Annotated in this window: 57 protein-coding genes and 1 other RNA gene (2 of these 58 only partly in view); 30 read left to right on the forward strand and 28 right to left on the reverse strand. The window is 33.8% G+C overall.

Going from position 1 to position 57671, the window contains the following annotated elements; all coding sequences use genetic code 11:
• Together dapB and NG806_RS19905 are read right to left on the reverse strand one after the other, a co-directional pair.
• Positions 1–105, reverse strand: the start of a protein-coding gene (gene dapB / locus NG806_RS19900) for a 4-hydroxy-tetrahydrodipicolinate reductase (RefSeq protein WP_214832832.1). Its footprint begins 696 nt before the window's first position; 105 of the gene's 801 nt are visible here — the first part of the coding sequence; it begins with the start codon at positions 103–105; its stop codon lies off the left edge, out of view.
• 30 nt (positions 106–135) lie between these two features.
• The gene (locus NG806_RS19905) at positions 136–1287 is read right to left on the reverse strand and encodes an Atu1372/SO_1960 family protein (protein ID WP_214832830.1); all 1152 of its coding nucleotides are present in this window, start codon (positions 1285–1287) and stop codon (positions 136–138) included.
• Between the two features lie 69 nt (positions 1288–1356).
• Between NG806_RS19905 and NG806_RS19910 the strand changes: the two genes are divergently transcribed.
• Positions 1357–2169 carry an AraC family transcriptional regulator gene (locus NG806_RS19910; protein ID WP_214832828.1) on the forward strand — a complete coding sequence of 271 codons (813 nt, stop codon included), beginning with the start codon at positions 1357–1359 and terminating at the stop codon, positions 2167–2169.
• Here NG806_RS19910 and NG806_RS19915 read toward each other — a convergent pair.
• The 13 genes from NG806_RS19915 to NG806_RS19970 all read right to left on the reverse strand — a co-directional run bounded on the left by NG806_RS19915 (position 2166) and on the right by NG806_RS19970 (position 13423).
• Entirely contained in the window at positions 2166–2465 is a 300-nt protein-coding gene (locus NG806_RS19915; protein ID WP_214832826.1) for a hypothetical protein, read from the reverse strand. The two genes, NG806_RS19910 and NG806_RS19915, sit on opposite strands and share 4 nt — an antisense overlap.
• A 112-nt stretch (positions 2466–2577) precedes the next feature.
• Positions 2578–2676, reverse strand: a complete 99-nt coding sequence (locus NG806_RS23050; RefSeq protein WP_390882531.1) for a hotdog family protein — start codon at positions 2674–2676, stop codon at positions 2578–2580.
• A 31-nt stretch (positions 2677–2707) separates the two neighbouring features.
• Positions 2708–2878: a hypothetical protein gene (locus tag NG806_RS19920; RefSeq protein ID WP_214832822.1), complete on the reverse strand. Its 171-nt coding sequence runs from the start codon at positions 2876–2878 to the stop codon at positions 2708–2710.
• An 8-nt stretch (positions 2879–2886) separates the two neighbouring features.
• Positions 2887–3843: a bifunctional helix-turn-helix transcriptional regulator/GNAT family N-acetyltransferase gene (locus NG806_RS19925; protein ID WP_214832821.1), complete on the reverse strand. Its 957-nt coding sequence runs from the start codon at positions 3841–3843 to the stop codon at positions 2887–2889.
• Between the two features lie 193 nt (positions 3844–4036).
• Positions 4037–4237 (reverse strand): YqaE/Pmp3 family membrane protein, encoded by a 201-nt coding sequence (locus NG806_RS19930; protein ID WP_214832818.1) that lies wholly within the window; start codon positions 4235–4237, stop codon positions 4037–4039.
• Positions 4238–4284: 47 nt separating this feature from the next.
• Entirely contained in the window at positions 4285–5364 is a 1080-nt protein-coding gene (locus tag NG806_RS19935) for a serine hydrolase domain-containing protein (RefSeq protein WP_261511127.1), read from the reverse strand.
• Positions 5365–5615: 251 nt separating this feature from the next.
• Positions 5616–7484 (reverse strand): M1 family metallopeptidase, encoded by a 1869-nt coding sequence (locus tag NG806_RS19940; protein WP_261511128.1) that lies wholly within the window; start codon positions 7482–7484, stop codon positions 5616–5618.
• A gap of 133 nt (positions 7485–7617) precedes the next feature.
• Positions 7618–8001, reverse strand: coding sequence for a tetratricopeptide repeat protein (locus NG806_RS19945; RefSeq protein ID WP_214832814.1), 384 nt, complete (start codon positions 7999–8001; stop codon positions 7618–7620).
• 69 nt (positions 8002–8070) lie between these two features.
• Complete coding sequence (locus NG806_RS19950) at positions 8071–8967, reverse strand: alpha/beta hydrolase family protein (RefSeq protein WP_261511129.1); 897 nt, start codon at positions 8965–8967, stop codon at positions 8071–8073.
• Between the two features lie 70 nt (positions 8968–9037).
• Positions 9038–9769 (reverse strand): class I SAM-dependent methyltransferase, encoded by a 732-nt coding sequence (locus NG806_RS19955; protein WP_261511130.1) that lies wholly within the window; start codon positions 9767–9769, stop codon positions 9038–9040.
• Between the two features lie 151 nt (positions 9770–9920).
• Positions 9921–10409 (reverse strand): hypothetical protein, encoded by a 489-nt coding sequence (locus NG806_RS19960; RefSeq protein WP_261511131.1) that lies wholly within the window; start codon positions 10407–10409, stop codon positions 9921–9923.
• A gap of 98 nt (positions 10410–10507) precedes the next feature.
• Positions 10508–11224 (reverse strand): hypothetical protein, encoded by a 717-nt coding sequence (locus NG806_RS19965; RefSeq protein WP_261511132.1) that lies wholly within the window; start codon positions 11222–11224, stop codon positions 10508–10510.
• 180 nt (positions 11225–11404) lie between these two features.
• Positions 11405–13423, reverse strand: coding sequence for a M3 family metallopeptidase (locus NG806_RS19970; protein ID WP_214832805.1), 2019 nt, complete (start codon positions 13421–13423; stop codon positions 11405–11407).
• A 184-nt stretch (positions 13424–13607) separates the two neighbouring features.
• Between NG806_RS19970 and NG806_RS19975 the strand changes: the two genes are divergently transcribed.
• The 5 genes from NG806_RS19975 (at position 13608) to rimM (ending at position 16579) form a co-directional block, all read left to right on the forward strand.
• Entirely contained in the window at positions 13608–14138 is a 531-nt protein-coding gene (locus NG806_RS19975; RefSeq protein WP_261511133.1) for an SRPBCC family protein, read from the forward strand.
• Between the two features lie 130 nt (positions 14139–14268).
• Entirely contained in the window at positions 14269–14718 is a 450-nt protein-coding gene (locus tag NG806_RS19980) for a hypothetical protein (protein WP_214832800.1), read from the forward strand.
• Positions 14719–14846: 128 nt separating this feature from the next.
• Positions 14847–15359: a nitroreductase family protein gene (locus NG806_RS19985; RefSeq protein ID WP_261511134.1), complete on the forward strand. Its 513-nt coding sequence runs from the start codon at positions 14847–14849 to the stop codon at positions 15357–15359.
• Between the two features lie 92 nt (positions 15360–15451).
• Entirely contained in the window at positions 15452–16024 is a 573-nt protein-coding gene (locus tag NG806_RS19990) for a 30S ribosomal protein S16 (RefSeq protein WP_214832796.1), read from the forward strand.
• A 12-nt stretch (positions 16025–16036) separates the two neighbouring features.
• Positions 16037–16579, forward strand: coding sequence for a ribosome maturation factor RimM (rimM, locus tag NG806_RS19995; protein ID WP_214832794.1), 543 nt, complete (start codon positions 16037–16039; stop codon positions 16577–16579).
• Positions 16580–16608: 29 nt separating this feature from the next.
• Here rimM and NG806_RS20000 read toward each other — a convergent pair whose 3' ends face one another.
• Together NG806_RS20000 and NG806_RS20005 are read right to left on the reverse strand one after the other, a co-directional pair.
• Positions 16609–17412 (reverse strand): helix-turn-helix domain-containing protein, encoded by an 804-nt coding sequence (locus NG806_RS20000; protein ID WP_261511135.1) that lies wholly within the window; start codon positions 17410–17412, stop codon positions 16609–16611.
• Complete coding sequence (locus NG806_RS20005) at positions 17412–18338, reverse strand: helix-turn-helix domain-containing protein (protein WP_214832790.1); 927 nt, start codon at positions 18336–18338, stop codon at positions 17412–17414. The genes NG806_RS20000 and NG806_RS20005 overlap by 1 nt, the downstream gene beginning before the upstream one ends.
• A 104-nt stretch (positions 18339–18442) precedes the next feature.
• Here NG806_RS20005 and NG806_RS20010 point away from each other — a divergent pair, with 104 nt between their 5' ends.
• The 5 genes from NG806_RS20010 to rpoN all read left to right on the forward strand — a co-directional run bounded on the left by NG806_RS20010 (position 18443) and on the right by rpoN (position 23566).
• Positions 18443–19108, forward strand: coding sequence for an LA_2272 family surface repeat-containing protein (locus NG806_RS20010; RefSeq protein ID WP_261511136.1), 666 nt, complete (start codon positions 18443–18445; stop codon positions 19106–19108).
• Between the two features lie 10 nt (positions 19109–19118).
• The gene (locus NG806_RS20015) at positions 19119–19748 is read left to right on the forward strand and encodes a hypothetical protein (protein ID WP_261511137.1); all 630 of its coding nucleotides are present in this window, start codon (positions 19119–19121) and stop codon (positions 19746–19748) included.
• 12 nt (positions 19749–19760) lie between these two features.
• Positions 19761–20360 carry a CDP-alcohol phosphatidyltransferase family protein gene (locus tag NG806_RS20020; RefSeq protein ID WP_261511138.1) on the forward strand — a complete coding sequence of 200 codons (600 nt, stop codon included), beginning with the start codon at positions 19761–19763 and terminating at the stop codon, positions 20358–20360.
• A gap of 135 nt (positions 20361–20495) precedes the next feature.
• Positions 20496–21944, forward strand: a complete 1449-nt coding sequence (gene asnS, locus NG806_RS20025; protein ID WP_261511139.1) for an asparagine--tRNA ligase — start codon at positions 20496–20498, stop codon at positions 21942–21944.
• Positions 21945–22102: 158 nt separating this feature from the next.
• Entirely contained in the window at positions 22103–23566 is a 1464-nt protein-coding gene (gene rpoN / locus NG806_RS20030; protein ID WP_214832780.1) for an RNA polymerase factor sigma-54, read from the forward strand.
• 61 nt (positions 23567–23627) lie between these two features.
• On the opposite strand, the gene NG806_RS20035 is transcribed toward rpoN, so the two are convergent.
• Genes NG806_RS20035 through NG806_RS20045 form a run of 3 tightly spaced genes read right to left on the reverse strand, consistent with a single transcriptional unit; the run spans position 23628 to position 26471 of the window.
• A complete protein-coding gene (locus NG806_RS20035; RefSeq protein ID WP_261511140.1) occupies positions 23628–25253 on the reverse strand; it encodes an AMP-binding protein in 1626 nt (541 codons plus the stop codon).
• Between the two features lie 59 nt (positions 25254–25312).
• Positions 25313–25987, reverse strand: coding sequence for a beta-carotene 15,15'-monooxygenase (locus NG806_RS20040; RefSeq protein ID WP_214832776.1), 675 nt, complete (start codon positions 25985–25987; stop codon positions 25313–25315).
• Positions 25980–26471 carry an RNA polymerase sigma factor gene (locus tag NG806_RS20045; RefSeq protein WP_172280093.1) on the reverse strand — a complete coding sequence of 164 codons (492 nt, stop codon included), beginning with the start codon at positions 26469–26471 and terminating at the stop codon, positions 25980–25982. Before NG806_RS20045 ends, NG806_RS20040 begins: the two co-directional genes overlap by 8 nt.
• A 201-nt stretch (positions 26472–26672) precedes the next feature.
• On the opposite strand from NG806_RS20045, the gene rnpB reads away from it, so the two are divergent.
• Positions 26673–26995, forward strand: an RNA gene (gene rnpB / locus NG806_RS20050) — RNase P RNA component class A.
• A gap of 65 nt (positions 26996–27060) precedes the next feature.
• Here rnpB and NG806_RS20055 read toward each other — a convergent pair.
• Positions 27061–27930, reverse strand: coding sequence for a polyphosphate kinase 2 family protein (locus tag NG806_RS20055; RefSeq protein ID WP_261511141.1), 870 nt, complete (start codon positions 27928–27930; stop codon positions 27061–27063).
• 75 nt (positions 27931–28005) lie between these two features.
• Entirely contained in the window at positions 28006–28479 is a 474-nt protein-coding gene (locus NG806_RS20060; protein WP_214832772.1) for a DUF1573 domain-containing protein, read from the reverse strand.
• A 128-nt stretch (positions 28480–28607) separates the two neighbouring features.
• Here NG806_RS20060 and NG806_RS20065 point away from each other — a divergent pair, with 128 nt between their 5' ends.
• From NG806_RS20065 to NG806_RS20090, 6 genes are all read left to right on the forward strand, one after another.
• Positions 28608–31223, forward strand: coding sequence for a valine--tRNA ligase (locus NG806_RS20065; RefSeq protein ID WP_214832769.1), 2616 nt, complete (start codon positions 28608–28610; stop codon positions 31221–31223).
• Positions 31224–31312: 89 nt separating this feature from the next.
• Positions 31313–31948: a DUF4241 domain-containing protein gene (locus NG806_RS20070; RefSeq protein ID WP_261511142.1), complete on the forward strand. Its 636-nt coding sequence runs from the start codon at positions 31313–31315 to the stop codon at positions 31946–31948.
• A 57-nt stretch (positions 31949–32005) separates the two neighbouring features.
• Entirely contained in the window at positions 32006–32899 is an 894-nt protein-coding gene (locus NG806_RS20075) for a PfkB family carbohydrate kinase (protein WP_214832765.1), read from the forward strand.
• 90 nt (positions 32900–32989) lie between these two features.
• Positions 32990–33838: an alpha/beta hydrolase family protein gene (locus tag NG806_RS20080; protein WP_214832763.1), complete on the forward strand. Its 849-nt coding sequence runs from the start codon at positions 32990–32992 to the stop codon at positions 33836–33838.
• Positions 33831–34475, forward strand: coding sequence for an HD domain-containing protein (locus tag NG806_RS20085; RefSeq protein WP_214832761.1), 645 nt, complete (start codon positions 33831–33833; stop codon positions 34473–34475). The genes NG806_RS20080 and NG806_RS20085 overlap by 8 nt, the downstream gene beginning before the upstream one ends.
• Positions 34476–34514: 39 nt before the next feature.
• Positions 34515–35108, forward strand: coding sequence for a hypothetical protein (locus NG806_RS20090; protein WP_214832759.1), 594 nt, complete (start codon positions 34515–34517; stop codon positions 35106–35108).
• 95 nt (positions 35109–35203) lie between these two features.
• Here the strand turns inward: NG806_RS20090 and NG806_RS20095 are convergent, their stop codons facing one another.
• The 3 genes from NG806_RS20095 to NG806_RS20105 all read right to left on the reverse strand — a co-directional run bounded on the left by NG806_RS20095 (position 35204) and on the right by NG806_RS20105 (position 38655).
• On the reverse strand, positions 35204–35434 hold the full coding sequence (locus tag NG806_RS20095) for a hypothetical protein (RefSeq protein ID WP_261511143.1): 231 nt from the start codon (positions 35432–35434) through the stop codon (positions 35204–35206).
• A 186-nt stretch (positions 35435–35620) separates the two neighbouring features.
• Complete coding sequence (locus NG806_RS20100; protein ID WP_214832755.1) at positions 35621–36511, reverse strand: DUF72 domain-containing protein; 891 nt, start codon at positions 36509–36511, stop codon at positions 35621–35623.
• A gap of 101 nt (positions 36512–36612) precedes the next feature.
• A complete protein-coding gene (locus NG806_RS20105; protein WP_261511144.1) occupies positions 36613–38655 on the reverse strand; it encodes a T9SS type A sorting domain-containing protein in 2043 nt (680 codons plus the stop codon).
• Positions 38656–39085: 430 nt separating this feature from the next.
• On the opposite strand from NG806_RS20105, the gene NG806_RS20110 reads away from it, so the two are divergent.
• Positions 39086–42271, forward strand: a complete 3186-nt coding sequence (locus NG806_RS20110; protein WP_214832751.1) for a TonB-dependent receptor — start codon at positions 39086–39088, stop codon at positions 42269–42271.
• A gap of 145 nt (positions 42272–42416) precedes the next feature.
• Here the strand turns inward: NG806_RS20110 and NG806_RS20115 are convergent, their stop codons facing one another.
• The 3 genes from NG806_RS20115 to NG806_RS20125 form a co-directional block, all read right to left on the reverse strand.
• Positions 42417–44075, reverse strand: a complete 1659-nt coding sequence (locus NG806_RS20115) for a ribonucleoside-diphosphate reductase subunit alpha (RefSeq protein ID WP_214832749.1) — start codon at positions 44073–44075, stop codon at positions 42417–42419.
• Positions 44076–44134: 59 nt separating this feature from the next.
• Positions 44135–44422 (reverse strand): hypothetical protein, encoded by a 288-nt coding sequence (locus NG806_RS20120; RefSeq protein ID WP_214832746.1) that lies wholly within the window; start codon positions 44420–44422, stop codon positions 44135–44137.
• 74 nt (positions 44423–44496) lie between these two features.
• The gene (locus tag NG806_RS20125) at positions 44497–45471 is read right to left on the reverse strand and encodes a ribonucleotide-diphosphate reductase subunit beta (protein ID WP_214832744.1); all 975 of its coding nucleotides are present in this window, start codon (positions 45469–45471) and stop codon (positions 44497–44499) included.
• A gap of 424 nt (positions 45472–45895) precedes the next feature.
• Between NG806_RS20125 and NG806_RS20130 the strand changes: the two genes are divergently transcribed.
• The 11 genes from NG806_RS20130 to NG806_RS20180 form a co-directional block, all read left to right on the forward strand.
• A complete protein-coding gene (locus NG806_RS20130) occupies positions 45896–46585 on the forward strand; it encodes an ABC transporter ATP-binding protein (RefSeq protein ID WP_214832742.1) in 690 nt (229 codons plus the stop codon).
• Between the two features lie 46 nt (positions 46586–46631).
• Complete coding sequence (locus tag NG806_RS20135) at positions 46632–47861, forward strand: ABC transporter permease (protein ID WP_214832740.1); 1230 nt, start codon at positions 46632–46634, stop codon at positions 47859–47861.
• 61 nt (positions 47862–47922) lie between these two features.
• Positions 47923–49194 carry an ABC transporter permease gene (locus NG806_RS20140; protein WP_214832738.1) on the forward strand — a complete coding sequence of 424 codons (1272 nt, stop codon included), beginning with the start codon at positions 47923–47925 and terminating at the stop codon, positions 49192–49194.
• Between the two features lie 68 nt (positions 49195–49262).
• Complete coding sequence (locus NG806_RS20145; protein WP_214832736.1) at positions 49263–50456, forward strand: efflux RND transporter periplasmic adaptor subunit; 1194 nt, start codon at positions 49263–49265, stop codon at positions 50454–50456.
• 187 nt (positions 50457–50643) lie between these two features.
• Positions 50644–51210 (forward strand): hypothetical protein, encoded by a 567-nt coding sequence (locus NG806_RS20150; RefSeq protein WP_214832734.1) that lies wholly within the window; start codon positions 50644–50646, stop codon positions 51208–51210.
• Between the two features lie 11 nt (positions 51211–51221).
• The gene (locus NG806_RS20155) at positions 51222–52742 is read left to right on the forward strand and encodes a glycosyltransferase family 39 protein (RefSeq protein WP_261511145.1); all 1521 of its coding nucleotides are present in this window, start codon (positions 51222–51224) and stop codon (positions 52740–52742) included.
• A 30-nt stretch (positions 52743–52772) separates the two neighbouring features.
• Complete coding sequence (gene bla / locus NG806_RS20160; protein WP_214832730.1) at positions 52773–53525, forward strand: subclass B1 metallo-beta-lactamase; 753 nt, start codon at positions 52773–52775, stop codon at positions 53523–53525.
• A gap of 140 nt (positions 53526–53665) precedes the next feature.
• Complete coding sequence (locus NG806_RS20165; RefSeq protein WP_261511146.1) at positions 53666–54571, forward strand: NAD(P)/FAD-dependent oxidoreductase; 906 nt, start codon at positions 53666–53668, stop codon at positions 54569–54571.
• A gap of 194 nt (positions 54572–54765) precedes the next feature.
• The gene (gene glyA / locus NG806_RS20170) at positions 54766–56031 is read left to right on the forward strand and encodes a serine hydroxymethyltransferase (protein ID WP_214832726.1); all 1266 of its coding nucleotides are present in this window, start codon (positions 54766–54768) and stop codon (positions 56029–56031) included.
• A 58-nt stretch (positions 56032–56089) separates the two neighbouring features.
• Positions 56090–56551, forward strand: a complete 462-nt coding sequence (locus NG806_RS20175) for a regulatory protein RecX (protein ID WP_214832724.1) — start codon at positions 56090–56092, stop codon at positions 56549–56551.
• A 466-nt stretch (positions 56552–57017) separates the two neighbouring features.
• On the forward strand, positions 57018–57671 hold the 5' end (the start) of the coding sequence (locus NG806_RS20180) for a polysaccharide biosynthesis protein (RefSeq protein WP_214832722.1). Its footprint extends 1302 nt past the window's final position; 654 of the gene's 1956 nt are visible here — the first part of the coding sequence; it begins with the start codon at positions 57018–57020; the stop codon falls past the right edge of the window.

The following is a 57671-nucleotide window of genomic DNA, read 5'->3' on the forward strand; positions in this document are numbered from 1 at the left end:
TCGGGATAAGCCACCAACTAATTTCATTCCTTCCTGCTTAAAGATACCTTTGCTTAGCTCAGAGCCTGCCCATCCGGTAGCTCCTGCAACGAATACTTTGATCATGATTTTTTTGTTTAAGTTAATTAATATTTTCTATTCTACTTCGAAGATAGCCTGAATTTCTACAGAAGAGTTGACAGGAATTGAAGATGCTCCAAAAGTGGCTCTGGCATGTTTTCCTTTGTCCCCAAAGACGTCTACAGCTAAATTGGAAGCCACATTCATCAGATCAGCATGTTTTGTGTAATCATCTTTTGTATTAAAAATTCCGGTTAATTGTACACATCGTTTTACACGATTGAGATCCCCACCTACAGCTTCATTCAGAACAGACAGGACATTCAGCATTGTTACTTTTGTGGCCTCTTTTACCTGTTCTTCAGTAAGTGCCAGGCCCAGTTTTCCCGGATTTATAATTTTGCCATCTTTTAAAGCTACCTGATTGATAAAAATAAGATTTCCCGAACGTACATAAGGCTGATAATTTCCTGCAGGCTTGGGTACTAGAGGAAGAATGATTTGCTTTTGTTTCAGAACAGTGTTAATATCTGCTGATTTTTCAACAGCAGGATTGATGACAGCTGTCTTGTTCGAAAAAGTACCTTTCAGAGCCAACGTCACTTTTGCAAAGTTTTCACCCTGTAACCGTGCTATATAACGTTCACTTTCACTCGGACGCTCAACATTTTTTACGGAAGCAAGGCTTGTTACTCCAAGAACAGTGTTTCCTTGTGGTGTGTTTTTATCAACATTTTCAACACCACGGATTCCATTAGAAACCAAAACCATTCCGTGAACGGCTAGGCTGTTCCAAAAAGACTGAATAGCTAGTTCTTTTCCAGCTCCACTTCCTGCAGACATAAATACAGTAGCAGGCATCCCTTCTAAAGAATGGCTGGTCCATAGGCCAACAGTTTTTGACAAAAACTCACTCATTCCTGTACTGATATTTCCAAAGTAAATAGGAGATCCGAATGCAATCCCATCATAGGATGTAAGTTCTTCAACAGACGCAACAGGAATGTCTTTAAGTTTAGGATTGGTAGAGGCTTTTACCTGCTTGATGACAGCCTGTGCGTTTCCTTTGCTTTCAATTCCTTTTGATATTTCTTTTGCCAATTCGTAAGTTCCGCCATTATCTGAATAGAAGAGAACTAATACCTTAGCTTTATGTTCTTGTGCAGTCATAGATTGGGTCATTATAAGCAGTAAAAAGATAGAGATGATCTTGCTTAATTTTTTCATAATTTTTTAAGTCTAATATTCAAATACAAAATTAATAATGTCGTTTTTATTAAATTTGCCAAAAACAATATGCAAAACGCCAAATTGAAATGTGGACTGATAGAAGAGAATAGAGGTTTCTATAATGATGCCATCTCAAAAGATGCGTATGTATGGTATGAGAAGAGCTGGCAACATGATGACTATGAACACATACATGAAAGAGCTCAATTGACCTATGTGGAAGAAGGCTATCAATATTTGCATATTGAACAGAAGATCTATCTTGTTCCTAAAAATCATGTGATCTGGATTCCATCAGGAATAAAGCATCGAACAACATCTGAAGCAAAAACTGTAAACCTGATGGTCATTCTTTTTAAATCAATATTAAAAGCCGATTTTTTTAAAGAAGTACATGTTTTTGCGGCACCTCCGGTTTTAAAGGAAATGCTTTTATATGCTTCAAAATGGAATAAATTAGATTCAGAAGATGAAGAGCAGGCCCTATTCTTGAAAGCCTTATTAAATAGCCTACCTAATTTTTGTAATGAAAGCCGCTTTTTAGAGATTCCTGTTCCAGAGGATCATCGTTTAATTCCGGTCTGTGATTATATTAATACTCATTATCAGGAAAGTCTGAATATTGATGATATGGCAGATCTTGCAAAAATGTCTGTGCGAAGTCTACAAAGGATATTCAAAGAAGAAACGGGAATTACGCTTCAAAAATATGGACAGCTTATAAGAATTTTAAAAAGTGTGGAACTGATCGATACAAAACAATATACACTCAGTGAAATTGCTTTTAAAGTGGGATACAAAAGCCTGTCAGCATTTACTTCATCCTATGCTTCTATTATGAAAGAAGGACCAAGGGTGAAAAAAGAGAGTAATTTTTAATCTCCGTAAGCTATTAATCCACTGTGATACTTATCGGCAAGATCCAATAGTAGTACTATTTTTTTAACATCAGTATCCGATTCCAGTTTATTATCTGAGATTGTTTGGCGGATTAATTGTATAACAGAACGGCTCAATCTGAAATCAGAGTAATAATCCAATTTTCTGTCTATAATTCCTTTGTTCTGCAAATTACCAAAGGTTATGTCATCCAGATCGCCAACAAATTTTAAATCTAGCTTTTCAGGATAACTTGGTGTCGGTTGGTCATCTTTAATAGAATAAAAATCTAACATAATAATGGTGTTATGGTACTATGGCAATCATGGTTGCCGTCATTTTAGCAATTTATCTTTCTTCTGTTTGATAATACATGTAGCCTTCACAGATGATGAGCTTTTTTCCGGACTACAATACTTTCCCTACTGCAATAAGTTTATCAGTGTTTGCAGGTTTTAGTAAATTGATTTTAAACTCTACACTCAGCACTTCAGCATTTTCAGGCATCAGCGTTAAAGCAGCATATCCACAGGCGCTATCAGCAATACTGGGTTGTTACTCCGACATGAAAAAATCCATGTTGCTGGCTAAGCTCTTCAGAGAATGGACACACTATTTTTACGAGTCCTTTTTCTACTGTTAGAAGTTGAGCTCCTAATGTTTTCATTAGTCCCTGCTTCTCAAAACTTTCCTGTATTTTTTCGTACATGATGATATCTATTTTTTGGTTACCTCTAATTCCATCTGAATATTGCAACGTTTATAAGGAGACGTTTGTCCAAAGATCTTTTCAAAGCCTAACTTATAATAAAGATTAATAGCCGGTTCCAGAATAGTGTTACTTTCTAAAAATATTTTTGAAGCACCAAGATCTTTCGCTGCATTAATGATAGCCTGACCAAGAAGTGAACCTATACTTTTTCCCTGAGCCTTGGGAGAAACGGCCATTTTAGCCATTTCATAATCATATTCGGGATGATCCATTTTAATTAATGCACAAACACCAATAGGTTCATTTTTGTATAGTGCTACAAATATCTTTCCTCCCTTATCCAGAATATATTCTTTAGGATGATCCAAAGCTTTATAGTCGGCTTCCTCCATTTCAAAATAAGTTGAAATCCATTCTTCATTCAACGCTTTAAAAGCAGCCTGATGTTCAGGTGCATATTCTACAATTTCTACATCCTTACTTTCTCTTTGTTTTTTTTGCTCCTGTACTCTTTTTAATAAGGACTTTTTTTCTAATAAAAGTTCCCATTCTTCGATGGCTTCCCAAAGATTATGTGTTGCTTCATCCAGTAATTTTTCAACGGCCGCATCAATATCCTGACATTGCACTTTAATCTTTTTTGAAAGTTGTGTTCCTTTATCCGTCAATCCCACAACATTTCTGCGCTTATCTTCTGATGCCAGGTTCTGAACCAAACCGGCCTTTACCATTTCCTTCACGATTTTTGTAATAGAAGGTTGGGAGTGTCCGATCTCATCTGCCATTTCTGTAATTGTTTTTTCACCTTCTTCTGCAAGAATAAAAAAAACAGGAAACCATTTTGGTGAAAACTCTACACCATACAACTCATAGATCTTGGCCGCGTCTTCAGTCATTTTAGCCGTTAAAACTCTTAATCTGCTTCCTAAGGCCATTTTGCCTGTTTTATTAAATACATTCATTATTATAAAGTTAATTATATAACTGGTTATGCAAATGTATTGATTTGAATTTATTCAGCAAAATTTTATTGATAAAAAATATGAATAAAGCAAAACACATCTTATTTAGCCTTTGAGAAAGACTGAGTAAGATGTGTTTTGATGAGATGTGTAATTTAAAATTGAATATTAAAATTCACTTTATTGAGGATCATTACCTTTGATTTTGTCTAACTGCCCGAATCAGTTTTTCATTTCGTTTATCTGCTCTTTCATTGTTCAAAGATAAAGCAGCCCAAATTGCTGCAGGAATCCAGCCGATCAAAGTGATCTGTAAGATAAGGCATAAAATTCCGGTTAATACTTTTCCACGAACGATGAAAGATAAAAAGGGAAGTAAAATAGCTAGTAACATGACGATAAGATTTTTAAATGTTGATATTTAGTGTTTTTAATAAATTTTTATTTTTTTGTATTTTCAAGAACTAATTTAGCAATATTTCTTGTAACCTCTGTCGGAGAATGGCAATCACAATTGCTGAATCCAGTTACGTAGATATCCTCAGATGGAATATGCACACCCATTGATTTGAATCCAAAAATACTGCCTCCATGTTCTCTGATACCGATTCCGTTGATATCCTTAAGATGCCAACCATAACCGTAAGTAAATTCTTCACCATTATTCAAATGGTATTTTTGAAACGCTTTTTTGGTTTCCTGGGAATTGAGTAAAATGTTTTTATTTAAAGCATTTTGCCATTTCACCATATCATCTGCCGTAGACATTAACGAACCTGAAGAAAAAGGAACACTAAAACTGATAATGGTTTTGTTAACATAGCCAGATTCTTTTTTATGATATCCGTAAGCCCTTTTCGGAATTACTTTTCTATCTGAAGCATAATAAGAATGACTCATTCCAGCTTTATCAAATATGTTTTTTTGAATAAAATCTTCATATGTATTTCCTGAAATTAATTCTATCAGATATCCTAACACTACATATCCGGAATTGTTATATTCAAATTTTTCTCCCGGAGCAAAATCAACAGGCTCATTCTTAAAAAAATCAACCATCATTTCGGGCTTCATTTCTTTTTGAGCAATGCCTGATAAGGATTTCATTTTAGTAAAATCTTTGATTCCCGAAGTATGGGTCAGTAAGTGATGTAGGGTGATCTTGTCTCCAGATGGATAATCTTTGATGTACTTAGAAACAGGATCGTTTACATTAAGTTTCCCTTCTTGCTCCAGGATCAGAATGGCTATTGCCGTAAACTGTTTGGTCATAGAACCAATCTGAAATACATTATCCGGGTTTAAATTGACATCAAGTTCCAGATTTGCTTTACCAAAAGCTTTTTGATACACTTTCTTACCTTTTTGAGTGACCGTGAATACACCACCAGGACCTTTAGGGTCATTAAATTCTTTTAGAATTAAACTATCGATCCTATTTTCCAAACCTTGTCCAAAAACAATACAAGAGAAGAATAAAAGGAGTAGGGTAAGCCATAAAAAAGTTTTATTTGAGTTCATAGTTATATATTGTGTTATGCAAAGATATAATTTATTTCTATTACTATGCAATACAATGTAGTTGATTTTATTTTTTCTCAAATTGATTAATAAAAAATGGAGACTTTATCACTGTAGAGTCTCCATTAAGGTATTTTGATTGAAGTACGATCTATTTTTTTATTGTTGACAGTAATTCATCTGGTTTTTCAAAAGTTGCAATCATTCCCTATTCCATTCCCATTTCCATAACGGTTTCAAGAAGGTTAGATTTAATTAATGCTTTTTGTATTATCTTCCGGACTATAATCCATAAAAATTCCACCGTCAAGTGTGATGGATTTTATTTTTTTTACCGAGTCAAGATTTACTTTCGTTTGTCTTTGGTTTTTTTCCCAAACTGCCGGTGAAAAATGAGTTCTTGTGTTGGTACCATCCTCATTTAAGATAATGACATCAAAAGGAATAGCGAATCCACCCTCGTTCTCAATAATCACAGTAACTTTCTTACCAGATTTTTTCGCAGTAGTGATTTTCAAATCGATATAATGGTTGCTGAAAAACCAATTGTTCCAGAACCAGTTCAGATTTTTTCCAGAACCAGTGTTCATAGAATAAAAATAATCCCATGGAGTAGGGTGTTTTCCATTCCAATTATTGATGTAGTGATGAAGCGCTTTTTTAAACAGAGTGTCACCAAGATAGTCCTTCAGAGCCAAATACGAAAGTGAGGCTTTTCCATAGGTGTTATTTCCATAAGCGTTTCCACTCAATTGTGTACTCATGGAGATAATTGGTTGGTCTTCCTCAGCCGAAGGATCATTGATCCAATTTTTTACATTGTACTTCTGATAAATCTTTTTTGACGTTTCTTCACCATTTTCACTTATTCCGATCAAATATTCAAAAGTGGAAGCCCAGCCTTCATCCATAAAAGCATAACGGGTTTCATTAATTCCCATATAGAACGGAAAGTAGGTGTGAGCTACCTCATGGTCCAATGTCAAACGGGAATCTATAAGGTTATCGGGAACACTACTATCATTGACCATCATTGGGTATTCCATATCTGCAAAACCTTGAAAAGCGGTCATTACAGGGTAAGGATATTCAATACCCGGCCAGTTTTTATAAAACCAGTCCATGTCATATTTCATCCAGTCTGTATATTGCTCAAAATCTTTGGCTCCGGTTTTACAGGCGGTTTGTACACTTACCCGTTTCGTTTTTAAAGGAACACTGGAGGCATCCCATACATAGTGATTGCTAAGAGCAAAACAAAAATCTGTAATATGATCAGCTTTGAATTTCCAGGTATTCCAGTCTTTCTGTTGGGTAACACTTCCTGATTGCATTTCTTTAGAATCAGCGACGTGCAAAACTTGATCACTTGTCATGGATTGTTTGAATCTCTTTAATATTTCAGGTTGTAAAACTTCTTCCGGATTGAGAAGGTTTCCCGTTGCCCATACCACATAATTTTTAGGAGCAGTAATAGAAAAAGTATAATCATTAAAATCATTATAAAACTCCTGTCGGTTAATATGTGGGAGAATATCCCAGCCATTATAATCATCATATACAGACACACGTGGGTAAGAATAAGCGCAATACAAAGTATTGGAATCAATTTGCCCCTCCCTTCCACTCTCTACAGACAGGGGATATTGCCATTCTATCTGAAGGGAAGCCTGAGATTTGGGAAGCAATGGAGTTTTAAGTTTAAGGTCTTTAACGGTTCCCCATTCTTCGTTATTGACTTCGTATTTTATTCCATCGATGAGGATTGATTTAATCTCCAGTCCTGATGTTAGAAAATCTTTTGAGACCAGTCCGGAACGGGGAGCTTCCGGTTTATGAAGATTGTTGACAAATCGGATGGCGATAACTTTTAAAGTATCCGGGCTGTTATTGGAATATTGAATCGTTTCGTTACCAGAGACTACTTTGCTTATGATATCCACTTTCGTCTGGATGTTATAAATTCCTTTATTCTGCCAATAATGTGAACCCGGAGCTCCTGAAAGCGAGCGGGTCTCTTTTTTATAGGCTTTTCTGATATTTCTTGGCGTATATAGATCTTGTGCAAATAGCGTGTAGGAAAAACACATAAGAAGGAAAGGGACAATGTATTTTTTCATGAATTCTGAATTATTTATTAAAACAAGTAGCTTCTTTAATTTCAGAGTTAAAATTAGCTTTTTTATTGGTCAAAAAGTATCTCCATAAATTCAATATTTTTAGACATCCGTATTTATTCCTTCAGGCTGGTATTTAATGGGATTGAGGATCAAAATAAGCTTTAAAAGTAAGTGGATGCTCTATTTTGTCTTCTGCTTCTTCAAGATATTCAAGGTATTCTTCCTGATGTTTTTCCATATAGATCATAACAATGGCAAGATTGACAAACAGGTTTTTGTCTTCGGAACCTAAGTCTAATGCAGTCTTTAAATACCGTATTGCTGTTTCATTTTCTCCCATATCAGAATAGATAGCACCTATATTGATCAGAGCAGAAGTGTTTTGAGGCTCAATAAGTAAAATTTCATCCAATTCTTTGATTAAAAGTTCATTGATGGCATCCCAATGATCTTCATTTTCCCACCTTTTTGCCTGAAGTTTTTTTACGTTCTCTAGTCTTAGTGTTATCGTATTCATTATTTAAAATTATTGAAGGCTTTATTTCATCAAAGTTCGGAATAAAAGTGGGATTATTTTGATATAGTTTTAAGAAGTACGTAATATCCATTGTATTAGATTTTCACGTTCTACAATATTCCAGGAATGTGGATGTTTTTGTCCATTGGCTCTTATCCCACGGCCTTTTGTTTTTATTAATTCTACTTGATGGTTTCCCAGGTTAAGTAAAGAATGATAAACCTTTTCTAATTTAAAAGCATTTAGATCTTCGTACTTCCGGGCTTTATTTTTCATTTGCCATTCAAGATCTGGTTCACAATACAATCTGACTTTTATATTTTTTAAATAGCCAATATTATCTGTAGAATTTGATGAAACAAGATAGGGTGAAAAGCTTTTATATTTTTCAATATTTTCCTGCGGTGTGCCGATCTCTTTTTCCAGTAGATCGATTAAAAACTTACCTTCTGCAACAGCATCAGCATCTTTATTCTTTTTAATATCATTTTTAGCCGATTTATATAATTCTTCAAGGTCTATAGGAGAATCAACTACGATAAGACCCTTAGGCTGTATTGGATTTTTTGTTTTTATCATATAGCTGGATAATAGAATCGCTACATTGCCACCGCTGGAAAATCCACCAATGAAAATATTCTCTTCTTTAATGCTGTTTTCTTTAAAAATCTTATTTAATACATCCACGTATTCTTTCTTCTCAGCTTCTGTCAAATAAAGTTTTTGGTTGTAATCTAAGAGTAAAGTACTAATACCTTCTTTTTCAATATCCTTTAAAAAAGCGGCCTCTGTTTGAGTATGTTCGATGTTACAGGGATAACATGGAAATAGAATAAGTATTGCTTTTTGTTGAGGAGCTATTTTCAATTCAAAATGGTTACCTTTTGTTGTTTTTACTTCCTGACTTTTTACATTATTAAATACTAAAAGAAAGAATAAAAGTGTAATAAGAGTATTTTTGAACATGATCGTTTTTGTGATTTAGAAAATTCTAAAAATAAAAAATGCTTTTAATTATATCTTTAAAATAATAGTATTATTTCTCTACTGAAATTAGCAACATCATAGGTCGGCGGAGTTCATCTTTCATTTCTGAAAATTGTTTCAGCATCTCTTCGCTAGGCTCTGCTTCGATAACTTCTTTAATTTTAAAGCCCTTTTTTAATAGCGCATTCAAATAAGTAGTTAATGTTCTATGGTATTTTATAACGTTTTCGCCTAAAAATGTGGTGTTTCTTATTCCTTCAATAAAATAATTGTCTACCGGCCAATGTTGTTTCTCTCCATGTGTTCCATAAGCCCAATCCTGTGTTCCTTCAGCTGTAAAAACCGGGTGTTCAACAGAAAATACAAATTGACCTTTGGGTTTAAGCCATTGGTAGATGTTTTGTGTAATCCGATCAAATGATTCTACATAATGGAAAGTTAAAGAACTTAATATTACATCAAACTTCTCAGCCGGATATTCAACATCTTCGAGGGCTTTTCTTACATATTCAATACCCTCCATATTATTGATCTCTCGGGCTTTTTCAAGCATCTTTTCCGAAAGGTCAATTCCAACGACAGATTGTGCTCCATTTTCCATCGCGTACCGACAATGCCAGCCGAAGCCACAACCGAGATCGAGTACATTTTTACCCGTAAAATCAGGCAGCATATTCTTTAAAACATACCATTCACCGGCACCCTCCAGTCCTTGCTGAGAGCGTAGCATTTTTTTATATTGCTCAAAAAAAGATGAGTTGTCATATTTGTTTTCTTTCATAATCAGAAACGGATATCATTTATACATTGCTTTTCTACCTTTCACTGAACAAAATTACAAAAAAGAGCAATAGCTAAAATTGGTGAAAAAGTTACAATCCATAGCCAAAAATCCTGCTGATGATATTCAAAGTCTAAATAACTAATAGATATTATTTCTCATTGACAATAATGTTGGGATTGTATTCCATTGCTTTTTCTATAAGATGTTTTTGTTGCAGAAAACTATTACTGATACTAAAGAAATAGCTTCCACCCTGTATTTTTTTTAATATGACAAGATGATTTTGCCCCCCTCTGTTATAAAATGTTCGAATAGAGATTTTACTAAGATCTTTAAAATAAAAATCAGGTTGCTTGAATAATTTAAATACTCTGATCTTTCCTGAATAAATAATAAACGAAGGAAGATATTTTTCTATCCAGGAACGGGATTGATTCATTGTTTCAAGTTGAGCAAGGTCTTCATCATTTATGATTTTAATAACCTCCGCATAGCTCTTAAAAAAAGACATGGAAAATGTGCTTAAGGCTACTAAAATGATTAGCGGGAACAATATGATGTAGATAAAAGTATAATTTCCATTCATCATATAGTTATAGTAATACAGAATAGCTATGCTTACTAATATAAGCACCATATAGAAAGTCATTAAGATAAAAAATATCCTCTTTATCAGATTGATTTTTTTCAGAATCTTTTCACGATAATTTTTCTCTTCCAATGGATTTGATTTTTCTATTTCTGGCGGCTTTTTCCTGAAAAGATAAGAATAATTGATAGAAGTCCTAAAATAGTAAGTATTATTGTAGCCATACTTGTTGCCATATTATAAAGTAGTGATCCCTGAAAGTAAATGATATCGGTAGATAAAAATAATCGGCTTTTATCATGGTGGTTGGGGCTCTTGAAAATGATATAATCCTTATTTTTAATTTTTTCTGAAACTGATTTTGAAAACTCAATGATCAAATCATCGGTCTTGCTTGTGTTCCAAATAGGATAATATTTTTTTAAGGCTTCAGGTTCTGAATTTTTATAACGTTTTCCATCAGCCTGATACTCATAATAGATGGTAGCATAAGAATTTCCTCTTCTTTTGTATCCAGTATCCCAGAAGGAAGATGATTTAATTGTTTTTGCCTCTACAGGCTTCCATGTAAAATGTGATATTTTAAATTCCTGAATGGTCAGAAAAGGGGAAACGGATAAGATGGTAATTAAAGATAAATAGATAATACTTATTGTCAAGAGAAAATTTCCGCCAACTTTTTTAAAGTCAATTCTTAAGTATCGAAAGTTTTTAAAATGTATGAATGTTGTTATAGATAAAGCATAGAAAAAATACCTCACTGGATTTTCTATAAAAACAAGAAATACGACCAATGCAGCCATCCCTATGTATCCCAAAAAAATAAAAAAGATATTTGCAATTTTTTCGATTTTATCAATCATAAATAGGTTGTTTTATTATTGTGATCCGGCAACATTTTTAATCCATGTCAGGGAGGCATTTTTCATTTAAATTATCGTGATAAAAATACCCAATTCATAAGCTTGTTAATAAGCCATTTATAAACTATAATAAAAGAAAAAAAGTCCCCGAGATTTGAAATCAGGGGACTGCAGTTTATTTTATCCAAAAGCTCTCTTAAGCAAGCTTTCTACCTTTGGCTCACTACCTCTGAAACTCTTATACAGTTCCATTGGATCTTTTGTTCCCCCTGAAGAAAGGAGTATTTTATATTTTGCAGCAATCTCTGGATTGAAAATTCCGTTTTCTTTAAAATATTGAAAAGCATCTGCATCCAGAACCTCTGCCCATTTGTAAGAGTAATATCCTGCAGAATATCCACCCTGGAAAATGTGAGAGAAACTTGGGCTCATAGCGGTTTCATTATTAGATGGGTAAAGCTGAGTTGCTTTTGTATATTCATCTTCAAAGGCTTTTACACTTTCACTCTCTAATTCTCCAACATTGGTATGGTACATCATATCCAGAATTCCGAAACCTAATTGTCTCATTGTCTGGTATCCTTCCATAAAGTTTTTAGACTGTTCGATTTTTTCAATTTTTTCGTCAGGAAGAACTTCACCGGTTTTATAATGTTTTGCAAAAGTTTTTAAGAATTCAGGCTCATAACAGAAGTTTTCTAAAAATTGAGATGGTAATTCTACGAAATCCCATTTCACGGAAGTTCCTGATAGACCTGGATATTGAGTGTTGGCTAACATTCCGTGTAGAGCGTGGCCAAATTCATGGAATAATGTTGTGACCTCTTGGAATGTTAATAGACTTGGAGTATCCTTTGTGGGTTTGCTGAAATTACAAACAATGGAAATATGTGGGCGTGAATTCTCCCCATCTTTCTTATATTGGTTTTTGTAGCTTGTCATCCAGGCCCCGGCTCTTTTACCTTTTCTTGGGAAATAATCTACATACAGCAATGATTTATATTCACCATTTTCCTTTACTTCATAAGTTTTTACATCTTCATGATATTTCGGAATATCATTTCTTTCTTCAAAAGTTAACCCAAATAATTGTTTGGCTAATCCAAATACGGCATCCTGAACCTGGTTCAATGGAAAGTAAGGTTTTAATTCCTCATCATTAAGATCAAACTTTTCTTTACGGAGTTTCTCTGCATAGAAAGAATGATCATAGGCCTGCATTTCCTCAATACCATCAGCTTTTGCTAAAGCTTTTAATTCTTCAATTTCCTTATTTGCAAAAGGTTTTGCTTTTGTTAAAAGCTCATTTAAGAAATCAAGGACTTTAGTGGGAGACTTCGCCATCCTTTCTTCCAGAACGAAGTCAGCATAATTTTTATAGCCAATCAGTTCTGCTTTTTGCTGTTTTAATTTGAGGATTTCTTTAATGAGGTTTTGATTATCAAACTCACCACCATCAAAAGACTTTTTACCATTTGCTAAAGCCAGCTCTTTTCTTAATTCACGGTTTTCAGCGTAAGTCATAAATGGCACATAACTCGGATATTGTAATGTCAGTACCCAGCCTTCTAAATTTCTTTCCTTAGCCTCTTCAGCGTACTGTTCCATAATAGCATCAGGAATTCCAGCCAGATCTTCTTTATAAGTGATATGTTTAAAATAAGCATTAGTGGAAGCCAATACATTTTGTCCGAATTTCAAGGATTTCAAAGATAAATCCATGTTGATATTCTTTAATTTTTCTTTGTCTTCGTCGTTCAGTAAAGCGCCACTTCTTACAAAGCCTTTATAAGTTTCCTCTAAAAGCATTTCTTGCTCTTCGTTGAGGTTGTATTTTGCCTTCTCTTCGTATACCTTTTTGATCTTATTAAATAAAGGTTCGTTTTGAGAGATTTTTGAAGAATATTCACTTAGGATAGGAGAAACCTCTTCAGCGATTTGTTGCAATGCATCACTTGTTTCTGCAGAATTTACATTAAAAAAAATATTGGAAAGGATATCTAATTTTTCACCTGAATAGGCCAAAGCTTCAATAACGTTCTGAAATGTAGGTGCTTCAGAATTGTCAACGATCGTATTAATTTCTTCTTCAGAGCGCTGAATTAATTCTTTAAAAGCAGGAAGATAATCTTCATTTTTAATGCGGTCAAATGGTGCGGTATGATAAGGTGTATTGAAATTTTCTGTTAAAATATTCATTTTTCTATTTTTTATTGATGTAAATTTAATTTCTATGAAAATTTGTAAAACTTGAATTCCTCAAAAATAATGCCTTAATGATCGGTTGTGACAAAAAATAGCTTATTATAATAATCTTGTCATAGGAAAAGAAGTGTTGCTGTTGGAATATGTAATTTTGACTTAACATTAAAATATAAAAACTATGAAAACAATTTTGAAAATTTTAGGGATACTTATTGTACTTGTTATTTTGTACGCAGTATTTGCTATGCTGGCTTTCAGTAAAGATTATCACTTTGAAAGATCTGTTGTTATTAATGCGCCGAAAGAAAAAGTTTGGCAATTTGCAGGATCTACAAAAGCTTTCAACTCATGGAATCCTTTTATAAAGCCGGATAAAAACATTATGATCACCTACTCCGGAACAAGTGGTGAAGTAGGAGACTCTTACAGCTGGAAAGGAAATAAAGATGTGGGTGAAGGCCAGCAAACTGTTACAGCAGTAGTACCGAATGAAAAAATAACCAGTAAGCTTCATTTTATAAAACCTTTTGAAGGTGAGGCAACAGCTAATTTTATCCTAACTCCGGAAGGTAATGGAACAAAAGTAACCTGGACTATGGATAATGAGCTCAATACCATGATGAAGATAATGAAACCAATGATGGAGAGCCAGATGGGAAAAACCTTTGATCAGGGATTGGGAGACCTTAAAAAACTAGCGGAGCAATAATACAAAGCTCATTTCCTTGCATCTTGTCTTCCCTTGAAATAAAAATTAATTTTTAAATGAGGTTTTAAATTTTTTGAATGACAAATATATTGTTTAAAAAAAATATTATCTTTATGTAAAGATTAGATTTATGGAGAAGATCGTATTTGAGAAAAGTGACATAAGAAATTATGTTAAAAACGTGATCGCCGAAAAGATTGAGAAATTAAAGAACTTTATAGAATTTACTTTAGACGCGAGTCGCGATATTAAAAAGACACCAAAATATGACAGCATGAGGGAGGAAATGCAGGAGGAAATTTATCAGATGCAAAAACAGCTTGCCGCACTTAATGATTTGCAGAGAAATATGTCAAAGGTGTTGAATAATACTACTGAAAGAGTGCAGCTAGGTTCTTTAGTGATTACCAATAAGGCAAGATTTTATATTTCTGTTTCATTAGGTGAATTCTTCTTTGAAGGTGACAGGTTTTATGCCATTTCACCCGAAAGTCCAATGGCAAAGAAGATGATGGGTATGAAATCTGGTGATGCCTTTACGTTAAATAATATTCATCAGGAAGTTGTTGAGGTTTTATAATTTTTTATGATTTAGAATTATATTTCAACTTTTTTCAATTCAAAATACAGCAAAACTCCAAATTATTTTTGGAGTTTTATTTTTTAAAACCCAGATATAAATAAATTACATGTTGTAATTTTGTACCTATGAATAAGACAGAAATTCTAAAAGAAATAATAGAGCAAAGAAGAAGTGTTTTCCCTAAAGATTACACAGAAACAGAGATCTCTCAGGAAATTATTGATGAGATTTTAAACTCAGCTACATTTGCACCGAACCATAAACGTACAAAACCTTGGCGTTTTAAAATCTTTAAAGGTGATGAAAAAGCTCAACTGGCTTCAGAAATGCAGAATATTTATAAAGCAACACAGTCTGAGCAAACATTCTTACAAAAGAAATATGATGATATAGGTTTTAAAATAAATAAAGCCAATGCAGTCGTTTCCATTGTCGTAAACTTTAGTGGAATGCTTCCGGAATGGGAAGAGATTGCTGCAGTTTCAATGGCGGTACAAAATATGTACCTTACCAGCACAGCCAATGGAGTAGGCTGCTACTGGAGCTCCCCGGTAATTGTTAACCACCTGAAAGATTCTTTAACCATCGCAGAGAACCAGAAATGTCTTGGGCTTTTCTATATGGGAAGACTTGATTAACATGAAAATTTTTATTGATACCTAAGAAATTTTATTTATCTTTGCACACTTAAATATTTAACTGGGACGAGTTCCCTTAAAATTCAAACATTATGTCAGTAAAAATCAGATTACAAAGACACGGTAAAAAAGGAAAACCTTTTTTCCACATCGTGGTTGCAGATGCTAGAGCTAGAAGAGACGGTAGATTCATCGAAAAACTAGGTACTTACAACCCAATTACTAACCCTGCTACTATCGATTTGAACGTTGATGCTGCTGTAAAGTGGTTAAACAACGGTGCTCAACCAACTGATACAGCAAGAGCTATCCTTTCTTATAAAGGTGCACTTTACAAAAAACACTTACAAGGTGGTGTTGCTAAAGGAGCTTTTGATGAGGCTGAAGCTGAAAAAAGATTTGCTGCTTGGGTAGATTCTAAAGAACAAAAAGTACAAGGAAAAGTAGAAGGTTTATCTAAAGCTCAGGCTGATGCTAAAAAAGCTGCTTTAGAAGCTGAAGCTAAAGTAAATGAAGCTAGAGTAGCTGCTGCTGCAAAAGCTGAAGCTGATGCAAAAGCTGCTGAAGAAGCTGCTAACGCACCAGTTGCTGAAGAAGTTGCTGCTGAAGAAACAACAGAAGGAGAAGCTCCTGCTGCTGAAACTGAAGAAAACACTGAAGCTTAAGAAACAACCTGTATGCGTAAAGAAGATTGCTACTTTTTAGGTAAAATCACACGCAGACATGGCCTTGCGGGTAATGTTATCCTTAAATTGGATACCGATCAACCCGAACTTTACAATAAACTGGAATCAATATTCGTTGAAATCAACGGATTATTGGTTCCTTTTTTTATTGAAAAATCATCATGGAGTAAATTAGATGCTCTGAATATTGCATTTAAAAACTCTTCAGAGGCATTAGTAGACCAATCATTGGGAAAAAGTGTGTATTTGCCGCTTGCTACTTTGCCGAAACTCTCCGGAAAACAATTTTATTACCACGAGGTAGTAGGATTTAATATTCTTGATGCAAATGACAATGACTGCGGCGTTATAAGATCTATAAATGATCAGACTGCTCAGAATTATTTTGTAACCAATCTCGATGGAAAAGAAGTGGTAATTCCTATCATCAAAGACTGGATCTTTGAAGTGAATAGAGAAGAAAGATTCATTAAAATGCAACTTCCCGAAGGTCTTATCGATGTCTTTTTGGTTCCTTCCAAAAAAGACGAGTAATAAAAGAGTTACTATTTTATTACAATTACTTATTTTAACAAATTCTTATACTTTAAAGGAGTAATTCCGATGTTCTCTCTGAAACACCGAATGAAATGGCTCTGATCAGAAAAGCCACAATCCAGGGCAATATCAGTTAGAGATTCTTGGCTGTTATGAAGCAGACTTAACGACTTATTCACTTTCAATTTTCTGATGTAATCTCCTAGGTTACAATGGAAATATTTATGGAAATCTCTGCTGAGATGCATAGGATGAATATCTAAAATTCGTGCAAGTTGTGTGAGATTCAGTTTTTCTGTAAAACTTTCACGTAGTAATTCATCGATTTTACGTGTCCACAGGGGATTCTTTTCCTGGCTTTTAGTCTCTTGTTTTAATTGACTGAAAATATTTAACAATAACTGATGAACAGACAATTCGATATTCAGATCGTTTAATTTTGTTTCTTTAAATATTTGATAGGTCAGAATCTGTATAGCAGGGTTTTTAATATTAAAACTTCCCTCAAGGCTATCTCTTGAAATCTGGTGGTTTTCAAACCAATCTTTAGCAATTTCAATGTGAAAACCTCTCGTAAATACCTCTGGTTTTATATTGTAGTGTGTATCTTCCCAACAATGGTATAAAAGTGTTCCGGCAGAGCAATCGTAAACTTCTTTTTTATTTCCTTCGGTAACATGTCCCTCAAGAAGAAATGTGAAATAGGCATTCTCATGGTAATGCCAATCAACATATGGATGGGTGTATTCTGTATCCGTAAAGGTAAGGCCATTACAATCCAGTATTTCATTGGTTTGTCCGAAAAATTCGCCATTACGTAATGTATTCATTATAATTTTTCTTTTAAATTTTCAATCTGCTGATACATTGTATTAAAGAACATTTTTCTGTCACGATTCCCCGAAGTATTCAATGATCTGGAATTTTTAATCTGATGCTCAAAATAACTTAGAGAATCCTTACAGGTCATCTCATCATTAGTCATCATATAACCGAACATACTGAACGGAATAAAAAAAGAACACTGTTGATCATTCTTAAATAAAATACTATTGTTTAAAATTACTAAATCATTTGCAAATATTTGAAAATTAGATTTTTGAAGGGTTTTGTTTTCTAGATCTTCGAGTAGCTTTTTTAAATCCTCCAGGATTAAAACAGCGTCTGCCTTTTGCAATAATCCGATTTCAAAATAAAAAGATATTTGCCGCAATGCGCTCATTATTGTAGTATCATTCCAGATCTCGGTGACATTTTGTTTATTGTACAACTCAATAAGCATTTCATTTTTTGGCGAATGATATTGCATCCTGAATTCATTAAATGGACTTAGAAACTGATCCTGATTTAATAAATTCATCCATACATAAAATTTGAAACGGGATAATATGGAGTCTGAGATCGTATAGAAAAAAGGGATATCCTTTGCTGAATAAAAAACCTGCGAATGGGTAATATTATGAAAAACATCCAGAATCTTAAGTGAGTTTTCAAAGTAGTTTAATAAATCTTCTGTGGTTCTTACAGGTTGTGTTCTTTTTACAACCAGCTGGTTCTCGGAACCTAAATACTGATCCAAAGAGATCTGATAATACTTTGCAAGCTCTAAAGCTTCTTCAAAACTGAATTTTGCTTTTAAAGAAGTACGTCTATGCGCTGCATCATAGCTTATATTGAGAATATTAGCAATCTCATCATTCAATGACCGATCTCCAATTTTTCTTCGAATTTCTTTCAATAATGCTTCCTGATGCATGTTTTGTGATTTTCACAAATGTAGTATTTTTTTTAATTCCTTTTCACATTGAGAATAGCGTTTTCCGAGGATAATTTTGAACTGTAATTTTAAAATAATGAATTATGAAAACAATGATTTTTTTAATAATAAGTGCTTTTACAAGTACTGTATTGTATGCTCAGGATAGCCTTGCTGTCTTGGGAAATAAAACGAAATTAATAGCATTTACTCCTCTGAAAAAAAACATAAAAAAAGTTGATGGTATTGCTGTCGGAATGGGGGACGCTTTTGATGACTATAAAGGGAATATGAGACGAATCAATGGTATTAATCTCGAGCCAAACCCTGTTGGCCTGGTGATCTGGATGTTTTTTGATCCTTCAAGAACCGCAAATACAGAGCCTCATCTCGTGGTAAACGGACTTAATATTTCCGGAGCAGGATATGGGAGGAGTATCAGCCACAACGGAGTTTCTGTTTCGCTGTATAATTATGGGGATACCGTGCAAGGGCTTTCGATCGGAGGCTTAACGACTGATATTGATAAAGGGAGTGGAGTTGTCATTTCTGGTTTGGGTATAAGTAGTAAAGAACTGAATGGAATAAGCATATCCGTTTTTAATGATGCTGATGAGCTGAAAGGAATGCAGATAGGTGTTCATAATAGAGTTGATAATATGAAGGGGATACAAATGGGCCTAATCAATAAATCTAATAAGATGAAAGGACTTCAAATTGGTTTCTGGAATAAAAATGGTAAGCGAAGTCTGCCTTTTATCAACTTTTAAAACCTTCGAAATGAAAATACTAATTCTTTATGTTCTGATGGTTGTAAACCTTCATGCACAAGTACTTATAGAAACCAGGAAAAGTGATAAGCGATCAATGATTGAAGCAGGAAGCTTTCTGAGTTTTTCATCTTATAAAGAAAGACAAATACCTGGTATTTATTTAGGCTATTGGTATCGATATCCTATTGATGAAAATAAAGCGCATCTTGAATTCGGGTTAAATTTTTACCATAGCGGAAGCCAGTACAATTTTGAATATGAAAAAAAAGGGCTGTTTTACAATATCCGTTCTAAAGAATTCCTCTTCAATGTAGGAATAAGAATGGTAAAAGAGTATCCCGTTGGAAATAACAATATAGAATGGGTAAGTGAATTGAGTCTCCATAATCTTTTCTTTAATGATAAAAATATTTCTGATAACAGAAAAGATGACCTTAGTGAAAACACGGTATACATTGATACAAATATAGAAGGTGTCTCTTCAATCAGGATTGGACAGGGAGTAAGGTTTTGGAAAAATAATTTTGGGTTGGGGATTCAGGTTTCCTATATGCCATATCGGCTTTGGGCAAAGCATACAGTCCCTTCTGGTTTTAATTCCTTTTCAATAGAGACGAGTGTAAATTTTAGATTTTAAAATTATAGCATTATGAAAAAGTTACCCTATTTACTTATTGCAATAAGGTTTTTTATTGCTCCGGTTATTATTCTCTTAAGTTATTTTAAAGGTGGAGATTCAAGGTTTTCGATATTAATATTAATGTACATTGGATTACTGACCGATATTTTTGATGGAATTATTGCCAGAAAGACTGGGGTTTCATCAGAAAAATTAAGAAGATTGGATAGTCAGACGGATCTTATTTTCTGGCTTTCTTTAGGTGTTTCATCTTACATCCTTTACCCGGAAATGATAAAAAATGAATGGGAAGGTATACTTCTGATTTTTATTATGGAAGCCCTTTGTTATATGGTAAGCCTCTGGAAATTTGGAAAAGAAACCTGTACTCATGCTTTTTTAGCGAAAATGTGGGGATTGAGTTTACTGATTGCATTTACTTATCTGATAGGATTTCAGGAAATTGGCTGGGCATTTTACATAGCGATTGGTTTAGGATTAATCTCCCATATCGATGTGATCTTAATTATTTTACTGCTTCCAAAATGGCAGTATGATGTTCCAAGCTCCTATCATGCCTGGAAAATCAGAAATGGTAAACGGCGAAAGAAGACTATTTTCTTTAATTAAATAAACAGAAACAAGTGGACTTTAGATTAAATAATTGATTATTGATTTTTTAAAAGACAGTGCAATCATCAACTTGCGCTGTTTTTTTGTAACTTTGCGGACATTAATTTTTATACGAAAATTTATAATCAACAAATGAAAAAGCAGACGATTAAAGAAATCCTACAGGATTACAAAAAAGTATTACATCATGACATTACGGTATACGGCTGGGTGAAAGCTTTCCGTGCAAATCGCTTTATAGCACTTAATGATGGATCTACAATTAATAATTTGCAAATAGTTGTTGATTTTGAAAATTTTGATAAAGAAATTATCAATAAAATTAGTACAGCTTCTTCTCTTAAAATAGTTGGAGAAGTAGTAGAAAGCCAGGGTGCCGGACAAACGGTGGAAATTATTGCTAAAAAGATCATTATTTTAGGTGACAACTTTACAGAAGAATTGCAAACTACAATTCTTCAGCCTAAAAAACATAGCTTAGAAAAGCTTCGTGAGCAGGCGCACTTAAGATTCAGAACCAATTTGTTTGGAGCTGTTTTCAGAGTACGTCATGCAGTAACCTTTGCTATTCATTCATTCTTTAACCAGAACCAGTTCTTCAACATCCATACACCAATAGTTACCGGTGCAGATGCTGAAGGTGCAGGAGAAATGTTTGGAGTAACAAACTTTGATTTAAACAATATTCCAAGAACTGAAGACGGAGAGATTGATTACAGCCAGGATTTCTTTGGTAAGAAAACAAACCTAACGGTTTCTGGACAGTTGGAGGGGGAAACTGCTGCAATGGGATTAGGAAGAATTTATACATTCGGACCTACTTTCCGTGCAGAAAATTCTAATACAACACGCCACCTTGCAGAATTCTGGATGGTAGAGCCTGAAGTTGCATTTAACAACCTTGAAGACAATATTGATCTTGCTGAAGATTTCTTAAAATATGTAATTCAGTATGTACTGGATAACTGTAAGGATGATTTGGAGTTCCTGGATAACAGATTTGTTGAAGAACAAAAATCTAAACCGGAAAAAGAAAGAGCAAAAGAAGGGCTTATTGAGAAATTACAAAATGTAGTAGCAAAGCGTTTTATGCGTGTAAGCTATACAGAAGCTATTGATATATTATTAAACTCTAAAGAAAATAAAAAAGGTAAATTCCAATTCCCGATCGAGAATTGGGGGGCTGATCTTCAATCTGAACATGAAAGATTCCTTGTAGAGAAGCATTTTGAAAGTCCTGTAGTTTTATTTGATTATCCAAAAGACATCAAAGCATTCTATATGCGTTTGAATGATGATAATAAAACGGTAAGAGCAATGGACGTTCTTTTCCCTGGAATTGGAGAAATTATTGGAGGTTCTGAAAGAGAAGAAAGAATTGAAGTTTTAAGAGCTAAAATGAAAGAGATGCATGTGGAAGAAGAAGAACTTTGGTGGTATATGGATACAAGAAAATTTGGTTCTGTACCACATGCAGGATTTGGATTGGGTCTTGAAAGACTTGTCCTTTTCGTAACAGGAATGACCAACATCAGAGACGTGATTCCTTTCCCAAGGACACCGAAAAGCGCTGAGTTTTAGATATAAAAAAAGCCTTAAATTAAATTTTAAGGCTTTTTTTACTTTATAATAGTTTATTATGTTAAATATTATAATGCAAAAATCATGCTAAATATGAAATTTTTGAAAAAAATTCATTAAATTCGTGGAATATGTTATGTTAAAACACAAAGAGTAATATGCTGAAACAACACTTACAACTCAAGTTAGGACAAAAGCTGGCTCCGCAACAGATCCAACTAATGAAGCTGATTCAACTTCATACTTTGGAATTTGAAGAAGAATTGGAAAGAGAGTTAGAAGAAAATCCTGCCTTGGAAATTGCTAAAGAGGAATCTAAAGAAGATGATTATGCAGCTCTTGAAGATACCTATGAAAATGAAGGAAATGAAAGCATTGAAACGGATTTTGATGTGAATGAATATATCTATGATGATGAACCTAGTTATAAAACAGCTTCCAGTAACTATTCTGCAGATGATGAGGAATTTGATAATGAAAGTTTATTAACAGAAGGTCAGTCTTTATATGATTACTTGCTGGAGCAAATTCACCTGGCAAATATTAACCCTGAAGATATAAAGATCGCAGAATATATTATTGGAAACTTAGATACTGATGGTTATTTAAGAAGAGAAATTAAATCTATTGTTGACGACTTAGCCTTTTCTCAGGGAATTTATACGACTACTGAAAAAGCAGAAGATATTTTAGAAAACTATGTTCAAAAGCTGGATCCGTCTGGAGTTGGAGCAAGAGGTTTGCAAGAATGTCTTCTATTACAAATAGAAAAGAAAGTAAGCTCTGATAAAGCAGTTTCTTTGGCTGCCAATATCCTCAGACATCAATTTGATGCACTTACCAATAAGCATTATAATAAGATCATTCAGAAGTATGATATTGAAGAAGAGGATCTGAAAGATGCTTTGGAGGAGATTTCCAAATTATCTCCAAAAGTTGGCGGAAACTTTGATACCCAGACTATTACGATTAATCAGGAGATTATTCCGGATTTTGTGATTCAGGTAAAAGACGGATTGGTTATTCCAATGCTTAACAGTAAAAATGCACCGACTCTAAGAGTCTCTGAGGAATATAAAGATATTCTAACGACCTATTCCCACGATAAAAATTCTTCTGAACATAAGCAGGCCGCATTATTTATCAAGCAAAAGCTAGATGCAGCAAAATGGTATATTGATGCGATCAATCAGCGTCAAAATACCTTATTGCAGACTATTACGGCTATTGTAAAATTCCAGAAAGAATATTTTATTACCGGAGATGAAAAATCTTTAAAACCAATGATCCTAAAAGATATTGCAGATATCACTGGTTTTGATATATCAACGATCTCAAGAGTAGTAAAGAGTAAATATGCCGATACTCCAAACGGTATTATATATCTTAAAGACCTGTTTTCTGATAGTTTAACGAACGATGATGGAGAGGAGGTTTCTACAAAAGAGATCAAAACCCATCTTATGGAAGTTATCAGTAAAGAAAATAAAAGAAAACCACTTACAGATGATGCGTTGGTTGTCATTTTAAAAGAACAGGGGTATAATATAGCCCGAAGAACAATCGCAAAATACAGAGAACAACTTAACATTCCTGTTGCAAGATTAAGAAAAGAACTTTAATATAAGTTTAATAATAATAGAAGTGCCCGGAGATCCGGGCATTTTTATGTTTTTAAAGTATCTATTTGTTCTTTATTTGATCTAGTTTTAGCTCTCTAACAGAAATTTCACGCATTTCTACTTTCCTGATTTTTCCAGAGATTGTCATTGGAAACTCATCGACAAATTTCCAGTATTTAGGGATTTTATAATGGGCAATTTTTGTCCTGCAATAATCAAGAAGTTCTTCTTCGGATACTTTAAACCCATTTCTCACCTTAACCCAGGCCATAACTTCTTCCCCAAATTTTTCGCTTGGAACTCCTATTATCTGAACATCCAAAATGTTAGGATAAGTGTATAAAAAGTCTTCAATTTCTTTTGGTGAAATATTCTCGCCACCGCGAATGATCAGATCTTTTATCCTTCCGGAGATCGTGATATACCCCTCAGAATCCATTACCGCAAGATCTCCAGTATGCATCCATCTCGCATCATCCAGAACCTTTTGCGTATTTTCCGGATCGTTCCAGTATTTTAGCATTACAGAATATCCTCTGGTACACAATTCTCCATGTTCTCCACGTTCAACAACCTTACCAGTTTCATCAATAATTTTTATTTCAAGATGATCCTGAATGGTACCTACTGTACTGACCTGCTTCTCCAAAGGAGTTCCAATCAATGTTTGAGTAGAAACGGGAGAAGTTTCTGTCATTCCATAACAGATGCTCATTTCTTTGATATTCATAAGGTTTTCTACCTTCTTCATAATTTCAGGCGGACATACAGATCCAGCCATAACACCGGTTCTTAGATTCGAAAAATCATAGGTGTCAAAATCTTTTACAGCCAACTCGGCAATAAACATGGTAGGCACTCCATACAAGGAAGTACATTTTTCATCAGAAACCACTTTTAGCGTAATATCGGGATCAAAGCTTTCATTAGGAATCACAATACAGGCGCCGTGAGCAGCACAGCAAATATTACCGATCACCATTCCAAAGCAATGATAAAATGGAACCGGAATACAAACGCGATCTCTTTCTGTGTATCGCAACCGTATTCCAATGAAGTATCCATTGTTTAAAATATTATGATGGGAAAGAGTAACGCCTTTTGGAAATCCTGTTGTTCCAGATGTATATTGAATGTTTACAGGATCATCAAATTCTATACTTTCTTCAAAACTTAGCAATATTTCATCAGAAACTGATTCTCCGTTTTTTAAAAACTGATCCCAACTTTCATTAAAGAAAATGGCCTCATCTAATGTAGGACATACTTCCTGGGCATATTCCACCATTTCTTTGTAATTGCTGGTTTTAAATGATAGAGAAGAAAAAATAAAACGAACTTCTGACTGATTCAGAACATAGGTAAGCTCATGCGTTCTGTATGCAGGGTTGATATTAACCAAAATAGTCCCTATTCGGGCAGTGGCATATTGAAGCAATACCCATTCATATCTGTTGGCAGACCAGATTCCGATTCGATCTCCTGATTTTACACCTAAAGAGATCAACGCTTTGGCAACAGTTGTCGTTTGATCATAAAACTCTTTATAGCTTGCACGGTAATTCTGTTGAACAGAAACTAACGCCTCATGATCAGGAAATTTTTCGACTGTTTTTTTTAAGTTACTACCGATTGTCTCTCCCAGTAATGGAATATTCGAAGCTCCGGATACATAAGATAAAGCCATATCAAAAGATTTGTTTATCTAAAATAACAAATAAATCTTAAGATAACTGTTTAAGAGAATTAATTTTCCTGAGAATCAATATCTTTTAGTTGTGCCAGGTTTTTGTCCAGTTTTCTCATGATAATTCCATAAACCAATCTATAGTATAACCAAATCAACAATACACAAAGCCCTGTGCTTAAAATAGTCCCGATAATAAAAATAATAACTGCCGAATTAGCAGGTTCGATATTTTGAGAATTTAAGGCATAAAATATGAAAACAGTAAAAATTGAAGTGAAGGCTACTAATAAGACAATGCTTATTAAAATGAAAGCATTCACTGTTTTTTTAAATTTAATAATTCTGGTGATAAGACCTTTAAGGTTTTCTTCAATTCTTATTCTACGATAGTTTTGGTAGAATTTATAAACAAAATAAGCAGTGACCAGTAGACTTGAGATCTTAAGTATAAGATAAATAGTATCAAAGCTATTTTCCACTTCTGGCGTTTTTTGGGCTCCCAGTTTTTCTAAAACATTTAGGAAACCATTGGTCTCTTCTCCTTTGAAGAAGTAAAATAATCCCATAACGGAAAAAAGTAAGAATTCAAAAACACTGATCCAGAAAATATATTTCACGTAGTTACGTGACTTTCTGTTTAGCATTTTAAGAATTTCACTATTATCGTATTTTTGCTGAACAGGCTGTTCCTGCCATGTTTTCTTAAAGCTGTCTAAATCAAAATCAGGCATATTTTTCCATCTGTTCTTTAAGGGTTTTCTTTAATCTGTTCATCTTCACACGTGCATTTACCTCAGTTATCCCGAGGTTTTCTGCGATATCCTTATAAGGCAAATCATCCAAATACATCATTACTATAGCTCTCTCTACATTAGGCAGTGTTTTAATTACTGTATATAAAAGAGAGATCTGTTGCTGTTTTTCATCATCATCTTCTATAAAATCTTTATGATTGATGTCAAGCTCGTTCGTAGGTAAACTTTTGCTTTTTTTTCTGAAAAGAGTAATGGCTGTATTAAGGGCTACACGATACATCCATGTAGAAATTTTCGAGTTTCCTTTAAAGGAATCGTAGCTTCTCCAAAGCTGTAATACAATTTCCTGAAATAGATCCTCTTCATCTTCCAGCGAGTTGGTATAAAGACGCGAAACTTTAATAATCAATCCTTGATTATCTTTTATAAGTTGGGCAAATTCTTTTTCTCTGGAAATCAAAATAGATGTTTAATCGCACGAAGATAGTAATAATGTGTTAATTTGAGAATTCAAATAGAAAATGTTTATAATTATTTATGTGTTTTGGATTAAAACTAAATATTAGCCTTACAGTCATCATATTGAACACATTCCCGTAGTATAAAAATTACTTATTTTCAAATTACCACATTTTCAAATTAACACCTATCTTTGCACCCACGAGAAAGTCGGCTTGTTGATCTTTGTTTCGACAGAGGTAGGAAAGTCCGGACACCATAGAGCAGCAAAGCGGATAACATCCGTCACCCGTGAGGGTAGGACAAGTGCAACAGAAAGCAAGTACAGTTCGGCTGTAGTGAAACCAGGTAAACTCTTTGCGGTGCAATGATAAGTATATCGGTTCTTTTCAGAAATGAGAATAGGAGTTGCTCGCTCTGAAAGCCGAGGGGTAATCAGCAAAAGTTTTGCAGCAATGTAAGACGCAGATAAATAACAGGCACTTCTTTGAAGTACAAAATCCGGCTTATAGATTTTCTCGTGATTTTTTTTGTTTAGATTTTAAAATTACATTGCCACCATCCACTCCTAACTTCCATTACGATATTTTTTATTCCTTTTCTAAAATCTTTTTAGATTCTTCTAAAGCTTTTACATCTTTTTCAGAGGGTTGAGGATATTTGAGATCCATTTTTTCTAAGGTATCAATGATAATCTGAATAGCGGCTACTCTTGCAAACCACTTGTTATCTGCCGGAAGTACATACCATGGTGCATACTCTTTTGAAGTTTCATTAATAGCTGTTTCATAAGCAGTCATATATTGATCAAATAATGCTCTTTCAGGAAGATCGGCAGATGAGAACTTCCAGTTTTTTTCGGGTTCATTAATTCTGTCTAACAGTCTTTGTTTTTGTTCCTTTTTTGAAACATTCAGGAATATTTTGATAACTGTTGTTCCATTTTGAGAAAGATGCTTTTCAAAATTCCTTATACTTTCATATCTGTTTTCCCAGAATTTATTATCAAATTCTTTTACAGAATTCCATGTCTTTTCGCTAAGATTATATTCGGGGTGTACTTTACAAACTAAAACACTTTCATAATGAGAGCGGTTGAAAATACCAATCATTCCTTTTTGAGGTAAAGCCAAGTATTGGCGCCACAAAAAATCATGTGAGTATTCCTTTGAGCTGGGAGTTTTAAAGCTCGTCACATTGCATCCTTGTGGGTTTACTCCTCCAAAAACATGTTCAATTAAACTGTCTTTTCCTGCTGCATCCATTGCCTGCAGGATGACAAGAAGAGATTTACTCCCATCCGCATATAATTTTTCCTGAAGATTACGAAGTTTTTCTTTTTCTATAGATAATAATGCCTGCCCCTCTTGTTTAGTAAGTGGTCCTTGATATTCTGTTGATGTTTTTTTGATAGAAAATTTTCCTTTTGTTTCAAAGTCATCCGAGAAATTGGTGTCCATAATTTGTTTATTTGAAATAAATGTAATAAAAAAACCGTCTACATGTAGACGGTTTTTATTTTTTCTGAGTAAAGCTTATTTTGCGATTGTTACTTTTTTAGCTTCCTTAGCAGCTTTTTTAGCAGCTTTAGCGTCTGCCGGAGTTTCTACTTTTGCCGGAGCAGCAGCAGTAACCTGAGGAGCGGTTCCTTGTACATCACCTTTAATGTAAATTACTGTTCTGCTGTTTGCAGGGTCATTAGAAAATACCTCGATCATTTTGTTGAATGGCGAAATAATAGTGGTGTTATATCCAACCTTGATTTTAGCAGATTTTCCCGGCATAATAGGATCTGTACTGAATTCTGGAGTTGTACATCCACAAGAAGGTTTTACATTAGAAATAACCAAAGGCTTATCACCAGTGTTAGTTACTGTAAAAAATCTTGTACCATCAGAACCTGGCTTAATAACACCATAGTCAAAAGTAGTTTTATCAAAAGTGATAGTCTGCGCAGATGCAATAGCAAATGTTCCAAATAGTGCAATTCCTGCAATTAATTTTTTCATATTCTTGAATGTTAATACGTTTGTTAGATAAATTTTGAGAAACAAAGTTAAAAATTATTTTAATTCATACTGAAAATATTTTTTCTTTAAGCTATTTTTGCAAATTGTAAGCTAAAGAAATAGAATTTATGCAGATTTCAGAAAAGTATAATCCACAGGAAACAGAACAAAAATGGTACAACTTCTGGTTGGAAAATAAATTTTTCCATTCAGAACCTAATGATAAGCCACCATATACTATTGTAATTCCTCCGCCAAACGTTACGGGGATCTTACACATGGGTCATATGTTGAATAATACCATTCAGGATGTTCTGGTCCGCCGTGCAAGAATGCAGGGCTTTAATGCCTGCTGGGTCCCTGGAACAGATCATGCTTCGATTGCTACTGAAGCTAAAGTTGTTGCTAAATTGAAATCTGAAGGAATTAATAAATCAGATATTACCCGCGAGGAGTTTTTAACACATGCATGGGAGTGGACCAACAAATATGGTGGGACTATTCTTGAGCAGTTAAAAAAATTAGGTTGTTCTTGTGATTGGGACAGAACCAGATTTACCATGGAGGACAAGCTTTCTGCACAGGTTATCAAAAGCTTTGTTGATCTTTATAATAAAGGTTTGATCTACAGAGGATACAGAATGGTTAACTGGGATCCGGAGGCGAAAACGAATATTTCTGATGAAGAAGTAATATTCAAAGAACAAAACGGAAAATTATATTTCCTTAAATATAAAATTGAAGGCTCAGAAGAATTTCTTTCTGTAGCAACAACACGTCCTGAAACTATTTTTGGGGATACTGCCGTTTGTATCAATCCGAATGATGAAAGATACGCTCATCTGAAAGGTAAGAATGTAATTGTACCAATCGTTAACAGAGTAGTTCCAATTATTGAAGATGAGTATGTAGATATCGAATTTGGTACAGGTGCATTGAAAATTACGCCGGCTCATGATACCAATGACTACGAAATCGGACAAAAACATCAGTTAAAAATGATTGATGCTTTGGATGATGATGGAAATCTTAACGAGCATGGATTACATTATGCAGGGAAGAACAGATTTGAAGTTAGAAAACAAATCGCAAAAGAATTACAGGAAAATGACCTTTTGCTAAAAGCAGAAGATTACGTAAATAAAGTGGGAACTTCCGAAAGAACAGGTGCTGTGATTGAACCTAAAATTTCTGTTCAGTGGTTCTTGAAAATGTCTGAACTTGCTCAGCCAGCATTGGATGTGGTAATGGATGATGAGATCAAATTCTATCCTGAGAAGTTTAAAAATACTTATAAGCACTGGATGGAAAACATCCGTGATTGGAATATTTCCCGTCAGCTGTGGTGGGGACAACAGATTCCCGCTTATTATTATGGCACTGGAGACGAGGATTTCGTAGTTGCTGAAACAAAAGAAGAAGCTTTAGAGCTAGCAAAACAAAAAACAGGGAATCAAGAGCTGACAGCTGACAGCTTAACGCAGGATCAGGATGCTTTAGATACATGGTTCTCTTCTTGGCTATGGCCTATGTCTGTGTTTGATGGGCTATTGGATCCTGAAAATAAGGATATTCAATATTATTATCCTACCTCAGATCTGGTTACCGGTCCGGATATTATTTTCTTCTGGGTAGCCAGAATGATTATGGCAGGATTGGAATACAAAAAGACAGTTCCTTTCAAAAATGTTTATTTTACGGGTATTGTAAGGGATAAGCAAAGAAGAAAAATGTCAAAATCTCTTGGGAACTCACCGGATCCTTTAGAATTAATTGAAAAATATGGTGCTGATGGTGTTCGTGTAGGAGTATTATTAAGTTCTGCTGCAGGGAATGATCTTCTTTTTGATGAAGATTTAATGCTTCAGGGAAGAAATTTCATGACGAAAATATGGAGCGCCTTCCGATTGATCAATATGTGGGATCATGAAGACAAGCCAGCTAATGAAGCCGAAACTAAGACTATAGAATGGTTTGAAAACAAGTTGAACAAAGTTATTGTTGAAATTAATGATCAGTTTGAAAAGTTCAGAATCTCTGATGCTTTACATTTAATTTATAAATTAATTTGGGACGATTTCTGTGGTTGGTATCTGGAAGCGATAAAACCGAATTATGGGGAAGGTATTTCTAAAGAAGTTTATCTGAAAACAGTTGCTTTCTTTGAAGAACTAATGAAGCTTTTACATCCATTTATGCCGTTTCAATCAGAAGAAATATGGCAATTAATTTCTGAAAGAAGTATAGATGAAGCTTTGGTGGTTGCCCAACAAAAAAACGCAGGAGAATTTAATGAAACCATCATTAAAAACTTTGAAACAGCTCAGGAATTAATTTCGGGAGTTAGAAACTATCGTCAGACAAAAGGGATCTCTCCTAAAGAAACGGCTGAAGTTTATACCAATGCAACTCATTTTGACAATGAAGCAGTAATTAAAAAACTGGCTAATATCTCAGAAATTCATTTTGGAGAAAAAACGGAGAAACCAAGCTTTACTTTCCTTGTTGGATCAACAGAGATTTCCATTCCATTAAGTGAAAACCTTGATCTTGGTGAAGAGAAAACGAAAACTGAAGAAGAAGTAAAATACTTAAAAGGGTTTTTAATTTCTGTTGAAAAGAAACTTTCGAATGAAAAGTTCGTAGCCAATGCTAAAGCTGAAGTGGTAGAAGCAGAACGCAAGAAGCAGAAAGATGCCCAGGATAAAATTGCAATTTTAGAAGAGAAGCTAAAGAGCTTATAGATCTTTAGGTACTATTATTGTTTTATTTACTCTTTTCGGCTGAGTATAAATTTATACTCAGCCGAAAAGAGTAAACAATTATAAAAGAAATGACACACATAGAAAATATAAGAAAACTATTCTCAAGGGATTTTGTAGAAAGTCCTGTGCTGGAAAGTTTTGAAGTTGGAAAGATCTATCTTTCCAGTGGGAAATTAGTGGCTTGTGATCCTTTGATCACAAATGATATGCAACCTTTTTCTACAGAATTCCCAAAAGGGGATTTTTCTGTCTTATTACACAAAGAAAGAGAAAGCAATTGTGTGGCATATGCTGAAATCATTTTCAGTAATTCCGAAATCACGGAATGGAAATTAGCCACTACTGCCGGTCAAAATATAAAAGATCTTGCTGAAGAGGAAATTTTTGGTTATCCTGTGGAAAGTGGGATGGGGTGTTTTATGGATGTAGATACCCAGGAGAAACTTAATGATCTTGAAAAAAGATTATACCATAGTAAAGGGGTTGATTTTATGGGGATCTATGAAGAGTTTTTTCATGAATATTTCTTTGATGAAAACGGAGCGATTGACCAATATGCCTTCTTAAAACCTGCTGAAGAACATCCGGGAACTATTTTTGCTTTTGAGACAGGATATGGAGAAGGTTTCTATGCCAGCTATATCGCATATGATAAAAATAATGCTCCAGTAAAGGTAGTTACAGAATTTATTGAAATAAGTTAATTATTCTTATATTAGTATTCCTATTTTTATATTTTTGTATAAATCAATTTAAGCACAATGAACTTCTCTTCAGTACAACCCAAAATTATAGTTGTTGGCAGCTCTTCTATCGACTTAGTCTTAGAAACTGAAAAGCTTCCAGCTCCTAACGATACTGTTTTAGCCATTAATTCAGATAGTTATTTTGGAGGAAAAGGGGCAAATCAGGCGGTGGGAACTGCACGATTGGGGGCAAGTGTTTATTTTATAGGATGCGTAGGAATGGATCCTCTGGGACAGCAGATCATGCGAAATCTTGTAAACGAGAATGTAAATGTTGGATTTGTTGCAGAAACGGATAGAGAAGCAACAGGAACTGCTTATGTAACGACATCTGAAGGTAATGCTGCAATCGTAGTGGTACCAGCTGCCAATAAACTTTTAAGTACAAAACATGTTGAGGATGCTGATCGATATTTTCAGACAGTTGATCTTATTCTAGTACAGCTTGAGGTTTCCTTAGAAGTGGTGGAGTATACCATAAAAAAAGCTAAGAAATACGGAAAAAAAGTTGGTCTTTACGCGTCACCAGCAATGAAGGTAAGCGAAGAGATCTTAGAAAATGTAGACTTTGTAGTTGCAAAAAGCAGTGAATTGTATATCGTTTTTGGTGAAGAACAAAAGGAGCAGGTTCTTGAAAAATACTTAAATAAAGTTTTTGTAAGAGACGATACCAATTCCACCATTTATTTTGATGGTACAGAAATGAAATACTTTAGAAATCATAATGACAACAAAACGGCACACAAAATGGGAATGGGAGATGCATTTACCTCTGGATTTGCCATTGCTTTATGTCATAACAATTCCATAGAGGAATGTGTAAAGTTCGGTAATGAAGTTTCTTTAAGAGTTTCTACTATGCAAGGATCACAGACGGGATTACCAAGAATGTCAGATTACTTTGCTTAAAGCTATTTACTACATATCGAAAGTATATCAATTAACATATAGATGAACAGTAAAATTTCCACTTTTGAGTGGATTTTTTTCTTTTAAAATATGGAAAAGCTAGTTCTTACAACAACAGATCATATCTCTATTGTAGCACACCTTTTTATGCCAGAGAATAGTAATGAAAAATTGTTACTGATCAATTCTGCGACGGGTGTAAAACAACATGTTTACTTTTCTTTTGCAAAATATTTTTCTGAAAAAGGCTTTACGGTAATCACATATGATTACCGTGGAATCGGACTTTCAAAACCTGATCATATGAAAGGGTTCAACGCATCCATGCGTATCTGGGGAACTGAAGATTATAAAACAGTAACGACGTATATCAGAACACGCTTTGCAAAATATGAGAAATTTTGTCTTGGACATTCTGTAGGTGCATTGATCCTTGGAATGAATAAAGATTCTGAAATTTTTAAAGAACTGTTTTTTGTCGGGACTCAAAATGCTTTCGTCGGTAACTTAAAATTTAAAACCAAAATAGAAGCTTATCTGGGCTTTGGGATCGCACAGCCACTGGCTACACAGCTGTTGGGTTATTTTCCAGCACATTGGTTTGGTTTAGGAGAAAGTCTCCCTAAAAATTGTGCTTATGACTGGAGAACCTTAATTTTGAATAAAAAATCAACCAACGGTTTGTTGGAAAAAATTGATGATTATTCTAAGAAATTAACGCAGAAAGTTTTTGTGATCTGGGCAGAGGATGATGTTTGGCTTACGGATAAAGGAGTAAAGAGTTTATTGAACGATACTTATCCTAACCTCAGCCCAACATATAGGCTTGTACGGGCATCCGAATCAGAAAAAGGAGAAATAGGCCACGTTAATTTTTTTAGAAACTATAACAAGAAGCTTTGGAATATTATTTTAAATGAATTAATAAAGAATGAGTAATACAATTGAAAACACAATAGTGTTTGTAAAAGAAAAGTTAGAAGGTGCAGAAGCCGGACACGATTGGTTTCATATTGAAAGGGTGTGGAAGCTTTCAAAAAAGATCGCAGAAAGTGAAAATTGTAATGATGAGGTTGTAGAATTGGCAGCATTACTTCATGATATTGCTGATCCTAAATTTCATAATGGTGATGAGACTATTGCTTTAAAAGTTTCACGCGAATTTTTAGAAAGTGAGAATGTTTCAGAAGATATCATAGGGCAGGTTTTATTTATTATTAAAAATATTTCGTTTAAAAATAGAGGTGAAGCACCAAAGGATCTTCCGATTGAGCTGAAAATTGTTCAGGATGCAGATCGACTGGATGCTATTGGAGCGATAGGCATTGCAAGAACATTTAATTTCGGAGGCTTTAAGAATAATTTAATGTACCATCCCGATATCGAGCCGAAACTGAATATGTCCAAAGAAGAATACAAAAAATCCAACGGAACAACGATCAATCATTTTTATGAGAAATTATTGCTTTTAAAAGATCTCATGAATACTGAAAAAGGAAAAGAACTTGCTCAGGAAAGGCATGATGTCATGCTGAAATTTCTGGATCAATTCTATAAAGAATGGAATGTTGATTAACATTCCTTCTGAAAATTCTTAAAACAGTATATTTGCAATATGGGATTAATCATCTTTGTTATCTTTCTCTGCTCTATTATTTCTCTTATTTTATCTAAAGTAAAATCGGGAAAAGGTGCTGAATGGGCAAAATTATTTCGTATTGCTACACTTATTTTTTCAATATCAGTTTTTAGCTATTGGTTTATAAAAAAAAGTGCTGTAGGTGTTGTGAACAACTCTGTAGGTTTGCAGGTTGTCAATAAACTTCCACAGACATTAGATTTTTATGTCATTAATGTGAATAATCCGGAAAAAAATGTGAAGCACGAAGCCAAACATATCGGAAAAATCCGCCCGGAATATTACAGAATTGAATACCTTAAAATGGATAAGTCCGATGAATATTGGATTATCGGATATTTAGGAAAAAAGAATCTGGTTTATTTTTCTCAGCACTCAGTTCCTAACAAGAATATTGATCAGATTGTGGAAGTAAAGAACTATATCAACCAAAGCGCAAAGTTATCTGAAGTAGCTAAAAAACAAATTGATGCTTATAATTATGAAAATGTAAAGCTTGGAATTTGGGTAACTCTGGATTTTCTATTGCTATTTCTCAATTTGGTACTACTCCTTAGAATAAAGAAATAAGAAAAGTATCTTTCGAAACATACAATAAAAAAAAATGATCTGCTTATTGAGCAGGTCATTTTTTTATGAATTATTATTTTTAAAATCTTAGCAAATCATGGATAATTTAAGATCAGCATGATTTTTTCTTTAAGTTCTTCAGGACAGTTTTTAACAAGTTTGTCTTTACTTTGGCTACTTATCTGATCATTCGTCAGCCACTCTGTAATATCTAAATGTTTATTGTTGCTGTCGTAAATTCTTTTAATGGTTTGATTTTCATAGAAAGTGTAATTATCACCAAGCGAATTGTTTGCGATATTTATCGTACATATTTCTTTTTCCATAGTTTTAATTTTTTACAATTTAATATAACGGGTTGTGTTCTACAATATATCATTTATTAGTGAAAAAATTAGCTTTTGTAAATAAACTTTTTTTTCACACTAAACAGTGAAATAAATTTTGTAAAAAATTAAAAATTTCTATAAAATCTCAAAAAAATGATCAAATAACTGGTGATTTTTTTGGTGTTAAAATAAAGTTCCATTATTTTCAGTAGCCATTTTTGGAACTTGCAGATCAGTTTTCCAGTCGTCGTTCATATTTTTTATCAAATAGGCAGATAATAATGGTGATGCTTTTTCAATATTCTGGTGAACGAAAAAATACAGATTCTGAAGACCTTCTTTTTTCCATTCGGTGGCGCGCTTTAACCAATCGTCTAATCTTTCGTAGTCACTTTCTGCATTAGCTCCTACATAACGGATGAAAGCATTTGGAGTGGTGAGCCTCATATGAAGCATATCTCTTCTTCCTGCCGTGTCTACAATAATATTGGTAATATGATGGGCCTCAAAAAGATCGCAGGTGGTATTAAAGATCTCTTCGTCCGTAAACCATTCAGTGTTTCTGAGTTCTATGGCTAAAGGAACCTCTTTTGGCCACTCTTTAACGAATTTCTCCAGCCTGTCATAATCTTTAGGTTTAAAGTTATCATGTAACTGTAGAAACACCATTCCGAGTTTCTCATTGAAGTTAAGAACTGAAGTTGCAAATTGAGTAACCGGTTCAGTGACATCAATTAATCTTCTGAAATGCGAAACCGTATTGGTAATTTTCGGAAAGAATTTAAAACCTGCCGGTGTTTTCTCTTTCCATGTCAATACCTGATCCGGCGTAGGCATTCCATAGAATGTTGCGTTGAGTTCGATAGAATTAAATTGAGTAGCATAGTAGGTCAATTCATCCTTTGTTCCTTTGGGATAAAATCCTTTAAGATCAGTTTTATTCCATTTAGCACATCCAATAGAGATATTTTCCAATCCCTTTTTATTTTTCTTAAGAATTTCTTTAGTTCTGCTGTGATCTTTTGGTAATGTAAAATCTATTTTTGAAGGATCTTCTACTTGTCCGAATTTCATATTTGAAAGTTTTTATGATTGATACTATTATAACAAATATAAAACAAAAAGCAGACAAATATTTTATGATTTCAGATGAAAGTGATGAGTTTAAAAAGTGACTAATCTTTCAGTATCTTTTTTGAGATTTCTGTTTTTTCTGTTTTTATTTTTACGATATAAATTCCCTTCGTGTAATTTGAAATATCAATTTTGAAGACTTTTTTATTGAAGTTCCGATCCAGTAATAATCTTCCCAGGCCATCAACTATTTTTACATTCTTAACCAGATCTGATGATTTTATTTGAAATGTATCTTTTACAGGATTGGGAAAAATATTGGTATTCGTGATCATGTTATCCAGTTTGGAACTCTGTGTCTTTATTGTATTGGGACAATTGGTAGTAAAGCTAATGTCAGGATATTCAGCTTCCAGATTAGTAAGTTGATCAGGATCAACGCATATTGTTAAATTGCTGCCATAACCGAAGAATTCGCATCCTTCCAAAGAACTGTTTTTAATATTTACATGAGTTAGTCCCGACATATTATAAAAACCTACACCTTCTAAAATACTACTGTTTGAAAAATCTAAGTTGGTAACAAGGGGGCAACTTCGAAGTGTCACATACTTTAACATGCTGTTTTGTGAGGTGTTTATACTTGCCAATGAAGAATTATACTCAAAATCTATAGATTCAAGTTGTGGACATTGGGAGAGCTCTAGATTAGGAACTTTTGTATAGGTAAGACCTAAATCTCTTAGTGCTGTACATTGATTTATGTTCAAAGTATTTAATTCTGAGAAATTGTCAAAAGGTGAATTTCCAGGTAAGTTAGAACCGAGATTCAAAGTCTGTATGCCGGAACAGTTTTGAAGATTTAAGCTTTTTAGATCTCTGTTTCCATTTATGCTAAGGCTGGTTAAAGCAGTACAGTTTTGTGCCATGATCTGCTGTAGGTCAAAATGAGTGTTTGATGAATTTAAATCATTGGGAATATCTGCCTTCAGAGTGTTTAGATTTGATAAATTGCTTACATTCAGAATAGCCATATAGCCAGAGGAGTTTGTAATATCTATGTTTTCTAATGCAGTTGCATCACTGAAGTTAACCGTATTTGTGATCGGCTGATTGAATACTTTTAATAGTTTAAGATGGGGAAGACCTGAGAGGTTTAATGATGTCACATTTCCGAAATAAACTCCTGACGTTGTATTATACCCATATCTGTTGTAGAATGATGCATCGAGTTCTTCAAGATTGATTAATCCAGTATTTGAAAAATCAATAGTGGGTACATTAAGGCCTTTGATTTTTTTTAATGAAGAACAGCCATTTAGATTTACTGATGTAAAATAAGCTCCCGTTGTATCATAATGATCAGTATCTGCTATGATTTCCTGTAAATTTGTACAATTATTAGCAACAAGATTTATGTCCTGATTTGTATTGGTAAGGGTTATTCCATTTGAACCTAAAACGGATATTTTTGTTAATGAATTTATATTAGGTACGATTATTTTATCTAAACGATTACATGAGGTAAAAGTTAGTGTTTTGATATTACAGCTTTCAATATGGAGCTCTTTAATATTTTTATTATTTAAAATAATATCATCTTTAATCTGAGGACAGTTTTTAAATCTCAGGATTGTAGCTGGATCATAGGGAGCCAAATTAATGTTGGCTACAAAATCATTAACGTCCTTTACTGAGGAGCAATTATTAAATGAAAAGTCAATCGGAACAATATGACTCATTCCCGAATTGTCTATAAATCCTCCTGATCCTTCATAAAGTACTTTTTTAATCACATTATTATTGGTAAAGTTGATCACAGCAGATTTAGAATCCCTAATGTATAATTCCTCTAAATTTTGAAAAAGAAGCGCATCTGCTACAGAACCTGGAAGATTATTAAATACAGGAATTCCTATTGATTTTATATTTAAAATTTTTACCTGCTGTGCCTCGGATATTTGTATTTCTCCATCACCATTTGAATCTACAGCCATAGGATTTCCATTTAGGTCCTTAGCTATCTCGTTGGAAGGTGTAGAATTTACTATTAAAGCTTTAAACTTTGAATCAGTAAAATTAAGATTTTGTGACTGAGCTATAAAAGAAAAGCTTACACAAAGAGTGAATAAGATTTTGTACATATTGTGTTTTTTAAAACGGTTTTAATTCTTATCAGATTTATTGAGGGAATAATAAATTCTGACATCACAAAAGTAATATTTTTTTACAACCAGTAACTTAGAATTAGTACTATAGTAATTATACTATATTTTTTAACCGTAGTAATACTTAACGACTCATTTCAAATGTTCTCCTATTTTTTAAATGGACATTAATTTAATAAAACTGAAGTCGTTCATATTTGGTTCATTTACAATAAAATATTATTAATTGAATAAAGTGCTTATTTTCAGGAGAATTAACAAAGGACGATATAGTGAATTATGAGAAAGTAATTAAGTTTTTTTTAAGGAAATATTAAACATTATGTGATGTAATGTTAATTGTATGTTACCGCAGTTCCTGTTTGTTGCTTCTAATTTTGCCATACAATTTAGAAGTATAAAAAATATGAAGCGAAAAATAATCTGTGCTTTTGCTCTTCTGTCATTTGGCTTGGCATTTTCACAGGAAACCAGCTCTAAAATTTTCGGAAGATTAAAAGGAATTAATTCTGAAGTTACTGTAAAAGTAATTCATGTTCCTACCAACAGTACCTTTGAAACAAAAAGTAATAACAAAGGACAATTCAGTTTGGATAATCTACAGCCCGGAGGACCTTATACAATAGAAATTTCCGATGGTTCACAAGTTATCTATTCGAATACAAATGTGCAACTTTCACTGGGAAGTAATGACTTACCGGTTGTAGAGATTAAAGACAGAGAAAAAGTAATAGATGAGGTAAAGCTCACTTCTAAAAGAACAACTGTAAAAAATGGTGTTGGAATTACCCAGGCACAAATTTCCGGACTTCCAAATATAAACCGAGGAATTCAGGACGTTACCAAGCTTGTTCCACAAAGTGCCAATAACTCTTTTAACGGAACTAACTTCCGTTATAACAACGTTACGATAGATGGATCAATTAATAATGATGCCATTGGTTTCAGTCCATCATTAGGAGGACAAACCGGAACATCGGGGATGCCGGGAAGTAGTACCCGTTCCAATTCAATAAGTTTGGATGCCATTCAGGACGTACAGGTATATATTGCTCCTTATGATGTTAAATTAGGAAACTTTCTTGGAGGAAGTATTAATGCTGTTACCCGCAGTGGTAGTAATAATGTAGAGGGATCTTTTTATGTGTATGGGCGTAACGCATCTATCACAGGAAGAAACAGAGCAGGTGATAATTCAAAAATGCCAAGTTCTTTTGAAGATTTTATTTATGGGGGTAGAGTAGGTTTGCCTATCGTAAAAGATAAAGTATTTTTATTCACCAATCTTGAATATACCAAAAGAACAGACCCTGTTTTCTATAATGCAAATGATCCCAACGGGCTGGTTAATGACGCGGTTGCCCAGCAAATTTCTGATTTTGTACGTACCAAATATGGCTTTAATACAGGAAGCTTTAACCAGTATAATAACTTTTCAGAAAGTGCTAAGCTTTTTAATAAAATCGATTGGAAGATCAATGATAAACACACGTTATCAATTAAGAATAATACGGTGTTTTCACAAGCTTCAAACCTTGAAAGAGATGGTGCTAATTTCAGATTTTCAAGCATGGACTTTATTCAGAAAAACAATGCTTCTACCACTACTTTGGAGCTGAAGAGCCGTTTTAATGATAAATGGAATAATAATTTGGTGCTAGGATACTCTTCTATAAATGATTACAGAGACCCTACTTCTTCCAATGCGATGTTCCCACAGGTGGAAATAGGATATAATGGCGGAACTATTTTATTAGGAAACGACAGAGAGGCTACGGTTTTCAATATGAAACAAAAAACGTTTGAAATTACCGATAACCTAACTTATAAAACAGGTAATCATACTTTCTTATTAGGAACACACAATGAATTATATAATATCGATTATGGTTTTGTAAATGCTCTTAATGGCAGGATTTCTTATAAGAGCCTTGCAGATTTCTACAATTCAAATCCTGCAAGAATAAGAGGAACCTATCCATTTAATGGAGACAGCAGAGAAACGATTTTCAATAACCCATACGCTTCATATAAAGTTAATCTTCTTTCATTATACTTTCAGGATGAGATCAACTGGGGAAGATTACGTTTGTCTCCTGGTGTAAGAGTAGATTATACTGATCTTCCAAATAAACCACTTTTAAGTACAAAGGTTAATAATTCTCCACAGGATCCTAATATGGGAAATACCTATAATTATACACCTTTAAGCCAGCTTACAAATAAATATCTTAATAAACCGACATTGTCTCCAAGATTAGGATTTACGTATGATCTTACGGAAGATAGATCTGTAGTGTTAAGAGGAGGTTCTGGTATTTTTGTGGGAAGAATTCCCTTTGCATGGTTAGGATATGCTTATTATAATGATGGGGTAGGTTTTGGAAGCTATGATTATAATGCACCAACTACAGCACAGCTTGCAGCTAATGGTGATCCATTGGTAAGTGGTAATTTTGCTAATTGGCAAAACTCTTCAAAAGTTCAGGTAGACCTTATTGATAATAATTTTAAAATGCCAAAAGTTTGGAGAAGCTCATTGGGCGTAGATTATACTGTTGGAGGATATAAACTGACATTAGAAGGTATCTATACTAAAGTACTTTATGATCTGAAATTCCAGCAGGTTAATAAAACAGATAATGTAACGTATTATAGCTATGATGTGAATCATCAGATGCCAATCTATACCACAAATATCAATAGTAATTTTTCTAATGCCTATCTTTTATCCAATACCAAGGAAGGGTATCGATATAACGTAACAGCACAGATTTCCAAGTCTTATAATTTCGGATTTAACTTCTTTGCAGCATATACGTATGGAGATGCAAAAGATATTACAAATGGTATCAGAAACTCTATGGAAAGTAATTGGCAGATGAATCAGTCTCTTACTCCTAATGATCCTCAGTTAACGACCTCTAATTTTGCCATTAAAAATAGAATTGTAGCAAATCTTGGCTATGGTTTAAATCTTTCTCAATCAAATAAATTATCAGCTAATGTATATTTCAATGCTCAATCGGGGAATCCTTTCTCTTGGGGCTTTGTGAACAGTACCATTGCTAATACAGGACAGGCTGCGGGATTGGCATATATCTTCAAAGATGCTACTGAAGCAGCTAAGTATATAGTTCCTATAAAAGATGCAGGAGGAACTGTTTTAGTAACGGCTCAACAGCAGATTGCTGATTATGAGAATTTTGTTAATAGTAATAAATATCTAAGCAGTAGAAGAGGAACATTTACTCAAAGAAATGGAGACGTTACACCATGGAATATACAGGCTGATATCAGAATTATGGATGAGATCAGATTGAGTGAAAAGTCTAAAAATACCTTACAGATTTCTTTAAGCATTATCAACTTTACAAATCTTTTAAATAAAGATTGGGGTAAAGTGTATTTTGTACCTAACACCTTCAACTCAACAGCCAGTGTGGGTCTTACGAAAGTTGGAAATGTAGCGACAGGGCAACCTGGGGCTGGAGATCCTACTTACAATTTTAAATCTCCGGGTTTACCTTATACCATTGATCAGTTTGCATCAAGGTTTCAGGCACAAGTGGGGGTTCGATATAATTTTTAATTTTTACTTTATATATTCTTTCAAGAGTCCAGATTTTCTTTCTGGGCTTTTTTATTTTATATAACCCTGTATTAAAGAATTTAATAAAAATAAAAAAAGCACGCTTTTAAACGTGCTTCATATATAAATGTTTATTATTTGTGGTCTAAGCTTCGCAGCTTGAACATGATACAAAGTTCACCATCATTTCTTTAGATACAGATGAGCTTCTTTGATAATATAATGTTTTTACTCCTTTTTTCCATGCTTCGATATATAGATAGTTTACATCTTTTACAGGCATTGTGGATGGAATTTGTAAATTCAATGATTGAGCCTGATCGATATACTGCTGTCTTTGAGCAGCCTGAGAAATAATCTCCATTGGAGAGATCTCCTTGAATGTTTTAAATACCGCTTTTTCTTCCTCTGTTAATTCAGTTAAATGCTGAACAGAACCATGATTCAACATGATCGTTCTCCATGTTTCTTCATTATCTAATCCTTTTTCTTCTAATAATTTTGCTAGATACTTGTTCTTACGCATAAAGTTTCCTTTAGCCAAACCAGCTTTATAATAATTAGACGCAAAAGGCTCAATTCCAGGAGAAGTTTGACCTAAAATAGCAGAACTTGAAGTCGTAGGAGCAATAGCCATTGTGGTTGTATTCCTCAATCCGTAACCTTTCAACAATTCAGGTTCTCCATAGATATTAGCTAATTCTCTTGAAGCTTGTTCTGATTGTTCTTTAATATGTTTGAAAGCTCTTGCATTGAATTGAGTTGCCTCAAAGCTTTCAAAAGGGATCATATTTTTTTGTAAATAAGAATGATATCCTAAAACTCCTAATCCAAGAGCTCTGTGGCGCATTGCAAAGTTTCTTGCTCCCTGTAGGTAATAGTTTCCTTCTGTTTTGTCAATAAATTCAGTTAAAACAGCATCCAGGAAATAAACAGCAAGTTTTACAGCATCAGTATCTTTCCATTCGTCATATAGTTCCAGGTTCATGGAAGATAAACAACAAATGAATGATTCTTCTCTTGTAGAAGGAAGCATGATTTCAGAACAAAGGTTACTTGCATTTACTGTTAATCCTAAATCCTTATAAACCTGTGGCTTGTTTCTGTTAACGTTATCTGTAAAGAAAATATAAGGAAGCCCTTTTTGTTGACGGCTTTCTAAAACTCTCGCCCATATTTTACGCTTATCCATATCACCATCGATCATATCCTGCATCCAGTAATCAGGAACGCAGATTCCCGTAAATAAATTCTGGATAGGACTTCCGATGTCTTTAATAGATAAAAATTCTTCAATGTCACCGTGGTCAATATCCAGGTAAGCTGCAAAAGCACCCCTTCTCACACCTCCTTGAGATACTACATCCATTGCTGTATCAAACAATTTCATGAAAGAAACAGCTCCCGAAGATTTTCCATTGTCAGTTACGGCAGTTCCTCTGTTACGAAGTTCTCCGAAATATCCTGAAGTTCCACCTCCAATTTTTGTCTGCATGATCACCTCACCCATTTTATGAGTAATTCCTTCAATACTATCTGGAATATGAACGTTGAAGCAAGAAATAGGAAGGCCTCTCTGAGTTCCCATATTTGCCCAAACCGGAGAAGAGAAACTGATCCAACCCTTAGTGATCATTTCTTTAAAAGCCGGTTGTAATTCTGGTTTATATAATTTTTTGGCAGCCGCAGTGGTAATTCTGTCGATAGCCCCGTCTACAGTTTCCCCTTTTAACAGATATCCTCTGTTTAGCATTTGCTCAGACTCCTCGTTGAGCCACCATATATTGGTACTTTGTTCCTCCATAGTTGTTATATTTTCGAATTCCAGGATGCCTATATCGTATATCCAGAAATTTTGTGTTATTAAATTGTTTGTAAGAATTCTACTTTGTGGGAATCATTCAGCCCACTCTCATCTCTTCGTTTTTGGAACTCTTTAAAAGATGGTGTATTCAAAACCTCATGTTGTACTTCTTCATTGATGTAATTGGAATAATGCAAAAATGTTACACCATCCTCTTTTACATATACTTTGTATTCAAATGTTGACTGATCCAATTGCTTGAAATCATCCAGAAACTTTTGAACATTCACTTTATTTTCTGAAACAAATTCAGGTTTTACAGTATAAGATACAATTACGTTGATCATCGTTTGTGCTTTGGTTATTATTACTCGGAATAACAGATTTGCTAATAAAGTTTTTGTCAGAAACCTGTTTTCAATTAAAACAAATCGTTTGCTGTAATACTCTTATCGTGTTTTGTGTAATCTACGGGTCTTTTAGCAAAGAAATCATCCATAGAGTTAGCGAAAACTTCTTCTTCAAACCATTTCATTGGTCGATACTGTTCAGGAGAAATGTTGTAACGAGTGTCCATATTGATTTTCTTTAAGCTGTCATCAACACGGTATTTCATGAAGTTTAACAAATCTTCTTTTGAGAAGACAGTTAATTCCCCTAATTCGAAGATCCAGTCTACAATTTCCCCTTCTAATTCTACAGATTGATCTACCAATGTATAGATATCTTCAATATCAGAATCCGTTAATAATTCCGGTTGTTCCTCACGGATTTTATTGATTAAATAAATTCCTGCATTAGCATGAATTTGTTCATCTATTGAAGTCCAAGCGATGATATTCGAAACATTTTTCATATACCCTTTAAATCTTGTGAAAGAAAGGATGATCGCAAATTGCGAGAAAAGAGATACGTTTTCGATCAGTATACTGAACAATAAAAGTGAAGAAACATATTCTTTCGGTGTTGAAGAATTAGCATGCTTAAGAACGTTTGACAAGAAGTCAATTCTCTTCTTCACAGCAGGAACTTCTATTACATTTGTGAATTCTTCATTATATCCTAGTACCTCTACTAGACGGGAATAAGCTTCAGAATGGCGAAATTCGCATTCTGCAAAAGTAGCTCCAAGACCGTTCAATTCAGGCTTTGGTAAGTGGTTGTATAGGTTTCCCCAGAATGTCTTTACAGACACCTCTATCTGTGCAATTGCTAAAAGTGCATTTTTCACAGCATTTTTTTCGTGCGGTTCTAACTGCGAATGAAAATCCTGAACATCTGCAGTAAAATCCACTTCCGAATGCACCCAAAACGATTTATTAATCGCTTCTACAAATTGAAGAACCTCAGGGTATTCAAATGGCTTGTAACTTACTCTCTTATCAAAAATTCCCATATTAAAATGTCTTTAAATTAAAATAATTAGATCACTGTGGATAAAAATCAAAGAATAAATAACGGCTTGATTTGTTGGAACTTATATTTAAAAGTTTTTCACAAGAAAAGTGTTTTTATTATTTGCTAGTGCGAAGCACAAAGTTCGAAAAAAAGAACTGATTTTGAAAGGGGTAAATACTAATTGGCTGACTTTTAACCGTAAAAGTTTTCCACATTTACATGAAACAAGCACTGATATTGGTTTACATAGAATAATACACCTGAAATAAATATTTTTGATAAGTTACAGTTAAACACATGTTCTTAAACATCTATTAATAAAGCTTAAATATATTAAACAGTAAAATATTATAATAAATTTTTATTCTTGTAACAAAATCAAAATATCTTCTACTTATTGAGTATAAAACATAGATCACTTAATGTTAGTAATTCAGGATTTAAATAAATCATACGATACAGGCAAAAGTAAACTGCACGTTCTCAAGGGTATTAATCTTAATATCGCTGAAGGTGAGTTTGTTTCCATCATGGGAAGTTCAGGTTCCGGAAAGTCCACACTCCTTAATATTATAGGTATTCTGGATGAAAAGGATTCTGGTACTTATGAGCTGGATGGAGTTCCAATCGAACATTTATCTGAAATAAAGGCTGCTGAATACAGAAGTAAATTCCTGGGATTTATTTTTCAGTCTTTTAACTTGATCGGATATAAAACAGCTTTAGATAATGTTGCCCTTCCTTTATATTACCAAAATGTACCAAGGAAAGAGCGTAACCAGAAAGCAATGGAATATTTGGAAAAAGTAGGTCTTGCTCAATGGGCGACCCACCTTCCAAACGAACTTTCAGGAGGACAGAAACAAAGAGTAGCTATTGCAAGAGCTTTGATTACCAATCCTAAAATTGTATTGGCAGATGAGCCTACGGGTGCTTTGGATTCAAAGACCACACATGATATTATGAAGCTGCTTCAGGATATTAATGATGAGGGAAAAACCATCATTGTGGTTACTCACGAACCAGACGTTGCGGCACAAACCAAAAGAAACGTTATTTTAAAAGATGGAATCATTGAAAGTGATGAGTTTATAAAGCAGGTTGTTTTGTAAATAGTGAATACTAAGGAGACTTTAAAAAAGTAAAAAAAGTAAAATTATGTTTGACCTGGATCGGTGGCAGGAAATATTCAGTTCTATTCGCAGTAATGTATTGCGAACGGTACTTTCTGGATTTACGGTAGCGTTGGGGTTATTTATCTTTATCGTTCTTTTTGGAATTGGTAAAGGTTTGCAAAATGCTTTTACAGAGGGTTTTGCACGAGATGCTCAAAACCTGATTTCCATTTTTACAGGAAAAACCACAGTTGCTTATAAAGGACTACAGTCTGATCGTACCGTTACGATGAATAATGATGACTATGATTTCCTGGTTAATGAGGATAAAGAAAAAGTAGGCTATTCTACTCCGAGATATCAGACTAGTTTATTAGTGAAGTATGGTAAGGAAAGTGGCAACTACCAGGTTAATGGAGGAGATCCTGAAGAAAAATTTATAGAGAACAGAAAGATTCTTGAGGGTCGTTACCTTAATCCTTCAGATCTTGACAGGAAACAAAATGTCGCTGTAATAGGGAGAATGGTGCAACGTGACTTGATCAAAAATGGAAGTCCTATAGGAAAAGACTTGAATATTAATGGAACCATGTTCAAGGTAGTTGGTGTATTTTCTGATGATGGTGGAGACTGGGATGAAAGACATATTTCGGTACCTATTACGACTTTACAGCAAATGAAGAAAGGGTCGGATACCGTAAGTACTGTGTATATTGCCTATAATGAGAAACTAAATCCTCAGGAAGCCATAAAATATGGTAATGAGCTTAAAGATAGATTAAAAGCCAGAAAAAGTGTTTCGCCAGATGATGAAAACGGAGTCCGGGTATGGAATAATGCCGAGAATATGAATGATACATTCATGTTTATGGCTGTACTTACAGGGATTGTAGGTTTTATTGGAATGGGAACCCTGATTGCCGGAATTATCGGAATCAGTAATATTATGGTTTACATTGTTAAAGAAAGAACCAAAGAAATTGGCGTGAGAAAAGCTATTGGTGCAAAACCCAGAAGTATTGTTGCTTTAATTGTTCAGGAAAGTGTAGTGATTACAGTAATTTCAGGACTTGTTGGAGTTGGCTTAGGAATATTGGCACTCAGCTTAATGGGAGACCGACTTGAGGAATATTTTATAAAAAACCCAAGTGTAGGAGGGACTGAGATCTTCATGGCATTTTTAGCTTTGGTATTTTCAGGGCTTATAGCAGGCTTTGTTCCCGCCTATAGAGCATCGAAAATTAAACCTATAGAAGCATTGCGATCAGAATAAAATCTGACAACTTATTTGATAATAATATAAAACGTATAATTCAAACTCATAACTAGCATCAATGAACATCTTATTTAAAAAGGATACCTGGCAGGAAATTTATTATTCATTGAGAAATAATAAACTTCGGACATTCCTTACCATGATCGGTGTGGGTTGGGGTATGTTTTTATATGTAAGTCTGCTTGGAGCAGCAAAAGGAATGGAGAATGGTTTTGATAAATTATTCTCAGGCTTTGCTACAAATTCTATTTTTCTATGGGCTCAGAAAACTTCCATTCCTTATGAAGGTTTTCCAAAAGGAAGAGAGATGAAACTACATCTGCCTGATATGGAAATGTTGAAGAGAAAAGTTCCTGAAATAGATTATATATCGCCACAAAATGCAAGAGGAAGTTTTACAGGAACACCTGGAGAAGCGATGTCAAAAAATGGTAAGAGTGCTACCTATTCACTTACTGGAGATTATCCTGTAGGAAATAAAATTTCTGAGAAAAAACTTATTTTCGGACGCTATATTAACGATGCCGATTTATCAGGAAATAAAAATGTAGCTGTAATTGGTGAGGAAGTGTATAAAAACTTTTTTGACTCTAAAAAGAAAGAAAATCCGATCGGAAAATCAATAAATATCAAAGGACTCTTTTTTAATATCATTGGTGTTTTCAGAGTGAAAAAGGGAGGCGGTTTTGAAAATGACCGTACCGTGTTTATTCCACTTTCTACCTACACGAAAATGTATAATGCCGGAGATAATATAGATATGTTTGCGATTGTAGGAAGGTCGGAAGCAGATCTAAAAGTGGTAGAGGAAAAAGTAAAACAAGTTTTAAAGCTTAAAAATAAAGTTTCACCAGAAGATACTAATGCTTTCGGAAGTTTCAATCTCGGAAAAGAATTTGGAAAATTAACCGGATTTTTAACAGGTATGCAGCTTTTGACGATTATTGTAGGAACATTAACGATTCTTGCAGGCGTTATTGCGATTTCAAATATCCTATTGATCACGGTAAAAGAAAGAACTAAGGAGATAGGAATCAGGAGAGCTTTAGGAGCAAAACCTTCTGAGGTAAGAAATCAGATTTTGCTGGAAAGTGTTGTTATAACACTGTCTTCGGGATTACTCGGGTTTATGTCTGGAATATTTGTGCTTATGATTCTGAATATGATAACGCAGAATCAGGATGCCTTTCCATTTTATAATCCCACGGTAAATTATGGGAATGTATTTGCCGCGATGGCGGTGATGGTGATTTTGGGACTTATTATTGGAATGATCCCTGCCCAGAGAGCTGTAAAAATAAGACCTATCGAGGCATTAAGATCTGAATAATTTGAAATTAATAATTGCAAGATTATCTTAAAATTTTAAACCATTTAAATAAAAAATAAACTAGATATATGAAAAAGAAATTCACTTGGAAAAAAGCCATTTATATACTGTTGGGGCTTTTATTTGCAGTGGCATTATTCTCAGGAATTGGTTATCTTATAAAATCTAATTCTAAAGAGAGTGAGGCTTTCCTTACGCGGAAACCAACGATCCAGAATATGGATGATAAAGTAATGGCGACAGGAAAAATTATCCCAAAAGAAGAAATTGAAATCAAACCGAACATTGCAGGTATCATTGATAAGATTTTAGTAGATGAAGGAGATAAAGTGGTCGCTGGACAATTGGTTGCTACAGTAAGGATTATTCCAAATATTGCTGATGTAAATAATGCGCAACAAGAAGTTGAAAACTCTCAGCTTCAGATCAATAATGCTAAGATGAATGTAGAAAATATGCAGAAGCAATTTGATATGCAGCAGAAATTATATAGTCAGGGAGTGATCTCAAAACAGGATTTTTTAAACTCTCAGCAGCAATTATATTCTCAGCAACAATCTCTTAAAAATGCAAATCAGCAATTTCAGACAGCACAAAAAAGATTGCAGATCGTGAAAACAGGTGCTACACCGGAATTGCAAGGTTTTGCGACAACTCAGATCCGTTCTAAAGCAGCAGGAACTGTTCTTGAGGTTCCTGTAAAAGTAGGAAGTCAGGTAATTGAGGCTAACTCTTTCAATGCCGGAACTACGATTTGTTCTATTGCAGATCTTAATTTGTTAATCTTCCAAGGGGAAATTGATGAAGCTCAGGCAGGAAAACTAAAGCAGGGAATGAATATGAATATCGTTATCGGTGCTCTGCAAAATAAAACATTCCCAGGGAAATTAACGATGATCGCTCCTAAAGGAAAAGACAATCTGGGTACCATAAAATTCCCGGTTGAAGGTGATGTATTTAATCCAAATAATGAGTATATCAGAGCAGGTTTTTCAGCCAATGGAGAGATCGTATTGAATTCTCAGAAAAATGCTTTACTATTGGATGAGTCACTTGTTCAATATGAAAAGAGTAATGGTAAGGACAAATCTTTTGTTGAAGTAAAACAGGCAGATGGAAAATTCAAAAAAGTATATGTGAAATTAGGTGCTAGCGATGGTATCAATGTACAGGTGCTTTCAGGAATCGATAAAAATTCTGAAGTCAAAGTTTGGAACCCTTCTGATAAAGACAAAGAAGAGCTTAAAGAAAAGAAAAAATAATAAACTAATCAGATAAATTTTATCTTGTCCCGGGAATTCTTTTCCGGGATTTTTTATGAGAAGTATTCCAGGGAGTATTCTTAAAATAATTATCTTAGATTTTAAAGGTTTTAGTAATGAAATTGAATTTTGAAATGTTTTACAAGAAAGGATTTTATAAATTTGAATTATTCATAATAACATAATTATGTGTAGATACGCAGGAAAAACATATAAATCTAATTACGCCTGTTTTAAATGTAGAAAATCCTTTAAACAAGTGAATCCTAATGATATTCTATTGAGAATAAAGAAGGATAAAGTCTTTCATGAGCTTAATGGAAAATCGATAAGGAAGGTCGGGCAAATTTTCACAAAAGCAGAAAGAAGTAAATTATTAGAATTGATTAATGAAATAGAGTCAAGACCAATAAAATGTCCCCAATGTGGAAGTCTTATGGCGGATTTAGGGAAGGATTTTAGAGTGCCTAGAAAAGCGGCAATTAAAGAATGGGAAATTGTAGAAGGGCTTTTTAGAACAGGTAGGTACTTTTATAGTTGTGGTTGTAATGGAATTGGATATATCCCACAAAATTTAAATGATTATAAGGATTATTTAAAAAAAGCATTGAATAAATATCAGGGTTGTATTATATATTATGAAGGTAAAACTGAGATTGAATATCCAGATAAAATGGAAAGGATAGATTATTGGAATCAGAAAATACACAATGTTAAAGATGAAATGATAAAACAGAAATTTGATATGAATTAATTTAGTGAATGATGAAAAAAAATATCCTCATTCTTTTTCTTTTTGTTGTGATTAAGTTTGTTCTTCAATATTCTTTGATAGGACCAGAATATGAACTGCATCGCGATGAATATTTGCATCTTGATCAGGCCAACCATTTGGCTTGGGGTTATTTATCAGTGCCGCCTCTCAATTCATGGTTAGCTTGGCTGGTTCAGCTTTTTGGAAATTCTGTTTTCTGGGTTAAATTTTTTCCCGCTCTGTTTGGTGCTTTAACGATTGTTGTGGTTTGGCAGATTATAGAAGAATTGAAGGGTAGTTTATACGCTCAGATTTTAGCTGCAACAGGGATTTTACTCTCCGTACTTCTTCGGTTAAATATGCTTTTTCAACCTACTTCTTTAGAAGTATTACTGTGGATATTAATGTATTATGTTCTTATTAGATATTTTAATACTGAAAAAGTGAAATGGCTTTATATTGGGGCTGTTATTTTTGGTCTGGGCTTTCTAAATAAATATAATATTGCATTCCTGCTCCTTGGTATTATTCCTGCTTTACTGATAAGTAAGCAAAGGAAGATATTTCTGAATCCTCACCTTTATTCAGCCAGTTTCCTTGCATTGCTTGTTATTTTGCCTAATCTATTATGGCAGTATCATAATGATTTTCCTGTGATTCATCACATGAAGGAGCTTTCAGAGAGGCAGCTGGCCCATGTTGATCGGTTTGATTTTCTAAAGTCTCAGATTTTATTTTTTGTAGGTTCTGTTTTTATCATTTTTGCGGGATTCTACGCATTGCTTTTTTATAAACCTTTTGAAAGATTCAGGTTTTTCTTTTGGAATTATGTATTTGTAATTGCATTATTCCTGTTTTTTAAAGCTAAAGACTATTATGCAATTGGTTTGTATCCTATTTATATTGCTTTTGGCTCTGTATATTTAGGCTGTCTTTTTGAAAAAGGCCGGACAAGAATTTTGCGGGCGATAGCGATAATGTTGCCAATACTGTTGTTCCTACCATTATATCAGGTGGCTTTTCCAAACAAAAGTCCTCGATATATTCTTGACCATCAGGAAAAGTATAAAAGATTTGGACTGCTACGTTGGGAGGATGGGAAAGATCATTCATTGCCACAAGATTTTGCAGATATGCAGGGGTGGAAAGAATTAGCTCAAAAAGTAGATAAAGAATATTCCAAATTATCAAAGACAGGAAAAACGCTAGTTCTATGCGACAATTATGGCCAGGCTGGATCTATTAATTACTATTCAAAGATGGGAATAAAGGCTGTCTCGTTTAATGCCGATTATATCAACTGGTTTAATCTGGACCAAAAATATTCTAACCTGATAAGAATAAAAGACAATGATTATAATGATGAATTAAAAGAGACTGGTCCATATTTTGAAATTTCAAAAAAGGTCGATTCGATTACCAATCCTTTTGCCAGAGAAAAAGGTACTCTTATTTTTAGTTTCAAAGAAGCGAAAATAGATATCAGGATGAAAATAAAAAAAGAAATTGATGATACTAAAAGTGAGTATTAAAAGTTTTATTTTTACTGAAAAGAAGTAAAAATGAAAGCATTTTTTAAAGTCCTGTGTTTATTCGTAATAACTGTTTTAAGTTGTAGTTTTCAGAAAGCCGGATCAATAGACCCTAAAGTTGTTTATGAATCTGAAAATCTGGTTGTCAGACAGTTATCTAAGAATGTTTATCAACATATTTCATATCTTAATACTGAAACATATGGGAAAGTTCCTTGTAACGGGATGGTTGTGAAAGATGGAAATGAAGCTGTTATTTTCGATACTCCGTCCGATGATACAAGTTCTGCAGAATTGATCAAATGGATTAAAGGTAGTCTGAATGCTAAAATTAATGCTGTCATAGCAACTCATTTTCATAATGACTGTGTAGGAGGTTTAAAAGAGTTTAGGAAGAATAATATCCCTTCTTATGCCAGTAATAAGACTATAGCATTGGCAAAAAAGAATAAATTTAACGTTCCTGATCGTGGATTTGATAATACTTTAACTTTACATGTTGGCAAGCAAAAAGTATATGCAACATTTTTTGGTGAAGGACACACCAGAGATAATGTGGTGGGATATTTTCCTAATGAGAATGTGATGTTTGGTGGGTGTTTAGTTAAAGAAGTTGATGCGACTAAAGGATATCTTGAAGATTCTAATGTAAAAGCATGGTCTGAAACTGTTGAAAAAGTAAAAAAAGCATATCCGGATGCAAAAATAGTAATTCCGGGGCACGGAGAAGTTGGAGGGCAGGAATTACTGGATTATACCATCAAGTTGTTTAAAGTAGAGTAGTTCTGCTAATCGGGATATAAGAAGTTTACGATTTTAACTGATTGAATACAATCGGTTTTTTTTGATTATTTTATTATTGCAATTTAGTTGCATTATTGAAAATTTATTCTATCTTTGTCATTGTAATTTTATTTAAAAACATGGAAAACGACAACTTTGATGTTATTATAATTGGAGGAAGTTATGCTGGGCTTTCTGCGGGAATGGCTCTGGGAAGATCCCTAAGAAATGTTTTAATTATTGATAGTGGAAGACCGTGTAATGAGCAAACGCCACATTCTCATAATTTTCTGACTCAGGATGGTAAAACACCACACGAGATTAGTAAGGAAGCAAGAAGACAGGTTGAAAAATATAATTCAGTACAATTTGACGATGATATCGTGGTAAGCGCAAAAAAAGCCACAAAAGGTTTTGAAGTGAAGACGTTGTCAGGAAAAAGATTTAAATCTAAGAAGCTAGTTATTGCTACGGGAATTAGAGACATAAAACCCGATATTCCAGGTTTTAATGAATGTTGGGGGATTTCTGTTCTGCATTGTCCGTATTGCCATGGATTTGAAGTTAAAAATGAAACCACAGGAATTATAGCCAATGGAGATTTTGCTTTTGAGTTTTCAAAAATGATCATTCACTGGACTAAGGATCTCAGTTTATTCACTAATGGAAAATCAGAGCTTACAGAAGATCAAATAAGACAATTGACCAGGAAAAATATTCAGATCAATGAAAATAAAATTGATCAATTAGAACATACGAATGGGAAAATTAAAAATATACTTTTTAAGGATGGAAGTAAACACCCATTAAAAGCTATTTATGCGAAAGTTCCTTTTGAACAAAACCTAAACGTTTCAGACGATTTAGGAGTTGAACTCACTGAATTTGGCCATATCAAAACAGACCCATTTTATAAAACAAATGTTTTCGGAGTGTATGCTTGTGGTGACAACTCATCCATGATGCGTTCTGTAGCTAATGCTGTGGGATCAGGAAATACAGTGGGAGCTATGGTAAATAAGGAACTAATTGAAGAAGAATTTTAATTAAATTTTAAGTGTTTTAGTAATTCCCTGTTGGACTAATACAACAGGGAGTTTTTTTGAAAAAATGCATAAAATGATATTGAAATTAAAGATATTTTATGAAATTTTATTCCAAAAATCATATTTAACCGTACTAAATTCTTGGGGGAAATTCCGTACATTTGGGGTGAAAAATCTCAAAAACTTAAAGTAAAATGGATATTATTTTCGACCTGATTGAAAAAGAAAGACAAAGACAAACCCATGGATTGGAGCTGATAGCATCGGAAAATTTTGTTTCTGATGATGTAATGAAGGCAATGGGTAGCGTATTGACTAACAAATATGCAGAGGGATACCCTGGTAAAAGGTACTACGGTGGATGTGAAGTAGTAGATGAGGTCGAAACTTTAGCAATAAACAGAGCAAAAGAACTTTTTGGAGTTGATTATGTAAATGTTCAGCCTCATTCCGGTTCACAAGCTAATGCTGCAATTTATCTTGCAGTTTTAAAACCTGGAGATAAAATTATGGGGATGGATCTTTCTATGGGTGGACACTTAACTCATGGATCAGCCGTTAATTTTTCAGGAATTCAATATAATGTTGTTTCTTATGGTGTACAACAGGAAACTGGTTTGATTGATTATGATCAAATGAGAGAAGTTGCTTTAAGAGAAAGACCAAAAATGCTTATCGCTGGTTTTTCAGCGTATTCCAGAGATTTAGATTATGCAAAATTTAGAGAAGTTGCCGATGAGATCGGAGCTACTCTTTGGGCCGATATTGCACATCCTGCAGGTTTAGTTGCAAAAGGATTGCTGAATTCTCCTTTTGAACATTGTCATGTTGTAACAACAACTACTCATAAAACACTAAGAGGTCCTAGAGGTGGAATGATCATGATGGGTAAAGATTTCGAAAATACCTATGGACACAAGACTCCAAAAGGGGAGACCAAAATGATGAGCCAGGTTTTAGATGGTGCTGTTTTCCCTGGAATTCAAGGGGGACCGCTTGAGCATGTTATTGCAGGTAAAGCTATTGCTTTTGGAGAAGCTCTAGATGTGAAGTTTGAAATATACGCTAAACAGGTTCAGTCGAATGCTCAGGCTTTAGCAAAAGCCATGATCAGTAGAGGTTTTGATATTGTAAGTGGTGGGACTGATAATCATTTAATGCTAGTAGATCTTAGAAACAAGGGAGTAAATGGGAAAGAGACAGAAAAAGCGTTAGTACTGGCTGACATTACCTGTAATAAGAATATGGTTCCTTTTGATGATAAATCACCGTTTACTACATCTGGTATTAGATTAGGTACTGCTGCTATCACGACAAGAGGACTGAAAGAACAAGATATGGAGACTATTTCAGAATTGATTTCTGAAGTTGTTGATAATATTAAAAATGAAGAAGTTCTTACATCTGTAAGAAAGAAAGTAAATGAATTAATGGAAGGAAAAGCTTTGTTTAATTACTAATTCTTACCTGAACCAAATATAAAGAATGAGCAATCGCTCATTCTTTTTTTGTAAATATATGGAGAAGAAGTCTTATACTTTTGAGGAGATTAAACAGAAACTGGTAAACTATTGTGTTTATCAGGATCGCTGTCATGCCGAAGTGGAGCAGAAGATGAGGGAATTTTTATTGATTCCTGAAGCTAAGGAAGAAATTTTTTTATATCTGCTAAAAGAAAATTACTTAAATGAGGAAAGGTTTACCAGAAGTTATATCAGAGGGAAGTTTTATATAAAACATTGGGGGCGAAATAAGATCAAGATCAACTTAAAACAAAAACAGATCTCTGAAAAATTGATCAGTTCATGTTTTGATGAGATAGATGAGGCAGATTATCATAAAGCTCTTAAGAAGGCATTTGAAGATTACTACTCTAAACAGAAAGGCTTAAAAGAATATCAAAAAAAATCTAAGACCATAAAATATCTGATGAGTAAAGGTTTTGAATATGAAATTATTCTTGAAATATTAGAAAATTAATAAATAAATAATTTACTAAAAGATTGTTTTTAGTTTAAAAAAAATAGTTTTGCTAGAATTTTAAATATACTATTTATATAATAAAGATGACTATATTACTTACTGCGTTTTTAGATTAAATAATTGGGGTTGAAATTATAAGCCTTTTATATGTAATATCTTACATGATTTTATTAAAAAAAAATTAAATTTTTAAAGAGAAGATACCATAAGTGGCACGAAAAATGCATGTGGTTTGCAATATTTGTATTTTGGGATTTGTATCCAGAAAAGAATAAAAATAAAATATAAATTAGACTAAAAAAATGTGAATTATATATAATATTACTGTTATATGCAATAATATTAGAAAGAAGATGTTTTAATAGGAATAGATCATGTAAAAAAAAAGAATTTAATTATTGTGTTTAGAATTATGAATATTATCTATTACCTTTGCCAAGCTAATAAAATCACTTAATGTTGAATGAAAAAGTTGCATGACGCTTTTAATGCTCTTTACAATGGCGATAACATTGTGAAAATCACCAAATTGAGATATATACCGAGGTGGTTGGTTATTCTTATTGATATCCTGATTGTTTTGATTTCCATACTGCTTTCACGCCTTTTCTTAAGAAATTTGGATGTGAAGGTTAATTTTCCGGAATATACAGTTCAAAAAAGGTTTTTACTGATCGGAACGAATATTTTATTTATGTATGTTTTTAAAACGTACGCTGGGATTATCAGACATTCCACTTTTTTCGATTTCTTTAAAATTATTTTATCTTCTGGAAGTACACTGGTTTCTCTTTTAGTGATTAACTATTTGTGGCAATTAGGAGTGGGGAGATCATTATTTTTATATCCTAATCTGTTTTTGTATTTCCTTATCTCGGTTTCTATAATGTTCTTTTTTAGAATGGTAACAAAACAGTTCTTTAATATTCTTATTGATATTAAAGGAGCATCTTCTAAAGTTAGAATAGCTGTTGTTGGTGTTGGTGAAGCTTCTGTAGCTTTAGCACGAGCAATTATGCATAATCCAAATTATCCATATCGACTACAAGGATTTCTTACGGGAAGATCTGATTCCAATCGAGCCTTATTATTAGGATATAAGATATATAATAAAAGT

The organism is Chryseobacterium paludis, from assembly GCF_025403485.1.
Lineage (GTDB): Bacteria > Bacteroidota > Bacteroidia > Flavobacteriales > Weeksellaceae > Chryseobacterium > Chryseobacterium paludis.

Bases quoted from the DNA above. Each gene is read 5' to 3' on its own strand.
- NG806_RS20080 (WP_214832763.1), top strand. From the start codon at position 32,990: ATGGAAAAGCTAGTTCTTACAACAACAGATCATATCTCTATTGTAGCA.
- NG806_RS20110 (WP_214832751.1), top strand. From the start codon at position 39,086: ATGAAGCGAAAAATAATCTGTGCTTTTGCTCTTCTGTCATTTGGCTTG.
- NG806_RS19990 (WP_214832796.1), top strand. From the start codon at position 15,452: ATGTCAGTAAAAATCAGATTACAAAGACACGGTAAAAAAGGAAAACCT.
- NG806_RS20175 (WP_214832724.1), top strand. From the start codon at position 56,090: ATGGAGAAGAAGTCTTATACTTTTGAGGAGATTAAACAGAAACTGGTA.
- rpoN (WP_214832780.1), top strand. From the start codon at position 22,103: ATGCTGAAACAACACTTACAACTCAAGTTAGGACAAAAGCTGGCTCCG.
- NG806_RS19945 (WP_214832814.1), bottom strand. From the start codon at position 8,001: ATGAATACGATAACACTAAGACTAGAGAACGTAAAAAAACTTCAGGCA.
- NG806_RS20135 (WP_214832740.1), top strand. From the start codon at position 46,632: ATGTTTGACCTGGATCGGTGGCAGGAAATATTCAGTTCTATTCGCAGT.
- NG806_RS20115 (WP_214832749.1), bottom strand. From the start codon at position 44,075: ATGGAGGAACAAAGTACCAATATATGGTGGCTCAACGAGGAGTCTGAG.
- NG806_RS20000 (WP_261511135.1), bottom strand. From the start codon at position 17,412: ATGAATACATTACGTAATGGCGAATTTTTCGGACAAACCAATGAAATA.
- NG806_RS19985 (WP_261511134.1), top strand. From the start codon at position 14,847: ATGAATAAGACAGAAATTCTAAAAGAAATAATAGAGCAAAGAAGAAGT.
- NG806_RS19955 (WP_261511130.1), bottom strand. From the start codon at position 9,769: ATGAAAGAAAACAAATATGACAACTCATCTTTTTTTGAGCAATATAAA.
- NG806_RS19950 (WP_261511129.1), bottom strand. From the start codon at position 8,967: ATGTTCAAAAATACTCTTATTACACTTTTATTCTTTCTTTTAGTATTT.
- NG806_RS19960 (WP_261511131.1), bottom strand. From the start codon at position 10,409: ATGGTGCTTATATTAGTAAGCATAGCTATTCTGTATTACTATAACTAT.
- NG806_RS19920 (WP_214832822.1), bottom strand. From the start codon at position 2,878: ATGTACGAAAAAATACAGGAAAGTTTTGAGAAGCAGGGACTAATGAAA.
- NG806_RS20040 (WP_214832776.1), bottom strand. From the start codon at position 25,987: ATGCCTGATTTTGATTTAGACAGCTTTAAGAAAACATGGCAGGAACAG.
- NG806_RS19905 (WP_214832830.1), bottom strand. From the start codon at position 1,287: ATGAAAAAATTAAGCAAGATCATCTCTATCTTTTTACTGCTTATAATG.
- NG806_RS19915 (WP_214832826.1), bottom strand. From the start codon at position 2,465: ATGTTAGATTTTTATTCTATTAAAGATGACCAACCGACACCAAGTTAT.
- glyA (WP_214832726.1), top strand. From the start codon at position 54,766: ATGGATATTATTTTCGACCTGATTGAAAAAGAAAGACAAAGACAAACC.
- bla (WP_214832730.1), top strand. From the start codon at position 52,773: ATGAAAGCATTTTTTAAAGTCCTGTGTTTATTCGTAATAACTGTTTTA.
- NG806_RS20090 (WP_214832759.1), top strand. From the start codon at position 34,515: ATGGGATTAATCATCTTTGTTATCTTTCTCTGCTCTATTATTTCTCTT.
- NG806_RS20105 (WP_261511144.1), bottom strand. From the start codon at position 38,655: ATGTACAAAATCTTATTCACTCTTTGTGTAAGCTTTTCTTTTATAGCT.
- NG806_RS20085 (WP_214832761.1), top strand. From the start codon at position 33,831: ATGAGTAATACAATTGAAAACACAATAGTGTTTGTAAAAGAAAAGTTA.
- NG806_RS20020 (WP_261511138.1), top strand. From the start codon at position 19,761: ATGAAAAAGTTACCCTATTTACTTATTGCAATAAGGTTTTTTATTGCT.
- NG806_RS20125 (WP_214832744.1), bottom strand. From the start codon at position 45,471: ATGGGAATTTTTGATAAGAGAGTAAGTTACAAGCCATTTGAATACCCT.
- NG806_RS20070 (WP_261511142.1), top strand. From the start codon at position 31,313: ATGACACACATAGAAAATATAAGAAAACTATTCTCAAGGGATTTTGTA.
- NG806_RS20075 (WP_214832765.1), top strand. From the start codon at position 32,006: ATGAACTTCTCTTCAGTACAACCCAAAATTATAGTTGTTGGCAGCTCT.
- NG806_RS20150 (WP_214832734.1), top strand. From the start codon at position 50,644: ATGTGTAGATACGCAGGAAAAACATATAAATCTAATTACGCCTGTTTT.
- NG806_RS20120 (WP_214832746.1), bottom strand. From the start codon at position 44,422: ATGATCAACGTAATTGTATCTTATACTGTAAAACCTGAATTTGTTTCA.
- NG806_RS20145 (WP_214832736.1), top strand. From the start codon at position 49,263: ATGAAAAAGAAATTCACTTGGAAAAAAGCCATTTATATACTGTTGGGG.
- NG806_RS20015 (WP_261511137.1), top strand. From the start codon at position 19,119: ATGAAAATACTAATTCTTTATGTTCTGATGGTTGTAAACCTTCATGCA.
- NG806_RS19965 (WP_261511132.1), bottom strand. From the start codon at position 11,224: ATGATTGATAAAATCGAAAAAATTGCAAATATCTTTTTTATTTTTTTG.
- NG806_RS20130 (WP_214832742.1), top strand. From the start codon at position 45,896: ATGTTAGTAATTCAGGATTTAAATAAATCATACGATACAGGCAAAAGT.
- NG806_RS20060 (WP_214832772.1), bottom strand. From the start codon at position 28,479: ATGAAAAAATTAATTGCAGGAATTGCACTATTTGGAACATTTGCTATT.
- NG806_RS19975 (WP_261511133.1), top strand. From the start codon at position 13,608: ATGAAAACAATTTTGAAAATTTTAGGGATACTTATTGTACTTGTTATT.
- NG806_RS20005 (WP_214832790.1), bottom strand. From the start codon at position 18,338: ATGCATCAGGAAGCATTATTGAAAGAAATTCGAAGAAAAATTGGAGAT.
- rimM (WP_214832794.1), top strand. From the start codon at position 16,037: ATGCGTAAAGAAGATTGCTACTTTTTAGGTAAAATCACACGCAGACAT.
- NG806_RS23050 (WP_390882531.1), bottom strand. From the start codon at position 2,676: ATGCCTGAAAATGCTGAAGTGCTGAGTGTAGAGTTTAAAATCAATTTA.
- NG806_RS19930 (WP_214832818.1), bottom strand. From the start codon at position 4,237: ATGTTACTAGCTATTTTACTTCCCTTTTTATCTTTCATCGTTCGTGGA.
- NG806_RS20055 (WP_261511141.1), bottom strand. From the start codon at position 27,930: ATGGACACCAATTTCTCGGATGACTTTGAAACAAAAGGAAAATTTTCT.
- NG806_RS19925 (WP_214832821.1), bottom strand. From the start codon at position 3,843: ATGAATGTATTTAATAAAACAGGCAAAATGGCCTTAGGAAGCAGATTA.
- NG806_RS20140 (WP_214832738.1), top strand. From the start codon at position 47,923: ATGAACATCTTATTTAAAAAGGATACCTGGCAGGAAATTTATTATTCA.
- NG806_RS19970 (WP_214832805.1), bottom strand. From the start codon at position 13,423: ATGAATATTTTAACAGAAAATTTCAATACACCTTATCATACCGCACCA.
- NG806_RS20010 (WP_261511136.1), top strand. From the start codon at position 18,443: ATGAAAACAATGATTTTTTTAATAATAAGTGCTTTTACAAGTACTGTA.
- NG806_RS20035 (WP_261511140.1), bottom strand. From the start codon at position 25,253: ATGGCTTTATCTTATGTATCCGGAGCTTCGAATATTCCATTACTGGGA.
- NG806_RS20155 (WP_261511145.1), top strand. From the start codon at position 51,222: ATGAAAAAAAATATCCTCATTCTTTTTCTTTTTGTTGTGATTAAGTTT.
- NG806_RS20065 (WP_214832769.1), top strand. From the start codon at position 28,608: ATGCAGATTTCAGAAAAGTATAATCCACAGGAAACAGAACAAAAATGG.
- NG806_RS20165 (WP_261511146.1), top strand. From the start codon at position 53,666: ATGGAAAACGACAACTTTGATGTTATTATAATTGGAGGAAGTTATGCT.
- NG806_RS20095 (WP_261511143.1), bottom strand. From the start codon at position 35,434: ATGGAAAAAGAAATATGTACGATAAATATCGCAAACAATTCGCTTGGT.
- NG806_RS19980 (WP_214832800.1), top strand. From the start codon at position 14,269: ATGGAGAAGATCGTATTTGAGAAAAGTGACATAAGAAATTATGTTAAA.
- asnS (WP_261511139.1), top strand. From the start codon at position 20,496: ATGAAAAAGCAGACGATTAAAGAAATCCTACAGGATTACAAAAAAGTA.
- NG806_RS19910 (WP_214832828.1), top strand. From the start codon at position 1,357: ATGCAAAACGCCAAATTGAAATGTGGACTGATAGAAGAGAATAGAGGT.
- NG806_RS19940 (WP_261511128.1), bottom strand. From the start codon at position 7,484: ATGAAAAAATACATTGTCCCTTTCCTTCTTATGTGTTTTTCCTACACG.
- NG806_RS20100 (WP_214832755.1), bottom strand. From the start codon at position 36,511: ATGAAATTCGGACAAGTAGAAGATCCTTCAAAAATAGATTTTACATTA.
- NG806_RS19935 (WP_261511127.1), bottom strand. From the start codon at position 5,364: ATGAACTCAAATAAAACTTTTTTATGGCTTACCCTACTCCTTTTATTC.